51 protein-coding genes and 1 pseudogene (1 of these 52 running past the window's edge) are annotated in these 57,671 nt (G+C 69.6%); 35 read left to right on the plus strand and 17 right to left on the minus strand.

What is annotated here, in order from left to right:
• The 5 genes and pseudogenes from J7E97_RS18495 to J7E97_RS18515 all read left to right on the plus strand — a co-directional run.
• Nucleotides 1–271, plus strand: a pseudogene (locus J7E97_RS18495) (ATP-binding protein); the annotation flags it as partial.
• Between the two features lie 921 nt (nucleotides 272–1,192).
• Complete coding sequence (locus J7E97_RS18500) at nucleotides 1,193–2,458, plus strand: MFS transporter (RefSeq protein ID WP_215028426.1); 1,266 nt, start codon at nucleotides 1,193–1,195, stop codon at nucleotides 2,456–2,458.
• A 347-nt stretch (nucleotides 2,459–2,805) separates the two neighbouring features.
• Nucleotides 2,806–4,674, plus strand: a complete 1,869-nt coding sequence (locus tag J7E97_RS18505; protein WP_215028427.1) for a SpoIIE family protein phosphatase — start codon at nucleotides 2,806–2,808, stop codon at nucleotides 4,672–4,674.
• Between the two features lie 47 nt (nucleotides 4,675–4,721).
• Entirely contained in the window at nucleotides 4,722–5,153 is a 432-nt protein-coding gene (locus J7E97_RS36650) for an ATP-binding protein (protein WP_215028528.1), read from the plus strand.
• Between the two features lie 122 nt (nucleotides 5,154–5,275).
• A complete protein-coding gene (locus J7E97_RS18515; RefSeq protein ID WP_215028428.1) occupies nucleotides 5,276–5,932 on the plus strand; it encodes a DUF5701 family protein in 657 nt (218 codons plus the stop codon).
• Between the two features lie 326 nt (nucleotides 5,933–6,258).
• On the opposite strand, the gene surE is transcribed toward J7E97_RS18515, so the two are convergent.
• Nucleotides 6,259–7,164 (minus strand): 5'/3'-nucleotidase SurE, encoded by a 906-nt coding sequence (surE, locus tag J7E97_RS18520; RefSeq protein ID WP_215028431.1) that lies wholly within the window; start codon nucleotides 7,162–7,164, stop codon nucleotides 6,259–6,261.
• Between the two features lie 119 nt (nucleotides 7,165–7,283).
• Nucleotides 7,284–8,528, minus strand: a complete 1,245-nt coding sequence (locus J7E97_RS18525) for an MFS transporter (RefSeq protein ID WP_215028433.1) — start codon at nucleotides 8,526–8,528, stop codon at nucleotides 7,284–7,286.
• 680 nt (nucleotides 8,529–9,208) lie between these two features.
• Here J7E97_RS18525 and J7E97_RS18530 point away from each other — a divergent pair.
• The 3 genes from J7E97_RS18530 to J7E97_RS18540 all read left to right on the plus strand — a co-directional run bounded on the left by J7E97_RS18530 (nucleotide 9,209) and on the right by J7E97_RS18540 (nucleotide 13,581).
• A complete protein-coding gene (locus J7E97_RS18530) occupies nucleotides 9,209–9,808 on the plus strand; it encodes a phosphatase PAP2 family protein (protein WP_215028435.1) in 600 nt (199 codons plus the stop codon).
• 111 nt (nucleotides 9,809–9,919) lie between these two features.
• The gene (locus J7E97_RS18535) at nucleotides 9,920–11,467 is read left to right on the plus strand and encodes a carboxylesterase/lipase family protein (protein ID WP_215028437.1); all 1,548 of its coding nucleotides are present in this window, start codon (nucleotides 9,920–9,922) and stop codon (nucleotides 11,465–11,467) included.
• 332 nt (nucleotides 11,468–11,799) lie between these two features.
• The gene (locus J7E97_RS18540; protein ID WP_215028439.1) at nucleotides 11,800–13,581 is read left to right on the plus strand and encodes a glycoside hydrolase family 3 protein; all 1,782 of its coding nucleotides are present in this window, start codon (nucleotides 11,800–11,802) and stop codon (nucleotides 13,579–13,581) included.
• A gap of 209 nt (nucleotides 13,582–13,790) precedes the next feature.
• On the opposite strand, the gene J7E97_RS18545 is transcribed toward J7E97_RS18540, so the two are convergent.
• Entirely contained in the window at nucleotides 13,791–14,120 is a 330-nt protein-coding gene (locus tag J7E97_RS18545) for a cytochrome P450 (RefSeq protein WP_215028441.1), read from the minus strand.
• A 181-nt stretch (nucleotides 14,121–14,301) separates the two neighbouring features.
• The gene (locus tag J7E97_RS18550) at nucleotides 14,302–14,598 is read right to left on the minus strand and encodes a cytochrome P450 (RefSeq protein ID WP_215028443.1); all 297 of its coding nucleotides are present in this window, start codon (nucleotides 14,596–14,598) and stop codon (nucleotides 14,302–14,304) included.
• A 231-nt stretch (nucleotides 14,599–14,829) separates the two neighbouring features.
• Between J7E97_RS18550 and J7E97_RS18555 the strand changes: the two genes are divergently transcribed.
• Nucleotides 14,830–15,837 carry a LacI family DNA-binding transcriptional regulator gene (locus J7E97_RS18555; protein ID WP_215028444.1) on the plus strand — a complete coding sequence of 336 codons (1,008 nt, stop codon included), beginning with the start codon at nucleotides 14,830–14,832 and terminating at the stop codon, nucleotides 15,835–15,837.
• 114 nt (nucleotides 15,838–15,951) lie between these two features.
• Here J7E97_RS18555 and J7E97_RS18560 read toward each other — a convergent pair whose 3' ends face one another.
• Entirely contained in the window at nucleotides 15,952–16,503 is a 552-nt protein-coding gene (locus J7E97_RS18560) for a phosphatase PAP2 family protein (protein ID WP_308346576.1), read from the minus strand.
• A gap of 240 nt (nucleotides 16,504–16,743) precedes the next feature.
• Nucleotides 16,744–17,679, minus strand: a complete 936-nt coding sequence (locus J7E97_RS18565; RefSeq protein WP_215028448.1) for an alpha/beta hydrolase — start codon at nucleotides 17,677–17,679, stop codon at nucleotides 16,744–16,746.
• A gap of 333 nt (nucleotides 17,680–18,012) precedes the next feature.
• Here J7E97_RS18565 and J7E97_RS18570 point away from each other — a divergent pair, with 333 nt between their 5' ends.
• The 9 genes from J7E97_RS18570 to J7E97_RS18610 all read left to right on the plus strand — a co-directional run bounded on the left by J7E97_RS18570 (nucleotide 18,013) and on the right by J7E97_RS18610 (nucleotide 28,195).
• Nucleotides 18,013–18,375 (plus strand): ATP-binding protein, encoded by a 363-nt coding sequence (locus J7E97_RS18570; protein WP_215028450.1) that lies wholly within the window; start codon nucleotides 18,013–18,015, stop codon nucleotides 18,373–18,375.
• A gap of 162 nt (nucleotides 18,376–18,537) precedes the next feature.
• Nucleotides 18,538–20,163, plus strand: a complete 1,626-nt coding sequence (locus J7E97_RS18575; protein ID WP_215028453.1) for a benzoate-CoA ligase family protein — start codon at nucleotides 18,538–18,540, stop codon at nucleotides 20,161–20,163.
• Between the two features lie 57 nt (nucleotides 20,164–20,220).
• A complete protein-coding gene (locus tag J7E97_RS18580) occupies nucleotides 20,221–20,715 on the plus strand; it encodes a thioesterase family protein (protein WP_215028455.1) in 495 nt (164 codons plus the stop codon).
• 88 nt (nucleotides 20,716–20,803) lie between these two features.
• Nucleotides 20,804–23,200 carry a bifunctional salicylyl-CoA 5-hydroxylase/oxidoreductase gene (locus tag J7E97_RS18585; protein WP_215028457.1) on the plus strand — a complete coding sequence of 799 codons (2,397 nt, stop codon included), beginning with the start codon at nucleotides 20,804–20,806 and terminating at the stop codon, nucleotides 23,198–23,200.
• 14 nt (nucleotides 23,201–23,214) lie between these two features.
• On the plus strand, nucleotides 23,215–24,255 hold the full coding sequence (locus tag J7E97_RS18590; protein WP_215028459.1) for a carbon-nitrogen hydrolase family protein: 1,041 nt from the start codon (nucleotides 23,215–23,217) through the stop codon (nucleotides 24,253–24,255).
• Nucleotides 24,252–25,364: a cupin domain-containing protein gene (locus tag J7E97_RS18595; RefSeq protein WP_215028461.1), complete on the plus strand. Its 1,113-nt coding sequence runs from the start codon at nucleotides 24,252–24,254 to the stop codon at nucleotides 25,362–25,364. The genes J7E97_RS18590 and J7E97_RS18595 overlap by 4 nt, the downstream gene beginning before the upstream one ends.
• Nucleotides 25,365–25,540: 176 nt before the next feature.
• Nucleotides 25,541–26,449 (plus strand): fumarylacetoacetate hydrolase family protein, encoded by a 909-nt coding sequence (locus J7E97_RS18600; protein ID WP_215028463.1) that lies wholly within the window; start codon nucleotides 25,541–25,543, stop codon nucleotides 26,447–26,449.
• Nucleotides 26,450–26,532: 83 nt separating this feature from the next.
• A complete protein-coding gene (locus J7E97_RS18605) occupies nucleotides 26,533–27,237 on the plus strand; it encodes an Asp/Glu racemase (RefSeq protein WP_215028529.1) in 705 nt (234 codons plus the stop codon).
• Nucleotides 27,238–27,355: 118 nt separating this feature from the next.
• On the plus strand, nucleotides 27,356–28,195 hold the full coding sequence (locus tag J7E97_RS18610; RefSeq protein ID WP_215028465.1) for a PaaX family transcriptional regulator C-terminal domain-containing protein: 840 nt from the start codon (nucleotides 27,356–27,358) through the stop codon (nucleotides 28,193–28,195).
• A 180-nt stretch (nucleotides 28,196–28,375) separates the two neighbouring features.
• Here the strand turns inward: J7E97_RS18610 and J7E97_RS18615 are convergent, their stop codons facing one another.
• Complete coding sequence (locus tag J7E97_RS18615) at nucleotides 28,376–29,068, minus strand: alpha/beta fold hydrolase (protein WP_215028467.1); 693 nt, start codon at nucleotides 29,066–29,068, stop codon at nucleotides 28,376–28,378.
• A gap of 297 nt (nucleotides 29,069–29,365) precedes the next feature.
• Between J7E97_RS18615 and J7E97_RS18620 the strand changes: the two genes are divergently transcribed.
• The 7 genes from J7E97_RS18620 to J7E97_RS18650 all read left to right on the plus strand — a co-directional run bounded on the left by J7E97_RS18620 (nucleotide 29,366) and on the right by J7E97_RS18650 (nucleotide 38,135).
• Entirely contained in the window at nucleotides 29,366–30,313 is a 948-nt protein-coding gene (locus J7E97_RS18620) for an ABC transporter permease (RefSeq protein WP_285428400.1), read from the plus strand.
• The gene (locus J7E97_RS18625; protein WP_251054774.1) at nucleotides 30,310–32,238 is read left to right on the plus strand and encodes a dipeptide/oligopeptide/nickel ABC transporter permease/ATP-binding protein; all 1,929 of its coding nucleotides are present in this window, start codon (nucleotides 30,310–30,312) and stop codon (nucleotides 32,236–32,238) included. The genes J7E97_RS18620 and J7E97_RS18625 overlap by 4 nt, the downstream gene beginning before the upstream one ends.
• Nucleotides 32,235–33,323, plus strand: coding sequence for an ABC transporter ATP-binding protein (locus J7E97_RS18630; RefSeq protein ID WP_215028468.1), 1,089 nt, complete (start codon nucleotides 32,235–32,237; stop codon nucleotides 33,321–33,323). Before J7E97_RS18625 ends, J7E97_RS18630 begins: the two co-directional genes overlap by 4 nt.
• Nucleotides 33,305–34,864 (plus strand): ABC transporter substrate-binding protein, encoded by a 1,560-nt coding sequence (locus J7E97_RS18635; protein ID WP_215028470.1) that lies wholly within the window; start codon nucleotides 33,305–33,307, stop codon nucleotides 34,862–34,864. The genes J7E97_RS18630 and J7E97_RS18635 overlap by 19 nt, the downstream gene beginning before the upstream one ends.
• An 86-nt stretch (nucleotides 34,865–34,950) precedes the next feature.
• Complete coding sequence (locus J7E97_RS18640) at nucleotides 34,951–36,426, plus strand: carboxylesterase/lipase family protein (RefSeq protein ID WP_215028472.1); 1,476 nt, start codon at nucleotides 34,951–34,953, stop codon at nucleotides 36,424–36,426.
• A 370-nt stretch (nucleotides 36,427–36,796) separates the two neighbouring features.
• A complete protein-coding gene (locus J7E97_RS18645; protein WP_215028474.1) occupies nucleotides 36,797–37,366 on the plus strand; it encodes a hypothetical protein in 570 nt (189 codons plus the stop codon).
• Nucleotides 37,353–38,135: a pPIWI_RE module domain-containing protein gene (locus tag J7E97_RS18650; protein ID WP_215028476.1), complete on the plus strand. Its 783-nt coding sequence runs from the start codon at nucleotides 37,353–37,355 to the stop codon at nucleotides 38,133–38,135. Before J7E97_RS18645 ends, J7E97_RS18650 begins: the two co-directional genes overlap by 14 nt.
• On the opposite strand, the gene J7E97_RS18655 is transcribed toward J7E97_RS18650, so the two are convergent.
• Nucleotides 38,063–39,028, minus strand: a complete 966-nt coding sequence (locus J7E97_RS18655; RefSeq protein ID WP_215028478.1) for a pirin family protein — start codon at nucleotides 39,026–39,028, stop codon at nucleotides 38,063–38,065. The two genes, J7E97_RS18650 and J7E97_RS18655, sit on opposite strands and share 73 nt — an antisense overlap.
• Nucleotides 39,029–39,134: 106 nt before the next feature.
• Between J7E97_RS18655 and J7E97_RS18660 the strand changes: the two genes are divergently transcribed.
• From J7E97_RS18660 to J7E97_RS18685, 6 genes are all read left to right on the plus strand, one after another.
• Entirely contained in the window at nucleotides 39,135–39,485 is a 351-nt protein-coding gene (locus tag J7E97_RS18660) for a tetratricopeptide repeat protein (protein ID WP_215028480.1), read from the plus strand.
• A 189-nt stretch (nucleotides 39,486–39,674) separates the two neighbouring features.
• Nucleotides 39,675–40,871 carry a methyltransferase gene (locus tag J7E97_RS18665; RefSeq protein WP_215028534.1) on the plus strand — a complete coding sequence of 399 codons (1,197 nt, stop codon included), beginning with the start codon at nucleotides 39,675–39,677 and terminating at the stop codon, nucleotides 40,869–40,871.
• 64 nt (nucleotides 40,872–40,935) lie between these two features.
• A complete protein-coding gene (locus J7E97_RS18670; RefSeq protein ID WP_308346577.1) occupies nucleotides 40,936–41,700 on the plus strand; it encodes a MerR family transcriptional regulator in 765 nt (254 codons plus the stop codon).
• Nucleotides 41,701–41,963: 263 nt separating this feature from the next.
• On the plus strand, nucleotides 41,964–42,506 hold the full coding sequence (locus J7E97_RS18675) for a DUF6230 family protein (RefSeq protein WP_308346578.1): 543 nt from the start codon (nucleotides 41,964–41,966) through the stop codon (nucleotides 42,504–42,506).
• Nucleotides 42,497–42,997: a DUF6114 domain-containing protein gene (locus J7E97_RS18680; protein WP_251054776.1), complete on the plus strand. Its 501-nt coding sequence runs from the start codon at nucleotides 42,497–42,499 to the stop codon at nucleotides 42,995–42,997. Before J7E97_RS18675 ends, J7E97_RS18680 begins: the two co-directional genes overlap by 10 nt.
• On the plus strand, nucleotides 42,994–43,647 hold the full coding sequence (locus tag J7E97_RS18685) for a hypothetical protein (protein ID WP_215028482.1): 654 nt from the start codon (nucleotides 42,994–42,996) through the stop codon (nucleotides 43,645–43,647). Before J7E97_RS18680 ends, J7E97_RS18685 begins: the two co-directional genes overlap by 4 nt.
• A 96-nt stretch (nucleotides 43,648–43,743) precedes the next feature.
• On the opposite strand, the gene J7E97_RS18690 is transcribed toward J7E97_RS18685, so the two are convergent.
• On the minus strand, nucleotides 43,744–46,494 hold the full coding sequence (locus J7E97_RS18690; protein ID WP_215028483.1) for a penicillin acylase family protein: 2,751 nt from the start codon (nucleotides 46,492–46,494) through the stop codon (nucleotides 43,744–43,746).
• Between the two features lie 153 nt (nucleotides 46,495–46,647).
• Here J7E97_RS18690 and J7E97_RS18695 point away from each other — a divergent pair, with 153 nt between their 5' ends.
• Entirely contained in the window at nucleotides 46,648–46,947 is a 300-nt protein-coding gene (locus J7E97_RS18695; protein ID WP_215028484.1) for a DUF2087 domain-containing protein, read from the plus strand.
• Here the strand turns inward: J7E97_RS18695 and J7E97_RS18700 are convergent.
• The 8 genes from J7E97_RS18700 to J7E97_RS18735 form a co-directional block, all read right to left on the minus strand.
• Nucleotides 46,920–47,684, minus strand: a complete 765-nt coding sequence (locus J7E97_RS18700) for a metallophosphoesterase (RefSeq protein WP_215028485.1) — start codon at nucleotides 47,682–47,684, stop codon at nucleotides 46,920–46,922. The genes J7E97_RS18695 and J7E97_RS18700 overlap by 28 nt on opposite strands.
• A gap of 247 nt (nucleotides 47,685–47,931) precedes the next feature.
• On the minus strand, nucleotides 47,932–48,330 hold the full coding sequence (locus tag J7E97_RS18705; RefSeq protein ID WP_215028486.1) for a DUF4440 domain-containing protein: 399 nt from the start codon (nucleotides 48,328–48,330) through the stop codon (nucleotides 47,932–47,934).
• 128 nt (nucleotides 48,331–48,458) lie between these two features.
• Nucleotides 48,459–48,893 (minus strand): MauE/DoxX family redox-associated membrane protein, encoded by a 435-nt coding sequence (locus tag J7E97_RS18710; RefSeq protein ID WP_215028487.1) that lies wholly within the window; start codon nucleotides 48,891–48,893, stop codon nucleotides 48,459–48,461.
• Nucleotides 48,894–49,024: 131 nt separating this feature from the next.
• Entirely contained in the window at nucleotides 49,025–50,257 is a 1,233-nt protein-coding gene (locus J7E97_RS18715) for a nitrate/nitrite transporter (protein WP_215028488.1), read from the minus strand.
• 203 nt (nucleotides 50,258–50,460) lie between these two features.
• Complete coding sequence (locus J7E97_RS18720; RefSeq protein ID WP_215028489.1) at nucleotides 50,461–51,903, minus strand: NAD(P)/FAD-dependent oxidoreductase; 1,443 nt, start codon at nucleotides 51,901–51,903, stop codon at nucleotides 50,461–50,463.
• A 40-nt stretch (nucleotides 51,904–51,943) separates the two neighbouring features.
• Nucleotides 51,944–52,366, minus strand: coding sequence for a co-chaperone YbbN (locus J7E97_RS18725; RefSeq protein ID WP_215028491.1), 423 nt, complete (start codon nucleotides 52,364–52,366; stop codon nucleotides 51,944–51,946).
• Between the two features lie 179 nt (nucleotides 52,367–52,545).
• On the minus strand, nucleotides 52,546–53,745 hold the full coding sequence (locus tag J7E97_RS18730) for a thiolase family protein (RefSeq protein WP_215028492.1): 1,200 nt from the start codon (nucleotides 53,743–53,745) through the stop codon (nucleotides 52,546–52,548).
• A 296-nt stretch (nucleotides 53,746–54,041) separates the two neighbouring features.
• Nucleotides 54,042–55,082: a LacI family DNA-binding transcriptional regulator gene (locus J7E97_RS18735; protein WP_215028493.1), complete on the minus strand. Its 1,041-nt coding sequence runs from the start codon at nucleotides 55,080–55,082 to the stop codon at nucleotides 54,042–54,044.
• A 298-nt stretch (nucleotides 55,083–55,380) separates the two neighbouring features.
• Between J7E97_RS18735 and J7E97_RS18740 the strand changes: the two genes are divergently transcribed.
• The 3 genes from J7E97_RS18740 to J7E97_RS18750 form a co-directional block, all read left to right on the plus strand.
• Entirely contained in the window at nucleotides 55,381–56,625 is a 1,245-nt protein-coding gene (locus tag J7E97_RS18740) for an MFS transporter (protein WP_215028494.1), read from the plus strand.
• 96 nt (nucleotides 56,626–56,721) lie between these two features.
• A complete protein-coding gene (locus J7E97_RS18745) occupies nucleotides 56,722–57,417 on the plus strand; it encodes an alpha/beta fold hydrolase (protein ID WP_215028495.1) in 696 nt (231 codons plus the stop codon).
• Nucleotides 57,418–57,550: 133 nt separating this feature from the next.
• Nucleotides 57,551–57,671: the 5' end (the start) of a type II toxin-antitoxin system PemK/MazF family toxin gene (locus J7E97_RS18750; protein ID WP_215028496.1), read on the plus strand. It continues 350 nt past the right edge of the window; 121 of the gene's 471 nt are visible here — the first part of the coding sequence; it begins with the start codon at nucleotides 57,551–57,553; the stop codon falls past the right edge of the window.

A 57,671-nucleotide genomic window follows, 5' to 3' on the forward strand; every position in this document is an offset into this window, starting at 1 on the left:
CGCGAAGGAACACTGGCCACAGCTGAACGGCGTCACCGTCCGCTTCCGCACAGGATTCGCCTACGTAGACGGCCAGTTGCCGGCACAGGAATCACTGCCCCTGTGCCGGCTGCGTTTCGGTGGAGTCCTCCACACCTGGGGGTTCGCGCTCTACCTCGCCACCAGCGGTCGCTACGAGGACAACATCCTGCCCAGCGGCCTGCCCTCCGGCTCACCCGAAGAGGCCCTCGACTGCGCATGCACCCTCTACCTCGGCGAACCCCTCACCTGACCAACACCCCTCCACGAACTTCCGCGGAGCAGCACTAGACTCGGGCACTTTTCCGCCCCGCCCCGGCCCGGCGCACCGCCGGGCCGGGACCCTAGCGGCGATGCCCGATGGGCCTTGGTACGCGCACCAATCCTGGGCCCGCGCCCGTCCTTGCCCGCGAGATCACCGACGATGTGGTCCTCGGACGTGCTGGCCGGCGGGGTCTGTACGGTCTTCGGCTTTGGGGCGGCGCTGATTGGGCACCTCGGCATCGTGCTGTCCGGCCGGGCCGGGGCGGCCCTGCTGCGGCGTCTTGCCGCACCGGTTTCCCGCCCCAAGCTTGATCACAGCTGCACGCGCGCCCCGATAGCCACGGCTCGCGCGGAGAACAGGGATGCCCGGCGACCGCCTTCGGCACCCTGATGAGCCCTGGAACCCCCCGCCATCGCCATGCTGATCGGCCTCCTGCCATCCGGCGCCTGGACCGGCCGCGAACCCTCACGACAGGGACGCTTCCGCGCCTTCCCCAAGTGCGTGCGCGGAGCGGCGTCATCACAAATCCGGCTTCGTCCTCAAAGAGGATCCAGGCCTCGAGCGCCGCCGCGAGACTTTTGCCCGCGACCACACCTCCCTCTTCCACATCTCCAGCGTGTGTTCGTCCCGCTCCAAAGCTCTACGCGGGTGGCACGTGTTACAGACCTCACGCATAACAATTGGCTGGTTTCCGACGAGTAGCTCTAGAGCGCGGTGAGCGCGGGATGTTACACAGTAAAGAGGGCGTAATTACACGTGTAATCTACTGCACCGCTCCCCGTTTCCCAGCGTGCCTCGGCCAGCACTGTGGTGCGCTTGCCGCCCGTACGGCGGCCTCCCCCTCCCGAACGCGGTCCTTGCACCGTCCCCACTTCGCAAGGCCCCGCCCTCCCTCCGCCGAGGATTCCCATGACGCAAGCCCCGACCCGCTCACCCGCCTCCTCCGCCGAGGGTGGCTCGAGCCGAGCTGCTTTCTGGCGGGTCAACGCCCTCGTGTTCGCTGTTCTGCTTCTCGACGGGTACGACACGACATCTCTGGGTTTCGTGGTCCCCGCTCTGGCAAGAGACTGGGGCCTGCCGCCGGCGGTGTTCGCGCCGGCCTTGGTTATGACCAACGTAGGAGTGGTCATCGGCTACCTGCTGTGCAGCTCTCTCGCGGCGCGATTCGGACGCCGGAATGTGATCATTGCCGGTACCGCGTTCTTCGCTGCGGGCTCCGCTGTCACCGTGATGGCCCACGGGGTCGGTCAGCTCGCCGTGATGCGGCTGGTGACCGCTATCGGATTGGGCATGGTCCTGCCGACGTCGATATCGCTTGCAGCCGCCCACTCCCCCAGATCGCGTCGTGGCGCCTATACCGTCGCGGTCGCCTTGGCACTCGGTGTCGGCTCCATGGCCGGGGGGCTCGTTGGCGGCCGTTTGATCGCAAGTTTCGGGTGGACCTCCGTGTTCTGGCTGGGTGCACTGCTGCCGGTCGCGCTCCTTCCGGCTTTGTTCTGGGGACTCCCCCGCGAACAGCGGATTCCTGCCGCCACCGAAGCAGACGGCCGGTCCCAGAAGATGACAGTCGCCGGCCTCTTCAGTCGCGGCTCGTCCGTGAACACGGTGCTGCTGTGGGCCTTTGCTCTGCTGGTGTTCACGACGATGTTCGCGCTCCAGGCGTGGCTGCCCACGATCCTCACCACCGGGTACGGCTTGACCCCTGAGCAAGCACCGATGGGCTCCGCCGTACTGGGCATGGGCGGCATCGTCGGGGGTCTCCTGCTCATCCCGGTCGCGGCGCGCTTCGGAATTCTGCGGGCTCTGGCCGCCGCGGCCCTGATAGGAGCAGCGTTCCTAGTCGCGGCGAGTCAGCTGGAGCTCGGCGGCACCGGGCTCTTCCTGACGCTTGGGGTGGCCGGGGCCGGGATCACTGCCGGAGTCGTCGGCCAGGCCGGCCTTGCGGTGACCATGTACGAGCCTGCCGCTCAGACGACCGGTGTCGCCTGGGCCGCAACATTCGGACGAGCGGGATCGGTGGTGGGGCCCGCGGTCGCCGGGGCGCTGATCGGCCTCGGCGCGGCAGGCCAGGACGTCCTCTTGCTGGCCGGCGGTCCTGTCGCGCTGGCCGCTGCCGTCGCACTGGTTGCGGCGGTGAGGAGCCGCCGCGGGAGAGGTACGGCGACGGTCGCATAGCGCCGACGCGGTGCGCCCTCCGTCCTCGGATATGCACGGAAGGCGCACCCCTCCCGCCGGCCCCGCCTGCCTCGTCGGCCCGTCTTCAGCTCGCCCGCGCTCAGCGGGCAGACGATACTGAGGGTGCCGGTGATGATGAGCGAGGCGATATGCGCGAATCCGAGGTTGGCGGCCAGAGCGGAGCCACATCTCCCCTCGGCACGGCAGCGGTCGTACTCGATCCCCGGGGGGTTGTCCTTTCCTGCCATCCCATGGCCACGGCACTGCTGCCATGCTCACCGGGACAGGTATGCGTCCCCTTGCTGGCCCTGCTCCCGACAGATCCGGCAACGGGACACCTAAGGCGTTTGCTCTACGTTCCCGCGGCGGGCGCTTCAGGTCGTGCTCTCCATCTCGCGTGCACGCTGGCCCTTATGGCGTCGCACGGTTCCGGTGACCTCGCCTCTGCCGACGGCCAGTGGCTGGTCCTGTTGGCACCGGTCGAAGGCACGTCGACGACACCTGAGCTGGACGGGGAGCAACGGCGGCAGGAGCTGTCGCACGCTGCCGCAGCGACGATCGGCGCCTCCTTGGATGTGACCGACACTGTGCAGACACTCGTGAACCTACTGGTCCCCGGCTTCGCAGACCTGGCGACGGTGGACCTTGCCGAGTCGGTACTGGTGGGTGACGAGCCTGCGCGGTTCGCCGCCAGCGGTGACGTCCGGCTGCGCAGGATCGCCGCCGCGCAGAGCCCCGCGGTTTCGGCCGAAAACCTCCTGCCGGTCGGGCAGGCCCTGCCCCCCGTGCCGGACAACGCTCTGATGCGGCCCCTCATGCAGGGGCACCCGGTGCTGATTTCGGACGTGGCCACCTTGCACACGGCGCTCAGCGTCGACCCCGAACACTTGCGGTCGTTCATCCCACGGGGCGCGCACTCATCGGTCGCGGTTCCGCTCTACGCGCGAGGGCTGATCCTCGGCTGCGTCACGGTGTGGCGCTCCCAGCTCTCCTCGGCCTTCGGAGACGAGGACGCGTCCCTCCTGGAGGACGTGGTCTCGCGCACCGCCCTGGGGGTGGACAACGCCCGCCGCTACACCAAGGAGCACCGCTCCGCGCTCGCACTGCAGCGAAGCCTGCTGCCACACTCAGCCGTGGACCTGGCAGCCGCCGAGACAGCCGGCCTCTACCAGCCGGCGGGCGGCGGTGTAGGTGTCGGCGGGGACTGGTTCGACGTGATCCCGCTGCCGTCTCTGCGTGTGGCGTTCGTCGTCGGGGACGTCGTCGGCCATGGTCTTGATGCCACCGCGGCGATGGCACGGCTGCGTACTGCCGTGCAGACCCTGGCGGACCTCGACCTGGACCCGGGTGAGCTTCTCACCCACCTCGACGACCTGGTGCTCGGCCTTTCCACGGAGCACAGGACCGGTGTCTCCAGCTCGGAGCTGGCCGTCCTGGGAGCCACCTGCCTCTATGCCGTCTACGACCCCACCACCGGCAGGCTCACCGCCTCTACGGCCGGCCATCCACCGCCAGCCGTGCTGCCCTCGCAGGGACAACCGTTCTTCCTCGAGATGGCTCCCGGTCCGCTGCTCGGGGTGGGCGGCATGCCCTTCGAGGTGGCCGAGCTCGAGATACCTCCCGGCAGCACACTGGCCTTCTTCACCGACGGCCTGGTCGAAAGCCGCGACAACGACATAGAGGAGGGGATGGCCAGACTGCGGGACTGCCTCGCCGCCACTGCCCCAGGCCTGACACTGGACGAGACCAGCCAGAGGATCTTCGTCGCCCTCCTGCCTGAAGCGCCGACCGACGACGTCGCCCTGCTCCTGGCCCGGACGCGCCGCCTTCCGCCTGACCGCATCGCCACATGGGAAATCGAAGCCGATCTGTCGAAAGTCGCCCACGCCCGCGAGGTCGTCCTCCGCCAACTCTCCGACTGGAACCTGGACGACCTCGCCTTCGTCACCGAACTCGTGGTCAGCGAACTGGTCACCAACGCCATCCGCTACGCGGGCGGCCCCGTTGGCCTGCGGCTGATCCGTAGCGAGGTGCTCGTATGCGAGGTGTCCGACCCCAGCAGCACCCAGCCGCGCCTGCGTCGCGCCAGGGAGACGGATGAAGGGGGGCGCGGTCTTTTCCTTGTTGCCCAGCTCGCAGACCGCTGGGGCAGCCGCTTCACGGGTACCGGAAAGACCATATGGACCGAGCAAGACATCGGCGGTGCCCTCTCCTAGCAGGGCTGGTCAGGTTCAGTCGTTGGTGGCGTGCCCGTTGATCGGCTATTTGCTGTGTAGGCGGGCCCTCGGGAACCAGGAACGGCCACTGGTGCGAGACTCTTGGCCAGGCCGCCGTCGAGGCCGGGATGGCCGTTACCTGGTTCTCCATCGAAGACCTCAGCGCCTTCGTCCGCCGGCATCGGGCCGACGATTCCATCGCCAAGGCCTTGGCCCGGGTAATCCGCTCCGACCTGATCGTCGACGACGACATCGGCCTGCTGCCCGTCAGCCCCGACGCAGCCGAGGGCTGGAATCGGTTGGGGCGCTGGCCGGGTGACCTTCAACGCGCACATCATGGAGACCGGCACCGAATCGTTCCGGCTCGCCCAGACCCAGGAGAAGCGCCGCCGAGCCTGACCCTGTTGGGGTTCCTTGAAAATCCCCAACTCTGCTCTTCGCTACACTTGTTGTGGGCCCAACCAGGGGGCGGCACGTGATGCGGCGCTAGTCCGTCCCGGGGGCTTCGTCTGTCGCGGCACGGCCGCGCCGGGAACACTCCGGTGGGCCGCCTCGTTTGACCTCAGGCCTACTGCTCCGAACCGTGAACCGAGGGAATACCTTGCCCGATACCTCGTCCACCGTTACCGTGCCCCCTCTCCCGCCGCTCGCCACCCAAGCTGAACACCTGATCGAGCTTGGGGTGCACGAGCTCGCGGGGATACCCGCCGACGACCTGCGCACCTTCGCCGAGGACGCTGGTCGCGGAGACAGCCACGCCCTGCTCGCCATCCACCCGGACCGCGCCCCCGCCTCCGCCCTCGCACCGCTGCTCCGCCGTGATGGCAAGCCCGGCTTCGTCGTCACCGACATGCCTGACGTCGACCGCTTCACTCCCTGCACCGTCGAGTTGCCCGACGCTCCCCTCTACCTCATCACCGGCCTCGACCGCGGTGACCACATGGCCAACTGGAGCCCGGATGAGGCACTGCCCGCCCTCACCGAGGAGGACCGCACCCCGTTGCTGCTCACCGAAGGCATCCACTGGGTGCTCCAGCAGCCGGCGGTCCTCGAGCGCAACCGCTGCTTCATGACCATCGGGTCCCGGCTGCGCAAGGCAAACGGCGCCCTGGACGCCCGCACCCCGGCGATCTGGATCAGCAACGGCGCAGGGCGGGACGGCCGCGAGCGACGCAACGCCTCGAAGGTCGGCTGGTGCTGGTGGGGCAACCGCCACACCTGGCTGGGCTTTGCCTCCGCTACGGGCCGCAGGGGCTAGCTCCCACAGAAGGGCGGCCGCAACGGTCCCCGCCACATCGATCGGTGACACGGATGCCGCCCCTCGGCCTCCAACGCCGTGATAGCCGGCGGCCTTCGGGAGCGGTGCGACCAGCCCGGGGTGGCCGCGGGCCATCGCGGAGCCACACTCGAGCAGCACCGGCCTCCGCCACCCTGCGGGGTGGGGGGGGAAGGGCAGTGTGGCCAACAAGGTGAGCGCCATTGGGGTATTACGGACAGCGCCAACAACCCGTTCAGACACCGAGGCCGGCGGCTACGGAACCGAACATTCCCCGATTCCGTAGCTCCCATGAGGCAGGTCCCGGTCTATGGGCGAAGTCCGGCGAGCAGAGCGCTGGTCTTGGCGAAGTCGCCCGGGCCGGTGTTCCAGTCGGCGGCCATGGGGCTGATGGCGATCTTGCCGGCGCTGACGGCTTCTACGTCGCCGCCCTTTGCCGCGGGCTGGGGGGCGAACTTCACACTGACCTTCCAGGTGCCGTCTCCGGAGTCGGTGAAGTCGGGTACGAGAGGCGCCTGGGGGTCCTGGAACGTGGTGGAGGTGCCGCTGGCGGTCCCCTTTCCGTCCGCGCCGATCACCGGGTGGTTGATGTTCAGGCCCACGCCCCGGGGCAGTAGTGGCCCCGACTTGGCCAGTGACCGCAGGCGGTCGATGAGCTTGGCCAGGAAGTCGACGGTGGGTCCCATGGCGTTGATGGTGGCTACCGGGTCCGGAGCGGCAAAGCCGCCCGTGCTGACCGCGATGGCGGGCACACCTGACTCGAGGGCGGCAACGGCGCCGCCCACCGTGCCCGAGTGGGTGGCCAGACCGGCCACGTTCGGGCCGAAGTTGGTGCCGGAGACCACCAGATCCGGCGCCCGGCCCTCGAACACCTCGGAGAGACCGAAGGCCACAGAGTCGCCGGGTGTGCCGTCCACCGCCCACACCTTCGCCTCCGGGTGCTTGACCGCGACGGTGGTTGCGCTGAGCGTTTTCGTCCCGGTGCCACTCTGGTTCGTCAGCGGCGCGACGATGGTGACATCGTGCCCGGCAGCGGTCAGGCGCTGGAACGCCGCACGAATGCCAGGGGCGTTGTAGCCGTCGTCGTTGGTGAGCAGGATGCGCAGCGGGCCGTTGGCCGCGGGCTGGGGCGAGGCGGCCGCAGGGGCTGTCGCGGCAAGAGCTGGCGTACACAGCAGCAGGGCCGCCAGCGGCAGAACTCGCTTGCGTCTCACAATGTGCTCCTTGGAATGAGGGAGGTGATGGGACCGGTGGTCGCCCGACCCTCGGCAAGCGGCCGCCGGGGTTGTGTTCAGACGCGTCCGTAGAGGGCCGGCCTGGAGGGGAGTTCTGCTCAGCGGACGCTGCGGATCGGGAGGACCGCGAGCGCCCCGAGCAGGGACAAGGCGCCGCCGACCAGGAACAGCGCGCTGTAGCCGCCGAAAGCAGTGACGATCGCGGAGGCGACGAAGGGAGCGATGATCTGCGGACCGGCGTTGGCGATGTTGAGGACGCCCATGTCGCGGGCGGCGTCCTCAGCCCTGGGCAGAACCAGCGTGACCACAGCGGTGTCCACAGCCATGAAGCAGCCGAAGGCCAGCCCATTGAGGGCGCTGAAGACAAGCATTCCGGTCCAGGTGGGGCTGAGGACAGGAACCACCGTGACCAGCCCGGCGAGCGCCGCCGACGCGCCCACGAACACCTTGCGCCGGTTCCAGCGGTCGGAGAGCAGACCGCCGACCACCGTGGAGACCGCCATGGCGGCCATGGACACGGGGGTGAGGATCGCCATCGCGGCGGCCGGCTCCAGACCCGAGGGCAGCACGATGTGGTCGTCGAGGATGTACAGCTGATAGCCAATGACGGAGAAGTAGCCGAGCACCATCAGGGCCCGGCCGATGAAGGCCCACCGGAAGTCATGGTGGGACAGGGCCGACAGGAAGGCGGCGAGCCGCTGGCGCCGGGGCACAGCCGGAGCCGGCGCCGGGCGGGGGACGTCGCGGAACGAGCACGTCAGCAGGACGGCGGCTCCGGCGACCAGGGCTCCGAAGGTGAGGTAACCCGTCGTGATGCTGTCTGATGTCTGGGAGGCGATGAGTACGCCGACGGTCCCGCCGATCGGAAGCGCGAGCCCGACCAGGGCTGATGCCGTTCCGCGCCGGGACGGAGGTATCCGGTCGGGGACCACCGCGGTAACCGCTGCTTGGTAGACGTTCATGGTGGCCTGGACCAGGCACCAGCCGATGCCGAGCATCACGGCGGTCCGCACGGTGCTGAGGAAGGCCAGGCCGGCCAACGAAGCAAGGGCGCCGCCCAGGATCCAGGGGTTGCGGCGTCCGGTGCGGTCGGAGAGCGCGCCGGCTATCGGGTTGAACGCGGTTGCGAAAACCGCGCTGACGCCGCCCACCAGGCCCAGGATGGCGACCTTGTGGGCGGGATCGACGGCCGCGATCTGAAGGGGCAGCAGCACGGAGCCCACGCCCATGTAGACGGCCAGCATGGAAGCGTTCGCCACCAGGAGCAGCAGCATGAGCCCGCGCTGGCGAGGTGCCGACGGCGCAGCGTGGGCGCGGGGCTCGATCAATTCGTTCGTGGTCATGACGGCCGCCGATGCGTGTACGCCGTGTTACGGCTGTCGAGGACGGACATGTCGACTCCTCAGGGACGGAGCAGAGGGGGCCACGGCAGCGAGAGCGCTCGGGCGGAGGGTTTCAGCAGCGTAGTTACACGTGTTAGCTGCGCATGGACACTGTCTAGCACCCCGCATGGGCTCCGCGCTAGAGCCGAGGAAAGGGCATCCCGGGAGCGAATCAGGGGCGACGGACGCCTCGGGTGGTGTGCGCTGCGCGTTTGACCCAGGGGTGGGAGATCTGCGTGGCCGAAAAATATATTGCTCTTGTTTCGGTCGGCACGTAGGGGCAATACTCACCGGCACCGTGCCACTACCGCCCGTGCGGCCGTCTGGCGCGTGTCCTCGCGGCATGTCCTCGCGGCATCTACTCAACCCGTACGCGCGGCGCAGCCTTTAGCGGCCCCCGCCCCTTTCCTGGCGGTGCACGCCGGCCGATCCGCAGGACACCGGCGCCCCGGTCGCGGCCGATCCGACCCGCTCACCCGCCACCAAACCGTTCTCCGGCCACCGCACACGACCCGGAAGGTCCCATCATGTTCCCTGCATCCTCTGAAGCCGGCCCTCCTGCGATACCCGCCACGCCTCCGCGCCACTACGTCCCCGCCCCGCCGCCCAGGGGTGCTGCGATCACCGGAGCCGTCCTTTTGGTGGCGGCCCTGGTCATTGGCCTGATGCTCCGTAGCAGCGTCTCGGCCTTCGGGGCTCTGGACGCGCAATGGGCGCAGTGGATGGAGGGTCCGGAAAGTGGACCGTCGATGGATTTCGCGGGCATCCTCGACCGGATGGGCGGCCCGATGGGGTTGATCGTTCCGCTAGCGCTGATCGGGGTCCTGTGTGTCTACGGGCGCTGGCGGTCGGGACTGTTCGCCTTCGTTGCCGCCATCCTCGCGAACGTGCTCGTGGTCATACCCCTCAAGCAGGTCGTCGACCGCCCGAGGCCGCCTCACCCCCTGGTCCTGGTCACCAACGGGTCGTTCCCTTCGGGGCAGGTATTCACCTCCGTGACGCTCGTGATGGTGGCCGCAGTGGTGCTGTTCCCTCCGAGAGCGCGACGCTGGTGGTGGCTGTTCGGCGCCGCATACGTGGCCGCCATGATGTGGAGCCGTATCTGGCTACACGCCCAGTGGTTCAGCGACACCGTCGCCGGGGCCATGGCCGGGGCCGGAATCTGCCTCCTCCTGTGGAGGGCCTTCGCCACCCTGCTGGAACGCGAAGCCCTGCGCGCTGCAGCCGGCCGGCTGTTCTGACGCCCCGAAGACCGTCTATTTTCAATTATTGACGTACGTCGAAAACACGCCATATGGTCGAGGGTGCGGACGGCGTCTGTGCCGTGCAGCCTGGATGAGGAAGGAACGCTCATGGACAACACACCGGACCGCACTCCTGTGGTCGACCTGGCGGCAGGTCGGCTGCGAGGCGCGGTCGAAGAGGGCATCGCCGTCTTTCGGGCGGTGCCGTACGCGGCGCCCCCGGTCGGCCCCCTCCGATGGCGACCGGCGCAGGCACATCCGGGCTGGAGCGGAGTACGCGACGCCACGGCCGACGGCCCCAGCGCGCCGCAGATGTATATGGAGGGCGGCGACCCCGTTCTCGGCGGCCATGGTTCACCGCCGTTCGACGACGACTGCCTGACCCTGAACATCTGGACGCCCGCGGCGGACGGCGGCCGCCGGCCGGTTCTCCTCTGGATCCACGGCGGCGGCTTCGTGTCAGGCTCGGGCTCCCTGCCCAACTACTCGGGCGAGACCTTCGCCCGCGACGGCGACCTCGTCGTGGTGAGTATCAATTACCGCATCGGACCGCTCGGCTACCTCTACTTCGGGGCCGAAGGACAAGACGGGCAGGACGACCCGGAGGCCGGGAATTTCTGGCTCACCGACCAGCTTGCCGCACTGCGATGGGTACACGAGAACATCGCGCGCTTCGGCGGCGACCCCGGCAGCATCACGGTCGCCGGGCAGTCGGGCGGCGCGATGTCCACAGCCGCCCTGGCAGGTCACCCCGAAGCGCAACGCCTGTTCCAGCGCGTCATCCTGCAGAGCCCGCCCTTTGGCCTGCACATCCCGACACCGGCCGAATATCTGGAGCGGACAGCCGCGTACCTCCAGTTCGCCGGCGCCAACAACGCCGACGAACTCCGCGATCTGCCCTGGCCGCGGCTGATCGAAGCGGCGGGCGGACTGTTCGGGCACACGATGGAATGGGGCTACTGGCCCACGCCCTTCCTCCCAGTGCGGGACGGCGTGACATTGCGGGAGCATCCCGCCCAGACTCTGCTCCACGGAGCGGCTGCGGACATCGACGTCATGATCGGCTGGACCCGCGAGGAAGCGAACTTCGGCTTCGCGCTGGACGACCGGTACGCCGTGGCAACCCAGGAGCAGGTGCTCGGACGGATAGCGGAAACCTTCGCCGACGACGCCGACGAGGTCTACGACGCCTACGCCCGCACCCGCCCCGGGGCCCGCCCGGTAGACGTACTCATGGACTTGATCACGGACGAGCTGTTCCGGGTTCCCTGCGTGGAGCTCGCCGAAGCCCGGGCAGGCGCGGGACGCCCCGTGTGGGCCTATCAGTTCGACCTGCCGACCCCTGCTTGCGGCGGCCGGCTCGCCGCGGCGCACTGCCTGGAACTGCCCTTCGTGTTCGACAACTTCGACAAGTGGTCCCACGCGCCCCTCATCGAAGGGATCGACCCCGCCCTCCGAGACGGCCTGGCGCAGTCCATGCACCAGGCGTGGATCGCATTCGTGCGCACGGGCAACCCCAATCACCCCGGCATGCCGACCTGGGAGCGGTACGGGGCGGAGTCGCGCGCCACCATGCGGTTCGACTCCGTCGTGACCTCCGTGGGCGACCTGGCGGGACACTCGCGCACCCTGCATGAGGGGCGCACGCGGCCGTAGGTCGCTCGCACACACCACACAGAGTTCCACCGCAAACGGCCACCAAACAGCGTTACACGTGTAATCTTGGTGTGCGGTCGCCTCGGGGGGAGGCGGGGCCGCACCGCCCGGCCCCGGACGCCCGTGGGAGCGTCCGGGGCCGGGCCACTGAAAGAGCCCGCTCGCCGCGCAGGCTGGGCGCGTCAAATTCGCCCGCATCCTTCTTCCGCATGAGTCCCGGCTCGTGCCACGAAATGGAGCAAGCACCCATGTCGCACACTCCGGCGGCTCGGCCGCGACTGCTGACCTCTCCGGACGGCACGCCGTTTCGGGATTTGAACGGTAACGGTGTCATGGAGCCCTACGAGGACCAGCGTCGGCCGGTCGACGAGCGGGTGGCCGACCTCCTGCGGCGCATGACGCTCGAGGAGAAGGCGGGCATGCTCTTCCAGACCATGATCGCCATCAACGCCGACGGGACTCTGGTCGAACCAGAGGCGGGAGCCCCTGACAGTGACCCGATGCGTGCCTCTACCACCGCCATGGTGACGGGCAAGCTGATGAACCACTTCAACCTGTTCGGCGCCGCGGCCCCGCGTCGCATGGCGGAGTGGAACAACCGTCTGCAGGACCTGGCCGCCGCGAACCGTCTGGGCATCCCGGTGACCATCTCCACCGATCCCCGCAACAGCTTCGTCGACAATCCTGCCGCCAGTGTGCACACCGAGGGTTTCTCGCTGTGGCCCGAGCCGCTGGGGCTGGCGGCCGTCGGTGACGGGGAACTGGCGCGCCTGCAGGGCGACATCATCCGCCGCGAGTACCTCGCGGTCGGCATCCGCCTCGCCCTGCACCCCATGGCGGATCTCGCCACCGAACCCCGGTGGCCGCGGGTCATGGGCACCTTCGGCTCCGACGCCCAGACCGCCGCCCGCATGGTCGCCGCCCATGTCCGCGGCCTCCAGGGGGAAGCCCTCGGCCGTACCAGCGTCGCGGCCATGACCAAGCACTTCCCCGGCGCCGGTCCGCAGAAGGACGGCGAGGACGCCCACTTCCCCTACGGCCGTGAACAGGTCTATCCCGGCGACAACTTCGACTACCACCTGATCCCCTTCGAAGCGGCCTTCGAAGCGGGGACCTCGCAGATCATGCCGTACTACGCACTCCCGGTCGGCACCGAGTACGAGGAGATCGGGTTCGGCTTCAACAAGGACGTCATCACTGGCCTGCTCCGCGAGAAGTACGGCTTCGACGGCATCGTCTGCACCGACTGGGGCCTGGTCACGGACACCGAGATCTTCGGTGCCCCCTTCCCCGCACGGGCCTGGGGCGCCGAGCATCTGGACCGCCTGACCCGCGTGGAGCGCATCATCGAAGCCGGCGCGGACCAGCTCGGTGGCGAAGCAGCTCCGGAACTCATCGTTGAACTGGTGCGCACAGGCCGCGTCACGGCCGATCGGATCGACGAATCGGTGGCACGCCTGCTGCGGGAGAAGTTCGTTCTCGGCCTCTTCGACGACCCGTACGTCGACCCCGACAAGGCCGCACAGATCTGCGGCAACGCGGAATTCACGGCCGTCGGCCTTAACGCCCAGAGCCGTTCCATCACTGTCCTGAAGGACCGCCCCGACGACGCCACCGCACCGCTGCTGCCTCTGGAGCCCGGCGTCCGGCTGTACGCGCAGGGCATCGATCCCCCCGTAGCCGCGCGGTACGCCACGGTAGTGACCACTTTGGAAGAGGCCGACGTGGCCGTCCTGCGTATCGCCACTCCTCACGACAACACCCGGACATCGGGATTCGAGTCCTTCTTCCGGGCGGGCCGCCTCGACTTCACCGAAGAGGAACGGGGACCCATCCTCGCCGTCACGACAGCCGTACCCACGGTCGTCGACATCTTCCTCGACCGTGCAGCGGTCATACCGGAGATCGCCGATGCCGCGGCGGCACTGGTTGCGAACTACGGGGCGTCGGACACAGCGCTGCTCGACGTGCTCTTCGGCCGCACGAAGCCAGAGGGCAGTCTGCCGTTCGAGTTGCCGCGCTCGATGGAAAGCGTCATCGCGGGGAACGAGGACGTGCCCAACGACTCGGTGGACCCGCTGTTCGCGTATGGCCACGGTCTGCGCCTGAGCTGATCCCAGCTCGATCGGGAGGGTGGCAGCTGCCTCAAGGGGCGGCTGCCACCCTCGATGCGTGTGCGGCCGGCGCCGACACGCAGGAGAGGAGCCCCGCTACCAGCCGGACATGGAGTCCCACCAGCCCCAGCGCTGCGGTTCTTGGTCGACGTCGGGGGAGCCGTCCTCCGGGTGCCTTTCCGGTACCCCCCTCACCGCCCCGGAGAACGTCACGCTGGAAGGATCGGGCGGGGGAAAGACGGCCGGAACACCGTCGGCAGGCCGGCGGGGACGGCGCCCCACAGGGAGGGCTGCCAGCGCAAGGCTGTGTCGGGGGCCCCGGAACGGATCTCGATGAGCCGGTGCGGCAGCACGTCCACGGCCGTCTCGACGATCAGCCTCGCCGTCTCCTTGGCGGGGCACCCGTGAGCCCCGGTACCGAAGGCCAGGTGTGCGCGGTGGCTGGCGAGACTGCCTGCCCCGTGGATGCCGGGGTCCGTGTGCGCGGCGGCCAGGCAGGGTATGAGGAGATCGCCCGCGGCGATCCGGCTTCCGGCCAAGGTGACATCGCTTCTCGCCCAGCGCCCGGCGATATGGGAGAGCGGGGCGCCGGCCAACAGTGCCCGGTCGGCGGCGTCGAAGACCGTCAGCTGACCAGCGCGCTCAGCGTGGAGGCCTCGGAGTTCGCGAGGCCGAGCAGCTGCCCGAACACCGACCACACCAGGGGCTGCCCGTACTGGGTCACAAGATCGGCAGGCCTTGCATTGCCCAGCCGTCCACGATGGCCTCGGCCCGCTGCCTGACCGACGTGCGCAGCAACCGCACGTCGACACGGCCGGGTGCCTCCGTCACAACCTGCCGCTGTCGGCGATGCGGCTGATCGTCGAGCCGGTTCAGGGCCGGACGCCAGCCCAGGATCGGCAGCAGGGAGGAGGTCTCGGGAATCAGCCCCTCGGCAAGCGCCTTCCAACGCCGTGGGTCGCTGGAGAAGTGCCGTTCGTTCCATACGAGTTCCAGCACTTCCTGAAACCCCAGCACAAGCCATGCCTCTACTCCGGGGGGCCAGTTCGACGGGGGCGACGCCCCCAGCGCTGCCGCAGCGGACCGTACACATCGCGCGGATGGAACGCGGCGAGCGCGAGAAGCGTCAAACTATCGAGGATAAATGGCGAGAGTCAATATCGCTTCACCTTGCGATCTCCTTTTAGTAACGCGTGTAACCTGGTAGGGAGAAGCGGCTCGTCGGCTGCAGGGAGAGAGAAGGACGTCATGGCCGAAGAGATGCCCGCCAAATCCGCCATCACCAGCGCAGATGTGGCCCGGCTGGCCGGGGTCTCCCGCGCCACCGTGTCCTTCGTGCTCAACAACACTCAGGGGCACCGGGTCAGCGACGGCACCAAGGCCCGCGTTCTGGCCGCAGCCAAGGACCTGGGCTACGTCCCGCACGCGGCCGCACGATCCCTGCGTGCCGGACGCAGCAATCTGGTCCTGATGCCTGCATCGATCTCTGCCATCGGCCGCCTGGTCAGCGACTGGGTGGACGACCTGCACAGTGAACTCGACCGGCACGGATACACCACGGTGCTCCACGCCGGCCGTTTTCCCGATGCGGTGACGGCCGCTCGCTCATGGGCCGAGTTGCGGCCCACGGCAGTCCTGGCCATGGACGGCGACCGGCTCACCCCTCAGGCCGCGGACCTGCTGCGCCGCGCCGGCATCCGAGGGTTGCTCGCCTTCGGCTCCCATCCAGTGGAGGGCGTCCATACCGTGCCGTTCGACCACGCCGCCATCGGCGCCGCGGCCACGGAGCACCTCATCGCACGGGGACGTAACAGGATCGCGGTGGTCATGCCGCAGGAGCGCGGCCTCCAGGCCTTCGCCCGTCCTCGGCTGTCCGGCGCCCAAGCGGTCGCCGCCCGGCACATGGCCACCGTTACGCCCGTTGAACTCTCCTACACCAGCGAGTCCGCCACGGCCTTGGCCAAGCGGTGGGCCGATATGGACCTGGACGCGGTCTTCGCCTTCAATGACGAGTACGCCGCTCTCTTGACGCATGCGCTCCAGGCCCAAGGCATCTCGATTCCGGGCGATGTGGCGCTCGTCGGGTCCGACGATCTCGTACTTTCGGCTCTGCAGCAGCCTCCGCTCACCACGATCCGCCTCGACCTGCCCTCGCCGGCCCTCATTGCAGATACGCTCCACGAACTGATCGAGAAGGGGACGGCGCCACCGGTGCCTGGCATGGAAGCCGTTGTGGTCCATCGCCAGACCTCATGAGTCCTCTCACCTGGTCGCGCGCGTTCCCGACCCGTGAGAGAGGACTGCGCCTCGGCCTCCCTCGGCGCATCTGACGAATGCGGCGACCCGCCGTGCGCAGACGCAGGTGGGCGCTTAGCCTTCCCGCGCCAGCCTGTGCCGGAATATCCACCACGTCAGCATCGCGGTGCCGGCGCCGGCCGCAGCGCCGGCGACTGTGTCGCTGAGCCAGTGCGCATGAAGCCACGTGCGGCTCCACACCATTGCCAACGTGAACAGCGTCCCCCCGAGCCACCACGCGCGCCGCCGGGCGGCCGGCACCAGCAGAGCGCCGACCATCACCACGAGCATCGCTGCCCCGGCGGCGTGTCCCGAGGGGAAGGAGCCGTGGTCCACCCGGACCATCGGGTTCTCCGGACGCGGCCGGTCAACCAGGAACTTGAGGACCTGAACGACCAGCATGCTTCCGCCGACGTACGTGGTGAGCAGGTAGAACACCGATCCCCAGCGTTTGCGGGCCATCAGGAAGACCAGCAGAGCGAGGGGCACGACCACGCCGAGCGGACCGCCGAACCAGTTCAAGGCGGCGGCCACGACGCCGTAGAGGCCCCCATGAGGACCTCCCATCCACGACAGCCAGCGCTCGTCCAGACCCTGGAAGGGCGGCCGCTGCGGATCGGCGTGCACGCTGACCCCCAGCAGGGCCGTGACGAGGAGGAAGAAGACTCCCAGTCGTAGAACTCCGATTCGCGGCGGAACAGTTGTGGGCCGGCGGCGGCCGGCCGCGGGAGTGATTGAAGAGTCGAGCGTGCGGGACATGAGAGCCTCTCGAGGCCGTATGTTTCGGCGGCCGGATGAGTATCGGGAGACGGTGTGGGACGCAGCGCAGCCGCGACCCACACCGGAGACAGCGCCAGCAGTGGTGGATCAGGTGCTCAAGTGGCGGGTCAGGAATGCGACGCCCGCGCTGACGATGGGGGTGACGTCAGGGACGCCGAGGAAAATGTGGTCCGCTCCCTCGACGGGCTGAAGGGTGACGTCGCCGCCTGCGTCCTCTAGGGCTTGGGCGAGCAGCACGCTCTGGCTGTACGGGACAAGGCCGTCGCTTGTTCCGTGAACCAGGAGGAACGGGGGGAGGGCTGTCCCGTCCGCGTAGGTGACGGGGCTCGCGGCCCGCGCCAGCTCCGGGCGCTCCTCAGCGTTTCCGCCCAGCAGCGCGGCGTACGGGTCGGGGAACTCGACGCCGGGCGGCACCGGCATCGGGTGCGATAGGAGGGCTACGATCTCGGAAACTCCGTACCAGTCCACAACCGCCTTCACCGCGGTGTCGCCTGCCCCCACTCCCTCCGTGCCCTCCAGGGCAGCACCGTCGGGACTTCCGGAACGTACGAGTCCGGCGAGAGCGGCGAGGTGGCCTCCTGCCGACTCGCCCCAGACCCCGATCCGCTCCGGATCGATACCGAATACGTCGGCGAAGTGCCGGACGTACCGGATGGCAGCCTTCACGTCATGCAGCTGCGCCGGGAAAGGCGCCTCAAGGCTGTGCCGGTAGTCGATGCTGACCAGCGCGAGTCCGGCTCCGAGGACCGCACCGTGCAGCAGAGCGGCGGGAACAGTCGGCGGGGGGTAGCGCCGGTCACCGTCCAGCCAGCCTCCGCCGTGGATCCAGACGACGGCAGGCACCGGGCCATCAACCGGCGGTACGTGGACATCGAGCAGGCGGGGGCGGTACCCGGGGGTCGTGGCGTAGGTGGCCCCGTCGAAACGGCGCACCCCGCCCTCGGCCACGGTGGGCGGCACAGGCTGGCCGTAGGGCGGCGGCGGCCATGCCAGGTCGAGCTCGGCCGGAGGTGATTGCGTCATGGATGCCCTTTCGCATCGAGGAGAGCGACGTTTCGGCTCGCGAAGGGATTCGGATGCCCTGACGACGCCCGACCTCATACGTTCGTAACGTTTGTCCGAAATCCTTGCGTCCCGCGTCAGGAGATGCCTAGCATGTTACACGTGTAACAGCAGCGGGAAGAGTGGCTGCCCGGATTTTGACGCCAGCTGCTCACCCCTGCTCCAAGCGTTGTTACACGAGCTATCAGGCTTCTCCCCCTCCATTCGGGAGCCCCCATGCTCACCCCAGCCCTAACCCCCCGGCTCCGCGCGCCATCCGGCCACTCCTCCGCACACTGGTCACTCACGCCGACCGTGGAACACGTCCCACTGGTCCGTGCGCGGGTTCGCGTCGCCCTTGAAGGGTGGCGGATCCCGGCCGAGGTCGCCGACACCATGCTGCTGGTCGTCAGCGAGCTGACCGCCAACGTGGTGCGGCACGCCGCAGGCGTCACCGACAGGCTGCGCGTCACGGTGACTTTCACCGGCGGCTGGCTCAGTCTCGACGTCGCCGATGGTGACCCCTTCCTGCCGCGTGCCCGCTGTGCGGATTCCTTCGCCGAGAGCGGCCGGGGGTTGGCCATCGTCGAGTTGGCGGTCGCCCATTGCCGCGGCGAGGTGTCCGCCCACACCCGGGCGCACGGCAAGACCGTCCGGGTGCGCCTTCCCCTCTCCTGAGAAGTCCCGGGGGGCCGTCGCGTCGACTCGTGGGGAGGGGGCGTTCCGGAGGCGTCGGCAACATGCTGTTAACAAATTGGATGTCGCGTAATATTGACGCTCGCTAGCAAAGCGACATACTTGCTTCATTCTCCCGCTGCCCCCAGATTGAGGTGCCGCCCCATGGAGCTCTCCCCATCCGCGCACGCGGACTCCTTCTGCCGCGATCGGCTCCCGCCCTTTCCCCTCTGGCCCGAACTGCACTTCGACCTACCGGAGTTGCACTACCCGGACCGACTCAACTCCGCCCAGCGCCTGCTCGACGACGCGGTCGAACGGTGGGGTCCGGACCGCCCCTGTCTGCTGACTCCCACCGAGCGGTGGACCTACGGCGAACTGCAGCATCGCGCCAACCAGGTCGCCCAGGTCCTGACCGAGGACTTCGCGATCCGGCCCGGAACCCGCGTCCTGCTGCGCGGTCCGAACAACCCCTGGCTCGTGGCCACGTGGTTCGGGGTGCTGAAGGCGGGCGCGGTTGCCGTCACGACGATGCCGCTGCTGCGCGCAACGGAACTGTCGGAACTGAGCGGCATCAGCCGGCCGGCCGTCGCCGTGTGCGACCACCGCTTCCTCGGTGAACTCGTCGCCGCCGATACCCCCGGGCTCGCCGTGATCGCCTACGGAGGCGCCGGCGAGGACGACCTGGCGCAGCGCTGCGCGGGCAAGAGCGGCCGGTTCGTCAATGTCGATACCGCCGCGGACGACGTGGCCCTCATCGCGTTCACCTCGGGAACGACGGGCCGCCCGAAAGCCACCCTGCACTTCCACCGGGACATCCTGGCGAACGCGGACACCTTCTCCCGTCACGTGCTGAAGCCACACCAGGACGATGTGTTCACCGGAACACCACCCCTTGCGTTCACCTTCGGACTCGGCGGCCTGGTGGTCTTCCCCCTGCACGTGGGAGCCGCGACGCTGCTGATCGAGCAGGCCGGACCGGAGCAGCTGGCCGATCTCGTCGCGGAACACCGCGTCACCGTGCTGTTCACCGCTCCCACCGCCTACCGGGCGATCATGGCGGCCGGAGCGGTGGACAAGCTGTCCGGACTGCGCCGGTGCGTTTCCGCCGGGGAAGCGCTCCCCGCGCAGGTGTGGGAGGAGTTCCATGCCGCCACCGGTCACCGCATCATCGACGGCATCGGTGCCACCGAAATGCTCCACGTGTTCATCTCCGCCGCCGACCAGGACATACGTCCCGGCTCAACCGGCAGACCCGTGCCCGGCTACCGGGCCAGAATCGTGGACGAGCAGGGTGAGCCGGTAGCGGACGGGCAGCCCGGTCTACTGGCCGTCACCGGCCCCACGGGCTGCCGGTACATGGACGACCCGCGCCAGAGTACGTACGTGAGGGACGGCTGGAACGTCACCGGTGACACGTACATACGCGACCAGGAGGGCTACTTCTGGTACGTCGCCCGCAGCGACGACATGATCGTCTCATCCGGCTACAACATCGCCGGGCCCGAGGTCGAGAAGGCTCTGGCGGCCCACCCCCATGTCGAAGAGTGCGGCGTCGTCGGCGCCCCGGACAGCAAGCGCGGCATGCTCGTGAAGGCGTACGTGATCTTGCGGCCCGGCGTCCAGGCGAACGAGGCGACCGCCAAGGAACTCCAGAACCACGTCAAGCGGACCATCGCGCCCTACAAGTATCCGCGCGCGATCGAGTTCGTCACGGAACTGCCGCGCACCAGCAACGGCAAGCTCCAACGCGGCGAACTGCGCAGGCGAGCCCACTCCGCTGCCTCCTAGCGCCCACCACCGGTCCTCCCCCGCACGCCGCCTTCCGCCCGAACGAAAGACACCACCATGACCGCTACCGCCCCCCACGAGGAACCCGCCTCCGCGGACAGCTGCTCCGCCGGATGCCCGGAGGCGCGCATAGAGAATCTGCCCAGCGTCGTGGTCGAGCGCCGGGTGGAGTGGCAGGACACCGACGCGGCCGGCCACTACCACCATTCCACGGTGGTGCGCTGGGTCGAGGCCGCCGAGGCGGTCCTGCTGCGGCGCCTGGGGCTCGCCCATCTCTTCGGCAGTACTCCCAGAGTCCACTTCGAGGCGGACTACCGGGCACGGCTGTGGTTCGGCGAGACCGTGCGTACCGAACTGCGGGTCACCAAGGTCGGTACCAGCTCCTTGCATTACGCCTTCACCGTCCGGGGTGAGGGGGATGAACCGGCAGCCACCGGACGCATGATCATCGCCCACTCGGCCTCCCGTGCCACCGGATCCACCGCCTGGTCTGACGACGTGCGTGAAGTCCTCACCGCTGCGGGCCCGCAGGCTCCGGAGCTGTACGCGTGACCGGGGACACCCACCTCAATATGTTGCTTACTTGACGATCGCCAAATCTGCGACATATCTTGTTTTCAGAACCACTAGGAGGAACGCCGTGCGCGTAGCAGTTATCGGAGGAGGGCCTGGCGGGCTGTACTTCGCGGCCCTGGCCAAGCAGCTCTCCCCGAATTGGGAGATCACCGTCTGGGAGCGCAACGCGCCCGACGACACGTTCGGCTTCGGCGTGGTCTTTTCCGACGAGACGCTCGACGGCATCGCGCAGGCGGATCCCGACGTATTCGATGCCATGTCCGAGGACTTCGCCCGCTGGAGCGACATCGACGTCCGCTACAAGGGCCAGGTGCTCACCTCCGGCGGCCACGGCTTCGCCGCGCTGGGACGCAAGCGCCTGCTGCAGATCCTCCAACAGCGCTGCGCCGCCCTCGACGTGGACGTCCGCTACCGCACGCAGGCCCCGCCGGTCGAAGAGCTCTCCGCCCAGTACGACCTGGTCGTCGCGTGTGACGGGGTCCGCTCGGCGTCCCGCGCCGCCTACGCCGACACCTTCGGACCGGACCTCGACGAGCGCAACTGCCGCTACATGTGGCTCGGCACCGACAAGGTCTTCGAAGCCTTCACCTTCATCGTTGCCGAGGGGGACTTCGGGACGCTGCAGGTTCACGCCTACCCCTTCGACGACAGACGCTCCACCTTCATCGTCGAGATCGACGAGGAGTCCTGGCGACGTGCCGGCTTCGAAGAGTTCGCAGCCCGCGACTACCCGCCCGGGACGAGCGACGGGGACAGCATCCGGCTCTGCGAGGAGATACTCGCCGACCATCTCGACGGCCACCGCCTGCTGCCCAACAACTCCAAGTGGATCAGCTTCACCACCGTCCGCAACGAGACGTGGCGCCACGGCAACGTCGTCCTCCTCGGGGACGCGGCCCACACCGCCCACTTCTCCATAGGCTCCGGCACCAAGCTCGCCATGGAGGACTCACTCGCGCTCGCCGCCTGCCTCCACGAGCACCAGGACGTCGACGCCGCCCTCGCCGCGTACGAGGCCGAACGCAAGCCGGTCGTCGAATCCACCCAGCGAGCCGCCCAGGCCAGCCTCGAATGGTTCGAAAACGTCGGACGCTACACCGGCCAGGACCCGCACCAGTTCGCCTTCAACCTCCTCACCCGCAGCCGACGCGTCACCTACGACAACCTGCGGATACGCGACGAGGACTTCACCGACGCCGTCGACGCCCGCCACGCCCTGGAGACTGCCTCCTCAGTCGCCCTGCCCGGCAGGGCGACCGCCCCCCCGATGTTCCGGCCGTTCCGTCTGGGCGGCCTGCGCCTTCGCAACCGCGTCGTCGCGCCTCCCATCGCCCTCTACACCGCACGTGACGGTGTGCCGGGCGACTTCGACATCGTGCACCTCAGTACCCAGGCCATCGGTGGCTCGGGCCTGGTGTTCGCCGGCATGACGGCCGTCAGCCCCGAGGGACGCTCCACGACCGGCTGCCCCGGCCTGTACACCGCCGAACAAGAGGCCGCTTGGAGCCGTATCGCGGAGTTCGTCCACCAGCAGTCGGACACCTGCCTGGGCATCCAGCTCACCCACGCCGGCCGCCGCGCGGCCACCCATACGCCCCGTCCCGACGGCAGCAGTACGCCGCTGGGCGCCGAGGGCTGGCCCCTGGTCGCTGCCTCCCCGCTGGCCTGGGACGCGAACAGCACCGTGCCGCGCGAAGCCACGCGCGCCGACATGGATGCCATCGCCGGCGACTTCGTCACCGCCGCCGCTCGTGCTGACCGGGCCGGCTTCGATGTCCTGGAACTCCAGTACGGCCACGGCCACCTGCTGTCCGGCTTCCTCTCTCCGCTCACCAACACGCGCAGCGACGAGTACGGGGGCACCCTCGCCGGCCGGATGCGATTCCCCCTGGAGGTACTGCGCGCGGTCCGCGAGGTCTGGCCCGCGGGAAAGGCGCTCGTCGTCCGCGTCTCTGCCACCGACTGGGCCGAGGGAGGCACCAGCGAAGCCGACACCATCGAGATCGCCCGCTCTCTCTCGGAGGCCGGAGCAGACGCGATCGACGTCTCCACCGGCGAGGTCGTCGCCCACCAGCGTCCGAGCTACGGTCGCAGCTATCAGACCCCGTACGCCGACCTGATCCGCAACGCAACAGGCGTCCCGGTCATCGCGGTCGGCGCGATCTCCACGTACGACGACGTGAACTCGATCATCCTGGCCGGGCGGGCAGACCTCTGCGCCGTGGGGCGCGCCCAGCTGCACGACCCGCTGTGGACCCTGCACGCTGCGGCCGCCCAGGGCTACAGCGGTGCGGCAGCCCCCTGGCCGGCGTCATGGAAGGCCGGTAGCGGCCGCCCTCCGGGCGCGCGCTCCGACCGCATCCCGCCGCGCCTTCAGCTGCTGCGGGAGCCTTCCGCTCCCGTGCACCAGCGCTGGCTTCCCCTCGTCCAAGCCCGCGCCGTCGCTGCCGCGGCCCACTGAACCGGAGGGACTCGATGGAGAACCTGCCCCGCTTCACCGCGGCCGCCGTCCAGGCCGCCCCCGTCTACCTCGACCCCGCCGCCACCGTCGACAAGGCGATAGCCCTCATCGCCGAGGCGGCCGCCCATGGCGCCGAACTCGTCGTGTTCCCCGAGGTGTTCATCCCCGGATACCCGTACTGGAACTGGACGATGAACCCCGTCCAGGGCTCCCCGTGGTTCGAGCGTCTCTACCGCTCCTCCATCGACATCCCCGGGCCGCACGTGGATGCCCTACGCGCAGCAGCCCGCCAGCACGGTGTCGTCCTCGTCATCGGTGTGAACGAACGCGGCCCCCACAGCCTGGGCGTCCTCTACAACACGCTGCTGACCATCGGCCCGGACGGCGAACTGCTCGGCGTGCACCGCAAACTGGTTCCGACCTGGGCCGAGAAGCTCACCTGGACCGGCGGCGACGGAAGCTCCCTGAAGGTCCACTCCACACCCGTCGGGCCGCTCGGTGCGCTCGCCTGCGGGGAGAACACCAATACGCTGGCCCGCTTCACCCTTCTCGCACAGGGCGAACTCGTCCACGCGTCCTGCTACATCTCCCTCCCGGTCGCCCCCGCGGACTACGACATGGCCGACGCCATCGCCGTACGTACAGCTGCCCACAGCTTCGAGGGCAAGGTCTTCTCCGTCGTGGCCTGCTCGACGATCTCCCCGGAGATCGTCGACACCATCGCCGGCGACGACGAGGACCTGCGCCGCATGCTCGCACGGCCCCGCAGCGCCCTGTCAGGGATCTTCGGCCCCGACGGCCGCCCCGTCACCGAACCCCTCATCGACGAAGAGGGCATCGTGTACGCGGAAATCGACCTGGCCAAGTGCATCCAGCCCAAGCAGATGCACGACATCGTCGGCCACTACAACCGCTTCGACATCTTCCAGCTCCACGTCGACAACCGCCCTCGCACCCCCGTGACCTTCGCGACCGATCCCACGCATGCGCCGACGGCACCCGCCACAGCGCCCCTCGCCACCGGACACACCAGCACCACGAAGGAGGAAGCATGACCACCGAGCATGACGACACCATGCTGGGCAGGGCCCGGGTGTCCGACACCCCCGAGCTCACCGCCTACTACGGGGAACTGGCCGAACTCGAAGCCGGCGCGCTGTGGACCGTCGCCAACGACATCGAACCGTGGTACCCCCAGCCCAAATCCGTCCCCGTGCTGTGGCGTTACGACGAACTGCGACCCCTGGTACGCAAGGCACTCGACCTGGTCAAGGCGGACGACGCCGGCCGCCGCGTGGTCATGCTCGTCAACCCCGGCCGCAAGGACGTCAGCGCAGCCGCCGGACTCCTCTACACGGGCCTGCAGATCATGGGCCCCGGCGAGGCCATGACCGCCCACCGCCACCAAGCGGCCGCGCTGCGGTTCGTGCACGAAGGCACCGGAGCGTGGACCATCGTCGACGGGCAGAAGCTCAAGGTGGCCCCCGGCGACTTCGCCATCACCCCCAACGGAACCTGGCACGAACACGGCAACGAGTCCGAGGATGCCCCGGTCATCTGGCAGGACGGCCTCGACATACCGCTGGTCAACGCTCTGGACGCCGGCTTCTACGAGGTCCACCCCGACCTTCACCAAGTCCCCGGAAAGGTCATCAACTCCTCGGTGCTCAGCTACGGCGGGAACCTGCTGCCCTACGGAGCGGAGAAGTGGACCCGCCCCTACTCCCCCCTGCTGGCCTTCCCCTGGGAGCCGACCTATGAGGCCCTGCGCAACCTCGCGAAGGCCGGCGAAGGATCGCCGTACGACGGTGTGATCGCGGAGTACACCAACCCCCTCACCGGCGGCTCGGTCATGCCCACGATGGGTGCCCACATGCAGCTTCTGCGGCCGGGCCAGGCCACCCGGGCCCACCGCCACACCGGCTCGGTCATCTACACCGCGGCCAAGGGCCACGGCTACTCCGTGATCGCGGGACAGCGCTTCAACTGGAAGAAGGGCGACATCTTCTGCGTGCCGTCCTGGGCCTGGCACGAGCACCACAACCTCGACCAGGACGAGGACGCCTGCCTCTTCTCCTTCAACGACTTCCCCGTGATGCGCTCGCTCGGCTTCCACCGCGAAGAGGCATACACCGAGAACGGCGGGCACCAGCCCACCGCCTGAGCCGCGGCGCCGTACCGCAAGCCGCCGGCCCTGACACCGGCAACCGGTACGGCGCCGCATCACACCAGCGGCGGTTCCACCCCGCGCCGCCTCTGGAACGGGGTGGTCGCCGAGCCCCTGAGCCCTGTGGCCACCCCAACCTCCGAAGATTTCCATCACACCCGCAAGGAGCACCGATGCGACTGGTGACCTACACCCTCAACGACGGACCGCACCTGCTCGGCGCCCAGGTCGACGACGAGCACATCGTCGACCTCGCCGTCCTGGCCGAACGAGCCGACGTCGAACTCCCCCTCGACCTCCTGTCGTTCATTCAGGCCGGCGACCCCGCCCGGGAAGCAGCGCAGCACCTCCTGGCGGACGACCCCACCGGATGGCCGACCGAGGCAGTCCGCAGGATCAGCGAGGTGTCGCTGCGCGCCCCGCTGCGCCCCGGCAAGATCATCGGGGTGGGGCTGAACTACGTGGAGCACGTCGCCGAATCCAGCCGCAGCCTCGACACCGACAAGGAACTTCCCCCCAGGCCGGTTCTCTTCAGCAAGCCCGCCACCGCCGTCACCGGCCCCGGGCAGCCGATCCTGCACAACGCCGACCTGACCACCCAGCTCGACTGGGAATGCGAGCTCGCCGTCGTCATCGGCCGCACCGCCTTCCGCGTCAGCGAGGAAGAGGCGTACGACCACATCTTCGGCTACAGCATCGTCAACGACATCAGCGCCCGCGATCAGCGCCGCTCCGGCCAGTGGTTCTTCTCCAAGGGCCAGGACTCCTACGCCCCCTTCGGTCCCGCCGTCGTCACGGCCGACGAGATCACCGACCCCATGGCACTCGACCTCTCGCTGCGCGTCAACGGCGTCACCAAGCAGAAGTCCAACACCCGTCACATGCTCTTCCCCATCGCCCGCCTCATCGCCGACATCTCCTCGGGCGTGACGCTGGAGCCGGGCGACGTCATCGCCACGGGTTCCCCGTCCGGTGTTGGTGCCGGCATGGTTCCGCCGGAGTTCCTCAACCCCGGCGATACGGTCGAAGCCACCGTCGAGGGCATCGGCACGCTGGCCAACCCCGTCATCGACGCCCGCTGACCACCACACCCCTGACGAAGGACCCCTCCGTGTCGCACCGTACCTACCGCATCGGCCAGATCGTGCCGAGCTCCAACGTCACCATGGAAACCGAAGTCCCGGCCATCCTGCGCGCCCGCGAGGCCATCGCGCCGGAACGCTTCACCTTCCACTCCAGCCGCATGCGCATGACCCACGTCACCCCCGAACAGCTCAAGGCCATGGACGCCGACTCCGACCGCTGCGCCGTGGAACTCTCCGACGCCCACGTCGACGTCCTCGGCTACGCCTGCCTCGTAGCGATCATGAGCATGGGCCTGGGGTACCACCGCACCTCCGAGGCCCGCCTGCACGAGCGAACCGTGGAGAACGGTGCACCCGCCCCCGTCGTCACCAGCGCAGGAGCCCTGGTACACGGCCTCGGCACTCTCGGCGCGAAGAAGATCGTACTGATCGCCCCCTACATGCGTCCGCTCACCCGAACCGTCGTGGACTACCTCACCGCCGAAGGCATCGAAGTCCTCGACTACACCGCCCTGGAGATCCCCAACAACCTCGACGTCGCCGCACACGACCCGGCCCGGCTGCCGGGCCTCGCCCGCGCTCTGGACCACAGCGACGCCGACGCCGTCGTACTCTCCGCCTGCGTCCAGATGCCCTCTCTCGGCGCCATCGACGAAGCAGAACAGCTCCTGGGCAAGCCCGTCGTCTCCGCGGCGGTCTGCACCGCCCACCAGATGCTCCGCGCCCTCGATCTTCCGGCGGTCGCACCCGGAGCCGGCCACCTGCTGTCCGGCGCCTACGCGTAAGCACCGCTCGTGCAGGGAGGAGCCGCGCGGACCGTAATCCCGTAGCCCTGGGCCACCCGGGCGGTGCACCGCCCACCAGGCTCGATAGGATCGCGATCGCATCCCACGGAAGGCGATCATGTCGGACAGCACCCCTAGGCCCAGCTCGTTGATCAACACGATTTATGGGGCATTCCTGCGACGCCTCGGCGGCTGGATCTCCATTGCCGACTTGATCACTTTGATGTCCGAACTGGACGTCGAGGGGCCGGCAGTCCGCTCGGCGATGTCCCGGCTGAAGAAGCGCGGCGTCCTGGTGCCGGAGCGGCGCGGCGCAACCGGTTACGTGCTCAGTCCGGCGGTCCATGCCGTCTTCGACGAGGGCGACAGGCGCATCTTCAACAGCCTCGAACCGGCCTCGCTCAGCGACGGATGGGCGATGGCCGTATTCTCCGTGCCCGAGTCCGAGCGCTCCTACCGCTACCAACTGCGCACCCGACTGACGTGGCTCGGCTTCGGGAACATCGCCCCAGGCGTGTGGCTGGCGCCCGGCCGGCTCCTCGACGACGCACGCGGCATGCTCGAACGCCTGGAACTCAGCGACTACGTCCACCTCTTCGCCGCCGACTACGCCGCCTTCACCGACCTGCGGACCAATGTCAGCTCCTGGTGGGACTTTCCGGCAATTCAGACACAGTACGCGGCCTTCGTCGATACCTACGCCCCTATTGCCGAGCGGCTCTCCCAGCCCGGGGAAGTCGACACTTCTGAAGCGTTCCGCAGTTACGTGCCGATGCTGACCCAGTGGCGCCGTCTGCCCTACCTCGACCCCGGACTGCCCACCGAACTGCTTCCCGCCGACTGGAACGCGGTCACGGCACGCCTCGTCTTCCAGAAGCTGCACGACGTGCTCGCCGAACCGAGCAGGCTCCACGTCCAGAAGGTCACAGGGCTGCAGGATCAGCTCGCTGGGCCCTGACCTTTTCTAGACGGATATGGGCGGCCTATTTTTCGGTTGCCACGAGTAACCGCAATGAACGCGCTCCACTTCGACGGGGGCGCCAGACACCGGCTGCGCGGGGGCAGAGCCGGGAACGGCGTTACAACGGCAGCCGAGTTTGCGGCCGTTCGTGCGGCGGTCGGCTCCCCGCGCCCGCCTCTACAGCCAGGCCTTCATCGAACCCATGAAGCCTTCCAGGTCGTCCCGGTGGATGCAGTGCCCGGCGCCGGGAACCACCGCGAGATCGAAGCCGCGCTCGCGCAGCAGGGCCGCGGCCGGGTCGTCGATGGTCAGGCTGGGATCGGCGAGCTGCACCAGCGACGGGACAGTCGGGCTTTCGGGCAGGTAATCCCCGTCAAACCGCGCAACGCTGTCCAGGAAGCGCCGGTCGAACAAGGCGAACCCGGCGACCTCCGCTGCCGCATCCGCCGCCGACCAGCGAGGGTTCGACACCTGGACCGTTTCGCGTGTGGCCTGGTCAACCATGGCGCGCATGAACTCGAGCGCCCGCGGAGGCAGAGCGCCGAGACGGAAGCCCGGGTCGCTGTACACGACACGCTGCGGCCTCAGCCGCTCTACCGCCAGGGCCAGCGCCAGGCCACCGAGGGAGTGACCGATCGCGAGGTCTGCCCCCGCCGGAAGGCTCTCGGCAAGGTCGTCCGCAAGAAGTTCCGGCCGGTACTCCCCCCGATCGCTGGCGCCATGGCCCCGCAGATCAGGTGCCACCACGTGATAGCCGCGTTCCACGAGCCGGCCCTCCACCGCGTGCCAAGTGCGATGATCCGCCATCCCCCCGTGTATCAGCAGGGCGACCTTGTCGCCCGCTCCTCGCTCGTGAACGTGGAGTTTCATGCTTCCCCCTGGACGGATCCCGCTAACACGTGTAATCAAGTGTCCTGAAACCATCGCGGCAGGGCAAGAGGTGGGAGCGAAAAGCCGCGAAGCGACGCCGCCCCGCTCACCGGTCGATTGAAGGCTGGTGGCGGGCCGGGTACACAGGGGCCGCTCTCGGGCGACGTACCCCGTTGGCGGATAGACCTCGTTGTCCACAGCACCCGGCCCCACCCGCACGCCCCTGCCGCCTGTCAGGCGCAGGCTCTGAAGCCCTGGACGACCGACCAGTTGCACCACACTCCCTATGAGGTGAGCATGGCAATTTTCCGGTTGGTGGCAAGACGGCTGCTGTCGTCTGCTCCACTGTTGTTCCTCGTTTCCGCCCTCACCTTCGTGCTGGTGTCCCTGGTCCCCGGCGACCCGGCCCGCACGATCGTCGGCCAGCACGCCACGGTCGGCCAATACGACGCTGTGAGAGCGCAGTTGGGCCTCGATGAGCCGCTGACGGTGCAGTACTGGGACTGGATGGTCCGCGCTCTGCACGGCGACCTCGGATCCTCCCTGTTCAGCGGGGAAGCGGTGACGGCAGTGCTGAACGCGCGGCTGCCCGTCTCGCTCTCCCTCATCGTCGCCGGCACCGCGGTGTCCGGGATCCTGGGGGTGTCACTGGGGGTACTCACCGCTCGGCGAGGCGGCTTCCTCGTCAAGATCGTGGACGCTCTCTCCCTCGTCGGCCTCGCGGTTCCGGCCTTCTGGTTCGCACTCGTACTGATCGCGATCTTGTCCGTGAAGCTGCGCTGGTTCCCGGTCACCGGGTACGTGCCTCTCTCCGAGGATCCCGCTCAGTGGGCGCGCTCGCTGGTGCTGCCCGTGGCCTCTCTGTCACTGGGCACGGTGGCCGTGATCGCCAAGCAGACCAGGGACTCGGTACTGGACACCCTCGGCCGGGACTTCATCAAGGTGATGCAGGCCAACGGCTTCTCGCAACGCTCGATCCTGTACCGCCACGTGCTGCGCAACGCCGCCCTCCCGGTGGTGACGGTTGTGGGCGTGGTCCTGATCAGCCTTCTGGCCACCGCGGTGTTCGTGGAGACCGTGTTCGCGATGCCCGGGCTCGGACTCCTGACCCAGCAGGCGACCCTCCAGCACGACATCCCCGTCATCCAGGGAGCCGTGCTCTACATCACCGTGCTGGTCGTGCTCGTCAACCTGCTGGTCGACCTTGCCTACCGCCAACTCGATCCCAGGGTGCGTACTTCATGAACATGCCGAAGAGAGCAGCGGCAGTCAACGCCTCCACAGGGCCGGGCCTTGCGCGACGTGTACTGCGGCGACCGGCGGGCGCGGTCTCTGCGGGCTGGCTCGCGCTGCTGACCCTCGCCACCATCGGGGCGTCTGTGCTCGCCCCGCACGGCCCGCTCGATCAGGATCTGAGCCGTGTCCTTGCGGGACCGTCGGCGAACCATTGGCTGGGCACCGACAACCTGGGCCGCGATCTATTGAGCCGGCTTCTGTTCGGCGGCCGCTCCACGCTGTTGGCCGTGGCCGAGGCGCTTGCCGTCTACCTGCTCATCGGAGTGACCTTGGGACTCGCGTCGGGATTTCTCGGTGGCTGGGTGGACTGGCTCACCACCCGAACTGCGGACCTGTTGTTCGCGCTGCCAGGCATCATCATCGTCCTCGTCGTACTGTCCCTCTTCCCCGGCAATCTGCACGCCGCGATGGTCACTTTCGCCATCCTCGGCAGTCCGGGCATGATCCGCGTTCTGAGGTCGCAAACTCTCAGCGTCCGCGAGGAGCTGTACGTCGCCGCGGCCAAAGTCGCCGGCCTGACACGCGCTCAGACTCTGCGGCGGCACATCCTTCCTCGCCTAACCAGCATGGTGATCGTCCAGGCGGCGCTCTTCGCCGCGATCGTCGTCATCATCCAGGCGGGACTCGGCTTCCTGGGACTGGGCGCACAGCCGCCCCATCCCTCATGGGGCGGTCTGGTGGCCGACGCCTCGCAGGCCATCGACCGGGCTCCGTGGATGCTCGTCCCCGCTGGTGTCCCGTTGGTTATCACTGTCCTGGCTCTCGGAATACTCGGCGACACGATCCGCGACGCGGCCATCGAGCGTTGGTCGGTCTCCAAGATGGCCGGCCCCCGCCATTCGCGCCCGGTGCGGACGGTCGGCGAGCCCGTCACCACCGAGGACGCCGACGACCCTGACCCCAGGGCGCTGCTGTCCGTTCGAAACTTGTCGATCGAGATCGCCGGAACGCCCGTCGTCCAGAACGTGAGTTTCGACGTCCGCGCGGGCGAAACGCTGGGCGTGGTGGGCGAGTCGGGTTGTGGCAAGTCGGTCACCTCACTGGGCATCCTCGGCCTCATACCCGGAGGCGGCAGGATCACCGGCGGCCACGTGGTATTCGACGGCACCGATCTCGCGGGTACGCCCGCGGCCCTCACGGAGGTCCGCGGGTCCGGGATCGCGTACGTATCTCAGGAACCCATGGTCGCCCTCGATCCCACTTACACCGTGGGGCACCAGCTCGCCGAGGCCGTCAGGCGCCACCACCGTTGCAATGGCCGTGCCGCGCGCGACCGAGTGGTAGAGCTGCTGACATTGGTCAACATCCCGGACCCGCCGGCCGTCGCCAAGCGCTACCCGCACCAGCTTTCCGGGGGCATGGCGCAGCGCGTCGCGATCGCCCTGGCCCTCGCCGGTGATCCGAAGCTGCTGATCGCGGACGAGCCGACCACCGCGCTGGATGTGACCGTGCAGGCCGAGATCCTCACGCTCCTGCGCAAGCTCCAGGCGGAGACCTCCATGGCGGTCCTGATCGTCACCCACGACTGGGGAGTGGTTGCCGACCTGTGCCACCGCGCGGTGGTGATGTACGCCGGCCAGATCGTGGAACAGGCGGACGTCGAGGCCATGTTCACCCAGCCCTTCCACCCCTACACCGCTGGACTCCTCGCCGCCAACCCCCACCTGGCAGGCGACGGAGAAGCCCTCCCGACCATCCCGGGCACCGTCCCCGCGCCGCGCGACTGGCCCTGCGGATGCCGCTTCGCTGCCCGCTGCACTCTGGCCACCGACGCGTGCACCAGCGAGCCGATCGCCCTCACCCAGCCGACGCCGGACCGGCTCACCCGGTGCATCCACTCCCATCGGCTCCTCCCGGAAGGCGTCCACTCATGAGCAGTCCGCCCATCCTGGATATCCGGGACCTGACAGTCGAATTCCATCAGGGCCGCCGCCTCCCACCTCTGCGCGCCGTCGACGGTGTCTCCCTGAGCATCGCCCAAGGAGAGACGGTCGGCCTCGTCGGCGAATCCGGATCAGGTAAATCCACCATCGGCCGCGCCGTCCTAGGACTCACCCCCGTCCACGCGGGTCAGATCCAATTCGAGGGCACCGACATCACGCGCGCCCGGCCACGCAGCCGACGGGAGCTCAGCGCACGCCTACAAGTCGTCTTCCAGGACCCGTACTCCTCCCTTAACCCCGCTCGGACGATCGGCCAGACCCTGGCCGAGCCCCTGCTGGTCCATCAAAGGCTCGATCACCGGGAAACCGCGATCCACATCGCCGACATGCTGGAACGGGTCGGCATGCCCGCCGACACCGCCGACCGATACCCCGGCCAGTTCTCCGGCGGGCAACGACAGCGCATCGCCATCGCCCGCGCCCTCATGCTCCACCCCAGCCTGGTCATCTGCGACGAACCGGTCAGCGCCCTGGACCTGTCCATCCAGGCCCAGGTCATGAACCTGCTGGCCGAGCTGCAACGCGAACTCGCCCTCAGCTACCTCTTCATCGCCCACGACCTTCCGGTCGTTCGTCACCTCTCGCACCGCATCGTCGTCCTCTACCGCGGACAGGTCATGGAATCCGGGCCCGCGCCCGCGCTGTACGCCGATCCCGTACACCCCTACACCCACGCCCTCCTCGAAGCCGTACCCGAACCCGACCCGCGCGCCCAGCGCGCCCGCCGGACGGCCCGCACCGCAGCTCCCTCCACGGGCGCGCCCGCATGGGATGGATGCGCCTTCGCCCACCGTTGCCCGCTCGCCATCGACACGTGTCGCCGAGAGCGGCCACTCCTCCTGCCCCTGACCACGAGCCCAAGCGCGGACACGAGCCCCGCGCAGCGCCTCGTGGCCTGCCACCGATCCGCAGAGCTCCACCCGCCGACCGACACCCGGAAGAACCAGCCGCTCGACGATCAGCCCACGGCCGTGGGCCCCACAGGTAAGGAAGCGCCATGTTCAGCAAGCGAATAACCAGTGGCCTCGCGACACTGGCGGTACTCGCCGCCTCTGCCACGGCGTGCACCGGATCCGGGTCGGGCACCTCGGCCGGCGCGTCCGGCGGCCAGGGCGACACGCTCACCGTCGTGTCCCTCAGCCCGCCCGCGAGCCTCGACCCCGCCAAGGCGAACGTGGGCTCCGACAACTGGTTCGTCAACCTCACCTACGACACCGTCCTTCGCCAGGGCAAGGACGGCAAGGCCGGCCCGGGACTGGCCACACAGTTCGGCTACGTCGGCACCGGCAACAAGGACTTCGAGTTCACGCTGCGCGGCGGCCTGAAATTCGCCGACGGCACCCCTCTGGATGCCCAGGCGGTAGCGGCCTCACTGGACTACAGCCGGAAGAACGGCCTCAACGTCTCCTGGACCTCGGCAATCGAATCGGTCACGGCAACCGGCCCCCTCACCGTACGGATCCACTGCTCCAGCCCGAACCCCATGCTGCCCCAGCTCCTGACCCAGCTGCTCATGATCGGTTCGGTGATCAGCCCCAAGGGCCTGGCCGAACCGAAGCAGATGGGTACCGAGTCCTTCGGCGCCGGCCCGTACGTCTTGGACACCGCGAACACCGCTTCCGGTGATCACTACACGTACAAGCCCAACCCCCACTACTGGGACAAGGCGAAGATCCACTGGAAGAAGGTGGTCATCAAGGTCGTATCCAACCCGAACTCAGGTCTTCAGGCCGTCAAGACCGGCCAAGCCGACGCGATGGCCGTCACCGCCAACCAGGTCGACACAGCGAAGTCCGGCGGGCTCGACGTGGTCGGTTCGCCCAACGTGTTCCTCGGTGTCAACCTCGCCGACCGGGACGGAACCCTGGCCAAACCGCTCGCGGACGTACGAGTCCGGCAGGCACTCAACTACGCCGTCGACCGCGACGCCATCACCAAGGCAGTGGTCCAGAAGTACGGTCACTCCACCAGCCAGATCTCCCTCCCCGGCCTGGACGGATTCGCCGCCGACTACGACAGCCACTACACCTACGACCCCGCCAAGGCCAAGCGACTCCTGGCCGAAGCCGGATACCCCAACGGATTCTCCTTGAAGGTCGAGACGCAGGGATTCTTCGGCATCGACCTCGTCACCCAGGCCGTCGTTCAGCAGTGGAAGAACATCGGTGTCACCGCCGACGTCACCACCGACACCAGCATCGGCCAGTGGCTGACCAACGCCACCTCCAAGAAGTACCCCGCCCTCGGCTTCGGCTACGGCGGCGCAACCAGCTACGCGCTGTCCCTGGACTGGATGCTGCCGCATCCCACCGCCTTCAACCCCTTCGCCAGCTCCGACCCCAAGCTCACCGACATGCTCGCCGCCGCCGCGGCCGCCGAACCGGACAAGCAGCCGGCCCTCTACCAGGACGCCATGCGCTACACAGTCGACCAGGCATGGTACGTCTCCGTCATGCGCATGGACGGGCTGTACGCCTTCAACAGCAAGAAGCTGACCGGATTCGAAACCGCGCCCAGCTACCTTCCCGACCTCGCCTGGGCCGTGGCACCCAAGTAGGCCCAACCCACATCTGTATCCGTCTCCCAACGGCGTGCCGGAGCCAACTCCGGCACGCCGTCCGCGTCCACGGCGAGGAAGCCCAAGTGATCATTCGAACGGCGCACGGCCCCGTGGAGGGCACCACCAGTGAGGGCGTCAGCTCCTTCAAAGGCATCCCGTTCGCCGCGCCCCCGGTCGGGCCGCTGCGCTTTCGGCCACCCTCTCCGCCAGAGCCTTGGGCGGCGGTACGTCCCGCAACACACTACGGCCCCGCCGCTGTCCAACCGCGCGACGTCCTGCTGGAGGGGATGTTCGGCCAGCCGGCGTTTCCGACCGACGAGGCGTCCTGCCTCACCCTCAACATCTGGACCCAGGGCCCCCACGGTCCGGTCCGGCCCGTCATGGTGTGGCTGCACGGCGGGGCGTTCCTCACCGGCTCCGGGCGGGACTCCGTCTTCGATGGAAGCCGTCTCGCACGACACCACGACGTGGTTGTCGTCACCCTCAACTACCGTCTCGGCGCTCTGGGGTTCCTCTATCTCAAAGACCTGCTGGGCAGCCAGTATGCGGAGTCTGGGAACGTCGGTCTTCTCGACCAGGTCGCCGCTCTGGACTGGGTCCGCGACAACATCGCGGCCTTCGGCGGAGACCCGGCCAACGTCACTCTCTTCGGTCAGTCGGCTGGGGCGATGAGTGTTGCGTCACTCATGACCATGCCGTCCGCGGCCGGGCTATTCCAGAAGGCCATCGCCCAGAGCGGAAGCGCCGAGTATGCGCATACGACGGAGCGTGCCACAGACGTGACGCGACAGATGCTCGCAGCGTTGTCCATACCGGAAGAGGCAGCTGGCGCACTCCTCGACGTCCCGGCGGTAGACCTCCTGAACGCGCAGCAGGGCGTGAGCGAGGCAATGCGTACCCGTGGCGACGGCCTGGGGCTGCCCTTCGCCCCCGTCGTCGACGGCTCGGTGTTGCCAAGGGTCCCGCTCGAAGCAATCCGCAATGGCGCCGGCGCGCGCATCCCGCTTCTCCTGGGTACCAACCTTGAGGAAGGGCGTCTGTTCCTCATCGGACCGGGGGCGCCGACGATGGACGAGGATTCACTGTCCGCCCTCTTCGACGCCGCCTATCCCGACCCCATCGCAGCCCGTGAAGCGTTCCAGGTGACGGGACAAGACGCGAGCCCCTCGGGACTGTTTGCCGCCTTGATCGGGGAGCAGATGTTCAGAGCGCCAGCCGCCCGACTCGCCGAGGCACACGCGTCCATCACCCCCGATGTGTGGCTCTACCTGTTCACCTGGCGCTCCAGCGCAAGGAACGGCGACCTGGGCGCCTGCCACTCATTGGAGCTCCCCTTCATTTTCGACAACCTCGACCAGCCTGGTGTTCACAAGTTCACGGGCCTCGAACCGCCAGCGGAACTGGCTCACACTATGAGCTGTGCCTGGGCAGCCTTCGCGCGAGGAGGTAGCCCCCACCCTGACTGGAATCGGTTCGACGCAGACGCTCACTGGGCCATGACCTTCGACGAGGACTCCCGTCCGGTCGCCGATCCGCTGCGCCCCGTACGCCGGCTGTAGACACTGCGTCCCCGTCTCGATCGGCGGCATCGAAGAACACCTCAGGCCTGGCGAGGTCCGCCGCCTGGCCGAGCGCCTGTGGCACGAACATCTCGCGGAGCATCTGGAGAAACTCGCCAGGAATGACCCCCAGCGAGAGCTCGCCCTCCTGGCCGGCAATTCGTACAGCCACGCCTGGGGGTTCGCCTTCGGTATCGCTGCGGCATGCAGGCACCCCGAGTGGGTCGCCGTCGGCGTACGCAAGAAGGGACAGACACCGCCGAACAGCCCTGCCCTACCGCCCGAAGTCGTGCAGGTGACCATCGATGAACTCGAGGATCTGCCTCGCACTCATCCTCGGGTAAAGGTCGTGTGCGCACCCCTGAGCCTGGTGTCCCGTGGACTGAACATCCTCGTGCCCGGGACGGACCTCTCTGCGCTCGCCTCGGTCTGGGTGGGAGTACGCCCAGTGACCCACGTCCACTCGCCATCCGTCTTCTACGCCAGCATCAACGCGCAAGGCACCTCGGTCGGAGTTCCCGGCCCCGACCCCGCCGCCATGCTCCAAGCCAAACGCCGCGAAGCACACAAGCGCAAGGATCTCCTGCTTCGCACCGATCCCCGCTTCTCGCGCATGCCTCGCTTCCTCAAGGCCGAGGTCCTGGCGGGAATCCTCGTCGAACTCATCCAGCTCGCCGGCCGCGCCCGCCGAGGCGGCACGCCGGTCGAGCTGTACCTCGTTGACCACGCCTTCTTCAATCTAAGCCTGGGATGCGACTTCCCTGGCCTCCTGAGGACGTACTACACCTCCCTCGAACCCGGGCAGCAGCAGATACTCCGTCGCATCTACGGATCCACCTCACCGCCTGGCTGGACCTCGCCCACGGCCGTGATCCGCTGCCCGGTCCTGTCACCCTCCTGCCCGCCCCCACCACCGGGAGTCCCTCATGAGCACCCCTGAATCACGACTGGCCCTCCTCACGTGCCCCCTCGACCAGAACTCTGTGGGCACCGCATGGCTCTACCGCTTGCCGGAAAAGGTCGACGGCGCCTGGTTCGCTCTGCGCGATCGGTACTACGGCACCACCGGTTCCAAGGTGAACCTGCCGTATGCCGGACTCCTGACCGTCCTACGGGCAAGCGGCCACACAAGCGCGTCCCTGCATCCGCCGAGCAAGGAGAACCCGCCGCGCTACCTCGCCCTCTCCCGGGAACTCGACGCCAACCATCTGCGCAACGTGATCGCACTGTGGGAACAGGCACTCCTGCTCACACCGCGCGAGGACATCACACTCAACTACCCCAGTGAGCTAGCCGACCTGATCTCTTCGGTCCAGCCCGAGCAGGTCGCCCTGTGGGACCACATCCGCCGGGGCGACACTTGCGTGGACGCGAAAGGCTGGGTGTTTGATGCGGCCAACTGGAATCTCACCCAGAAGCTCGCCGGCACCCCCCTGGAGGTCGACGGATGCAAGATCTCCCTGCGGGCCGACACCGAGAACAACCTGCTGGCATGGGAGGCAGAACACCTCTGGCAGAGCACCTGGCAGGCTGCCCGACCGACAAGGACGAGAACGCTCTTCCCAACCACTTCGCGGCTCAGCCACACACTCCGCGGTGCTCGGTCCGCCTGGCTGGCCCCCAAAGCCAGTACAGGTCAGCGCGTCCTTCCCCTGGGCTTCAAGCGAGTTGGCGGAAGTTCCGGGGCCGGAATCGGAGCGCCGTCGTAGCCCTTGACCTCGCCGTAGCGGGTGCCGTTCATCCAGTCTTCGCGGAAGCCCGCGATGTCCTCTTGGGACCGTCCGATCCAGTTCCAGAACATCACGATCTCCTCCTCGAACGGCTCCCCGCCCAGCAGCATCAGGCCCGCGTCGGAGAGAGCGCGCAGGGGGAGGTCCGTGCGGCCGCAGCCGAGGTAGAGCATCGAGCCCGGGAGGACCGGGACGCCGTCCACGTGGGCTTCGCCCGACATCGACAGGACGGCGTACTCGAAGTCCGGGTCCAGCGGGAGGCGGGTCTCGGTGCCCGCCGCCAGGGCCAGGTCCGCGCCGACGATGGGGCTGTACGCCGTACCGGGCGAGGTCGCCGTGTCCAAGGTGCCCAGGATGACGGTCGCCGTCAGGCCGGGGGCGGTGACCTGCGGGAGCTCCGCGTGGTGCTGGAAGTGCGGGGCCACGTCGCGGTGCGCGTCCGGGAGGGCCACCCACAGCTGCGCCCCGTGCAGGAAGCGGGCGTGGGGGCGCGGGCTCTCCTCGGAGTGGCTGATGCCGAGGCCGGAGGTCATGAGGCCGAGCTCGCGCGGGCGGATCGTCGCCAGGCTGCCGACGCTGTCGCGGTGCAGCACCTCGCCCTCGTGGAGCCAGCTCACGGTCTGAAGGCCGGAGTGGGGGTGGGGGGCCACCGCCATGCCAGGCTCGTCGGCGATGTCGTCCGGGCCGTAGTGGTCGACGAAGCACCAGGCACCGACCATGCGGCGGCCCAGGTTCGGCAGGAGTCGGCGTACCTCGGTGGATTCGCCGAGCTTGACGGCGCGCGGGCTCAGGAGCTCGCGCACGGGCTCGGCTACGACGAAACCACGGCCGCCGCAGGTGGCGAGAGCGGGCTGGCGATCGAGATTGCTCATACCGCACAACTTAGTCCCGTCGGCGGCGCCACGGTCAGTGGAATGTACGTCCGGTTCATCGTGTTGGAGCAGGCGGACACAGCACCTGAACGGCGGAAGGGATCCGATGAACGAGCAGCAGGGCTACCTGGAGCACGGGACCGCGGCCGAACGCTGGGACCGGGGCGTGCTCTTCTTCGACGCGAAGGAGTACACGAAGGCCGCCCGGGTCCTGCTCACCGTGACCGCCGAGGCCCCCGAGCAACTGGCCCCCCGGCTGCTGCTGGCCCGCGCCTACTACCACTCCGCCCAGCTCTCCCGGGCCGAGCACGAGCTGCGCGCCATCCTGGAGCAGTGGCCCGTGGAGGACTACGCCCAGCTGATGCTCGGTCGGACCCTGGAGCGTCAGGGCCGCGCCGCCGAGGCGGCGCGGCACCTGCGGATGGCTGCCGCGCTGTCCGGGGAGTTCCCGGAGTAGGCCGGAACGGGGTACCGGCAGCGGCCGGAGCAGGGCTGTGAGCCGCGCCGCGAGCCCGCCATGGGGCCCGCCGCCGGCCCAGCCGCAGCCCCCCGCCGCACCGCCCGCCGCACCCCCGGCCACTCCCCCGGCCCCGCCCATGCGGGACCGGGGCGGCCGCTCGGTTAGCCTGGGGTCAATATGAACCGTCTGACCACGCCCTTCGGCTCCTACGAGCTCGCCCGCTTCCCCGAGGACCCGCGCGACCGGCTCCGCGCATGGGACGCCGCCGACGAGTACCTGCTCCGCCATCTCGAATCCGGTACGGGCGAACGCGGCCCGGTGGATCTGGCCGGCGCCGGGCAGATCACCGTGATCGGGGACCGCTGGGGGGCGCTGACGACGGCGCTGGCCGCCCACCACCCCACGCAGATCACCGACTCCTCCCTGACCCGTTCCGCCACCGCCGCGAACCTGGACCGCAACGGCATCGGCACCGCCAAGAGCACGGTGACGCTGCTGACGACCCAGGATCCGCCGCCCGAGCGGATCGACGTGCTGCTGGTACGCGTCCCCAAGAGCCTGGCGCTGCTAGAGGACCAGCTGTACCAGCTGGCCCCGCACGTGCACGCCGGCACGGTCGTCGTCGGTACGGGCATGGTGAAGGAGATCCACACCTCCACCCTGCGGGTCTTCGAGAAGATCCTCGGCCCGACCAAGACCTCGCTCGCGGAGAAGAAGGCCCGGCTCATCTTCTGCACGCCCGGGAACCCCGGCGCGACCCACCCCAAGACCTCCGGGCCGTGGCCGGTGACGTACACGGTGGACCAGGACGCGGGATCGGGATCCGGCCTGACCGTGGTCAACCACGCCGGGATCTTCTGCGCGGACCGCCTCGACGTCGGCACCCGCTTCTTCCTCCAGAACATCCCGACGAACACCGACGGGGCCCGGGTCGTCGATCTGGGCTGCGGCAACGGCATCGTCGGCACGGCCGTCGCGGTGGCCGACCCGGATGCCGAGGTCGTCTTCACCGACGAGTCGTACCAGGCGGTCGCCTCGGCCGAGGCCACGTACCGCGCCAACATCCAAGGACGGCTGGACCGCGCCGAGTTCCTCGTCGGGGACGGCGTCGCGATGCTGCCGCCGGGCTCCGTGGACCTGGTGCTGTGCAACCCGCCGTTCCACTCGCACCAGGCGACGACCGACGCCACGGCGCTGCGCATGTTCGCGCAGTCGCGCAAGGTGCTGCGGCCGGGCGGCGAGCTGTGGGTGGTCGCCAACCGCCACATGGGCTACCACACCCACCTGCGCCGCCTCTTCGGCAACAGCGAAGTGGCCGCGAGCGAGCCGAAGTTCGTGGTCCTGCGGGCGGTCAAGCGGCGCGAGCAGCCCCGCCCCGCGTGACCTGCCGGAACGCCCCTTCGGTAACCCGCCGGTAGGTCCCCCGGTACGTCCTACACTCGGCCGCGTGAGCAGTCAGGTGGATCAGGACGGGACCTCCGGCGGGCGCTACCGCCGGGAGGACGTGGCCCTCGCGGCCGGCGTCAAGGTGCGCAACTTGCGCTACTACCAGGAGCGCGGGCTGCTTCCGCCGCCGCGCCGCGAGGGCCGGATCGCCTGGTACTCCGAAGACCACCTCACCCGACTGCGACTGATCAGCGACCTGTTGGGGCGCGGGTACACCGTCAACGGCATCGCGGAGCTGCTGGCCGCCTGGGAACAGGGCGGTGGGATCTCCCAACTGCTGGGCCTGGAGCGGGAGATGACCCGCGACTGGGAGCAGGAGGATCCGGTCACCATGTCACGGGCCGAACTGCGCGAGCTGTTCGGCCCGACGGCGTCCGCGGAGGACACCCGGCGGGCGGCCGAGCTCGGCTACGTCACGGTCGACGGGGACCTGGTCACGCACCGCAGCCGGCGGCTGCTGGACGCCACGATGACGCTGGTGCGGGCGGGTGTGCCGCTCGGGGAGGTCCTGGACGCGGGGGACTTCGTACAGGCGCAGGCGGCCGCGGTCGCGGACCGGTTCGTCGCGCTGTTCCGGACGCACGTGATCGGCGCGGCGGGGCTGGAACAGCTTTCGGCCACGCGCCTGCGGCACATCACGAAGGCGGTGTCCGCGCTGCGTCCGCTGGCGGGCGAGGTCGTGGCCGCCGAGTTCGCGCGCGCGATGGCCCGCCGGGTGGACGCCGAGGTCGCCGAGCTGTTGCGCACGCAGACTCCTGGGGCGTAACCGGTCAGTAGGACTCGGCCGAAAAGGTACGCCCGAGCAACCTTGCCAAGCTTCATTGGCACTCTTACATTCAACTCGTCGGTAACAACGGTGCACAGCCGAACATAAGGGTCGATCTCATGGCAGATTCCCCGAAGTTATCCGAGTTATCCGAGTTATCCGAGTCATCCGAACCGCCCGGTCCCGGCGACGGGACCGACGGGAGAGCCGGCGGCCCGGGCCGCGTCCGCTGGCGCCGGTTCGCCGTACTGACCGTCCCCGCCGTGGCCGTGACCGCGGGCCTCGGCATCGCCCTCGCGCAGGGCGCGCTCGCCGCCTCCTTCGCCGTATCGGGCCAGCAGTTCAAGGTGTCGGCGACGAGTCTGGAGGGCGAGGGGTTCGCTCAGTACGGCAGCGTGGACGTCAATGCCCGCGAGGAGCTCATCCCCGTGGCGGTCACGGCCATCAGGGAGGCCAAGCTCCACAGCCTGTGCCAGTCGGTGGTCACCACCCTCCCGATCATCGGCGACATCTCGCTCAACCTCACAGCGGGTCAGAAAGCCCCGGTCGAGGCCAGCAACCTGTTCGTGGACGCCACCCAGCTCTCGGGCGACGCCGTCTTCACCAACATCGAGATCGGCCGGGACGCCTCGACCCTCGACAAGGGGCCGACGGACGCGGTGGGCATGCAGGACCTGTTCGCCCAGCAGGCCGACACGGTCAGCATCACCGACCTGCGCCAGACGGCCTGGGCCACCAACGCGGGCACCTTCAAGCTCTCCGGGCTGAACATGAACATCAGCAAGGGCAAGAAGGAATGCTTCTGACCCGCTGGCGCCGGTGGCGGCGCGGGCGGCCGTTCTGGGGCGGCCTGTTCGCCATCCTCGCCGGGGCCGAGATCTGCGCCTTGCCGCTCGCGCCCCTGAAGGTCATGCTCCAGCAGGGAGTGGCGGGGATTCCGTCCGTCCTGATGGGCATCTTCATGATCGTGCTCGGTCTCACCTCGTGGTTCTCTCCCGCACAGCGCGGTCTGGCCGGCGTGCTGACCACCCTCATCGCCACCGCCGCACTGGTCCTGTCGAACCTCGGCGGGTTCCTGATCGGCACCCTGCTCGGCATCCTCGGCGGCGGCCTGATGTTCGCCTGGCAGCCGTACGCCGCTTCACGCACTTCCGCTCCCACCTCCACCCCCGTCGCCATATCAGGGTCGTTCCCCTCGTCGGCCCCCTCGTCGGCCCACACGTCGGCCCACACGTCGACCCCCGCTCCCACCCCGGCTCCTCCGCTGCACCACGATCCCCAAGGAGCACCACCATGAGCCGTACGCGCACCGCCCTCGCCCTCGCCGCGGCCGCCGCCGCCGGAACCCTGTCCCTCGCCTCCGTCTCCGCCACCGCCGCGCCCTTACCCCTGGCCGGGTCGACCACCGTCACCCCGGCCGGGCACGCCTTCAAGGCCACCCTCAGCGGGAAGGCCACCCTCAAGGCCGGTTCGGTCACGGTGACTTGTACGGTCTCCGTCTCCACCGGCGGGGTACCGGCGGCACCCGGGAACACCAACCCGGCAGGACCGGTCTCCTCTCCCATCTCGCCGCCCACATACGGCTCCTGCACCTCGAGCACGTGGGGCGTGACCCCCACGGTCACCACCAGCGGCGCGTGGTCGGTGTCCATGCAGAACGGCTCGCCGGTCACCGCCACCATGGGCCTGCCGACGGGCGGGCTCGTCGTGCAGACCAGCGGCCTGGCCACCTGCACCGTCACCGCCGCCCCCGCCGGCCCCGCCACCGTCAACGGGACCTGGACGAACGGCTCCCCGTCGACCCTGACCTTCACCAACGCCTCGGTCCCGGTCACGGTCACCGGCGGCTTCGGCTGTCCGACGAGCGCGACCTCGTCCACCTTCAACGCCGTGTACAAGGTCACCGACACCACCGACCCGGCGCAGCAGATCACCGTCGGTCCCTGACGGCACGAGGCGGTCCCCCACCGCCCGCGAAGAGGCCCGCCGGCCCCGGAGACCGCTCCGGGGCCAGCGGGCCCGCTCATTGACGGTGCGCGGGTCTCAGCGGTGGGCCGGGAACTCCACCACCTGCTGATAGGTGGGCCGGTTCTGCCAGTTGATCTGCGGATGGGCGAGGCCGCCCACCGGACGCTGCACGATCGCGTCCGCGCACCACTGGTTGCCGGCGGCGCAGGTGCCGTCCGCCGGATACACGGCCGCCGGGGTGGCCGCGGCCGCCTGCTTGAGCGTGGCGGTCACGGCGTCGCGGCACGCCGGGAGCGATCCGCCCCCGCAGTACGCCCGGGCCAGCGGGCCCGACACCGGGCGGCCCAGCACCATACGCAGGTCCTTGTCCGCGTAGCTCCACCAGCCGTACTGGAAGGCCGAGCCGGCGTGTGAACCGGTGGGCCCGTGGCCCGCGTTGGGCGCCTCGTCGACGCTCAGCGAGGCACGCAGGGCGTCGTAGAGCGGCACCCCGAGCCCGGGCTTGAACTCCGCCTCGACGAGCAGCGGCCACCAGGCGTCCATGATCCGGATGGCGTCGGCGTGTGCGTACGCCTTCGACCCCTGCGCGGTCTCCTTGCGTTCGGTGCCCGCCGCCTGCCAGGCCGCGAGCTTGTCGATCGCGGCGCTGACGGCCGGATCGGTGACCGGCTGGCTGCGCAGTACGGCGAGCAGTTCGGGCAGCAGGTTCTCGGCACGCAGGTCGGTGACGGCCGCGTCCGCCATGGCCTGGGTGAGCTTGGCCCGGGTCACGCCGCCCGCCGCGACGAGCGGTTTGACACGCTGGTCGAGGAGGTCGCCGCGGTGGACGGAGCCCATCCCGAAGCCGGCCGAGCTGTAGTCCTTGGCCTGCTTGTTGTTCCAACTGATGTAATAGTCCTGCCCGATGGACTGCGGATGCTCGGCGGGCGGGGTGTAGGCGGCGGTGTTGGCGGCCGGGTCGAAGCCCTGCCACTCGTACTGCTGCTTGCCCTGGACGGGCAGCCCCGCGTCGACGCCGGCCGCGCGGACCGGGTTGGATCCGCTGTTGTAGTACGCCGCTTCGCGCGAGTCGGCGTAGAACCAGTTGAAGGCGTAGCCGATGTGCTGGGCAGCCTCCTGGAAGGTGCGGGCGTCCTTCACGTAGGAGGGGTCGTTCAGCATCTGGAAGCCGATGATCGAGTCGGCCTCGTGGCGGTAGGTGGAGCGCAGCGCGGTGTAGGCGACGGGCTTGCCGGCGACGGCTGCCCGGTGGGTGACGATGCCGTAGTGGGTGCGCCACACCTGCATGCGGTACGAGCCGTCGGGAGTGGAGTCGGCGACGGAGGACTTCCAGGCGTTGGTGTGCTCCAGCTTCTCCATGGGCGTGCAGGTGCCGCGGTAGAGGTAGGAGGTGCTCGCCTTGGTGGGGGCGCCGCCGCCCGGCTCGCACAGTTCGACGGCGAAGGTGTCGGTGATGTCCTGGCCCGCGGAGGTGGCGCTCCAGGCGTAGTCCTGGCCGCGGCCGAGCTGGACGTACATGCTGACGCCGGCGAAGGAGGCGCCGCGCGCGCTGATGCCGGGGCCCTGGAGCTCCTGGAGCACGAGGAATTGAGGGGCGAGGTAGCCGGTCTGCGGGCCGAACACGGCGACCGGGTGGCCGCTCGCGGTCTTCGCTCCGGAGACGAGCAGCGCGTTGGACATGCTCTGCTTCATCGGCCTCGGCGGATCGGCCGCCGCGGCGGTCGCGGCCGAGCCCGTACGGTCGTACACGAGAGGTTCGGCGCTGACCGAGCCGGCGTCGGGCAGGGCCCTGCCCTGCGCTACGGCCGGCTTCTGGGCGTACGGGAAGCTCGAGCCGTCGTGCACGGTCAGCACGGCTTCCGGGTCCTCGCGCTCACGGAAGGACTCCCAGACGCGGGTGCCCTCCTCGATGCCGTACTTCTGCTGCGCGGACAGCAGGGAGAGCGCGGCCTGCACCTCGCCGCCTCCGCCGCCGCCGAACAGGCCGCCGACGACGGAGGCGAGGGCGATCAGGTCGGTGAGCTTGAAGGGCTGGATCTCACCGGCGTTGGTGACGGAGTCGATGTGGCCGGTCAGCACGTACTCGCCGGGGAAGTAGCGGCCGTTCTTGGACTGGACGCGGTAGGCGTTGATGCCGTCGACGTAGGCCTGCGAGTCCTCCATAGCGATCCGCCCGCGCTCGCCCTCGGTGGTCCGGATCCGGTCCACCTGGGCCTGTAAGTCCGCCTCGGTGTACGGGGCCTGGGGCCAGAACTGCTGCTCCAGGCCCTGGTTGGCGAGGGCCCCGCCCGCGAAGGGGGTGAGGTCGCCGCGGCCGACGTGACGGAAGAGGTCCATCTGCCAGAGCCGGTCCTGCGCCGCGGCGTATCCCGCGCCGAATGAAGTCCCGTAGCGGGTGGTCCCCTTGATGTGGGGGACGCCGCTCTTCTTGTCGCGTGTGATGGTGACGTCGGAGCGGGGGCTGGTGGTGGACTCCACCTGGTCGCCGGGGACGCCGAAGGAGGCGTCGTTGAAGAAGTCGTTGACCTTCGCGTCGGTGAGCGCCGGATATCCGGCCACCAGCGAGTCGTAGCGGGCCAGTTGGTCGGAGGCGTGGGCGGGCATGGTGCCGAACGCCTTGTGCGCCAGGATCTGCGCGAGGGTGGCGTTGCCGCTCTGTCCGGGCGGCAGGATGTCGGCGCACTGCCGGCCGCAGTGGTCGGCGATGGGCAGCGGCACGGGCACATCCGCTCCGGCGGCGGCCGCGGCCGGGGTCAGCAGGGCCGCGCCGAGGGCGATGAGTGCGGTGGCGACGGCAGTTCGCGTACGAGTGGTGGGGCGTCGCATACGTGCTCCTCCGTGGGGGGCAGGAACCGGTCACGGGGAGGGTACTGGCAGGTGCTACCACTCAGTAAGATGAACGACCGTCACTTCTTGAGCCGGTTTCGGGCGGCGGAAATTCCGTTGCCCCGGGCGCCGGGACGGGTAAAGCTCGGTGGTATGTCACAGAGCAGCACAGAACCCCGTACGCGCTCACAACGAGGCGTCGCCGATCTCTTCACCGCCGCCGGCCGGCTCGCGGCCATCCCGCGCAAGACGGACCGGCGCGAGCAGTTGCTCGTCCACCTCACCGAGACGCTGTTCTCGGTGGACCGCGACTACACGGAGCCCGAGGTCAACGAGTTGCTGCTCACCGTCCACGAGGACTGCGCGGCGCTGCGCCGGTACCTGGTCATCGCCGGGCACCTCACCCGCACCCGCGACGGGTCCGGCTACCGGCGGGTCACGACCACCCGGTAGTGGGTCGTCAGTCGGCCGTCGTCACCGATGACGTGGAAGGCGACGGCCGGCGGCTCGTCGAAGTGGACGTACTCGTTCTCCCCGGACACTGCCTCCCACGGGAGACGGGTCGTGGACACGACCCCCGGCGCCACCAGCAGCGGCCGCCCCGCGAAGATGGTCGCCGCACCGGTGTGCGCGTGCCCGCACAGGAACGCCGTCAGGTGCGGGTGCCGCTCGGCGAGCGCCGCCAGCCGCTCCTCGCCGAACTGCCGGATCTCGTCCACGTACGGGATGTGCAGCGGCACGGGCGGGTGGTGGAAGGCGACCAGTACGGGTACCTCGCGCGGGGTGTCCGTGAGCACCCCGTCCAGCCACGCCAGCGTCGAGTCCTCCAGGTAACCGTGGTGTTCACCGGGCACGGAGGAATCACACACCGCGAGCACGAAGCCCTCACCGCGCAGCACCTGGTCGACCGGGGCCGCGGACGGCCGTCCCTCTCCCAGCAGACCGCGCCGGAAGCCGGCGCGGTCGTCGTGGTTTCCGGGACAGACGACCAGGGGGTGGCGGGAGATCAGGGCCTTGCGCGCCTCCTCGTACTGCGCGCCGGTCGCGTGATCGGTGATGTCACCGCTGACCACAACCGCGTCGAGCGCGTACGGAAGCCCCTCCAGGTACTCCATGACGGCGCGGGTGCGTTCGGCGGCCCGGTCGCCGCCGTCGAAGTGGACATCGCTCAGGTGGGCGATCACGATCACGCCGGTGGCTCCTTCTGTCCGTCGGGGAGGGCCGGATCGTCGGTACGATCCGCGCGGCGCGCCACCTGCCCCGGCCCCCGAGCCCGTCCCCGTGCTCGTCCTGTGGCCGTCCCGTCCCGCCTCAGGGCCGTCGCCGACAGCCGCCGCGAGGACCAACGTATCCGATGGCGTCCCGGGGGCCTTCGGGCGGTCGCTTCGACGGACGCCCGGCAGCCCGGCGCGGCCCGCCCCGTCTCGTCTCCTGCGGTCAGGGTCGGTCGTACCAGGAGAGCGCCGCGATCCGCCAGCCGTCCGGGGTGCGCACGAACTGGATGGATTTGGTCCCGCCCCCCTCGAACGGCTCCCCGTCGAGGATCCCGGACTTGCCGTACTCGCCGAACCGGGACGCGATGTCGCCCACGATCTCGGTCCGTTCCGAGGTCTCCCACTCCGAGAACTCCACCAGGCGCCCCTCGGCCAGCAGCCGCTCACGGGGCGCGATGAACTCCTCGACGGTGTAAACGGCGAACTCCGTACCGGACTTGACGATCACCCCGCCCGGAAGCATCAACCGCCGGATCCTGCCCACGTCGGCCGTCTTTCCGCCCCGGTTGTCGAAGGCGCCGAAGAACTCGGCGGTCAGCACGTCTATTTCGGTCCTGGACATGGCGCGACCGTAACAGCACCGCCTCGTTGCCGGCCGCGCGGGCGCGGCGCTCCCACTCAAGCGCCGACCCGGCCTCGTAGCGCAGCCGCAGGCCGGGAGGGCCAACGCCGCCGTGTGCGTGGCGCGCGTCACCGGTGGTCGTGCGCGCCCTCGGCGATGAGGGAGACGCCCATGCCCAGCAGCCACACGTCCTTGGCCAGCGCGATCCCCTGCTCGGTCGGGCGCAGGCCGCCTTCCTGCCGCATCCCCGGCGTGCGCAGGTAGAGCCCGAGGGTGCCGACGGAGAACGCGGTCAGCGCGGCCCCGGCGACGGCGGCGGGCACGACCGGCACGAGCAGTGCGGCGGCGATGGCGAGCTCTCCGGCAGCGAGCAGCCGGACGAACCTGCGGGCGTCCTGCTTGCCCAGGAACGGGTAGGTCATGGTGGCGAACTGGTGCAACCCCTGCGCCGTGGCCTCGTCCGCGCCGAGTTTCGAGATGCCGGAGCTCAGGAAGAACGTGCCGGCCGTGAGCCTGAGCGGAAGTTGCCGGGCCGTGGAACACCATGCCGAAGCGGATGCCATGCGGATCCTCCCAACAGTGACCCCACGTACCACCCTGCCACCCCTTCGATGCATGTCAAACGGGAGCCGATCCGAAGCTGAAGGCGAGGGGGTGCTCCGCTCCTGAAGTAGTCCTGCGTGTACTTCCTCGCTCACCGGACCAAGGCCGCCGTCCCGCTCAGGTCCTGATCGGTGGAGGCGGGCCGCACGGCGCGCATCCGCCCGTACGCGTACACGCATCCGGCGAGTGCGAGGTCCGACAGCAGCATGAAGCCGATCGAGTACGAGTCCTTCGCGCTGTAGATCGCACCCATCACCAGCGGGGGCACGAAGCCGCCGAGGCCGCCCATCGCTCCGACGATGCCCGTCACGCTGCCCACCTGAGGCTGCGGCGTCACCTGCGACACCAGCGCGAAGACGCTGCCGCTGGCCGTCCCGAGTCCGGCCGCCATCACCAGCAGGGCGAGCGTGCCGACGGGGTTCATCGCCGGGTCGAAGGCCTGCACGATCGCGAGGAGAGCCACCAGGCCCAGAGCCCCGGCCGTTACCTGTGCGGGGTGGATCCAGTCCGACAGCCAGCCGCCGACCGGCCGGAAGACCACCGTGACCAGGGCGAAGCCCGCCGCCTTGGTCCCGGCGTCGGTGGCCGAGAGCCCGTACCAGGTCTTCAGGTACGTCGGCAGGTACACCCCGAACGCGACGATCCCTCCGAACCCGATCGCGTACAGCGCGGCCAGCTCCCCCGTCACCCGCAGTCGCCCCGCGCCGCGAAGTCGCGAGGCGATCGATGCCGTCGGCACGGGCCGGTCGGGTCGGTCCCTGAGCAGCACGGCCGCCAGGACGGCGTACCCGGCGAGCGCCAGTGCCACCACGAGGAAGGGCAGGTCGGGATCGTGTGCGGCGATGCGCGGTGTGACGTACCCGGACAGCGCGACACCGCCCATGCCCATCCCGAAGACGCCCAGGGCGAAGCCGCGCCGGTCGGGCGGGAACCAGGAGTTGACCAGGGGGATCCCGATCGCGAACGTCGTGCCGCCCAGGCCCAGCAAGAAGCCGACCACGAGCGTCAGGCCGTAGCTGTCGCGTGCGGGGATCAGCAGCAGCACGGGCACGATGGTGAGCGCGGACACCACGGGGAACATCAGCCTCGCCCCGTAGCGGTCGGTGAGCGCACCCACCGGGATCCGTCCCAGCGACCCGACCAGCACCGGCACCGCGACGAGCAGCGACTGCTGGAACGAGGAGAGGCGGAGCCGGTCCCCGTAGTCACCGGCCAGCGGCGCGACCAGGTCCCACGCCCAGAAGGTGAGCGTGAACCCGAGCGTCGCGAGGACCAGATTGCGGTACGCGGCGCCCGAGGGCCGCGATGTCGACGTGGCGTCCATCCCGTCAGTCAAGACGCCACGGACCGGCCGGTCGCGCAGGACTGAGCCGAACGGGCGGGACTGGGCCGAACGGGCCACGAGCCACGGATCACGGCCCACGGATCACGGCACGCGGATCACGGCACGGCCCGCGGAGACTGGCACCGGCACCGGCCCCCACGAGCCCCGGATGCCCCGAGTCGTGCTCGGGGGCGGCACGGTGGTTACCCCCTGTACGTCTCCAGCAGCCTGAGCCAGATCTCGCTGATCGTCGGGAACGCCGGGACCGCGTGCCACAGGCGGTCGACCGGGACCTGCGCCGCGACCGCGATCGTCGCCGCGTGCAGGAGCTCGGCCGCGCCCGGGCCGACGAAGGTGACGCCGAGGAGGATCTCGCGGTCCAGGTCGACCACCATGCGGGCCCGGCCCCGGTAGCCGTCGGCGTACAGGCCGGCGCCGGAGACCTTGCCCAGGTCGTAGTCGACGGCGCGGACGCGGTGCCCGGCCCGCTCCGCCTCCGCGAGGGTCAGGCCCACCGACGCGGCCTCGGGGTCGGTGAAGACGGCCTGCGGGAGCGCCTCCGTATCGGCGGTCGCCGCGTGCCGGCCCCAACGGCCGGTGTCGAGCGGCGTGTTGCCGTCCGCGTTGCCGCCTGCGCGGGCGGCGATGACGGCCCCCGCGATCCGGGCCTGGTACTTGCCCTGGTGGGTGAGGAGCGCACGGTGGTTGACGTCGCCGACGGCGTACAGCCAGTCGATCCCGGGGACCCGGCAGCTGTCGTCCACCGCGATCCACCCGCCCGACGCGAGGCCGACGGTGTCCAGTCCGATGTCCTCGGTGCGCGGCGCCCGGCCGGTCGCCATCAGCAGCTCGTCGGCCTCCAGGGCCTCGCCGCCTTCGAGCACCACGGTCACGGGACCGGTCGAACCATCCCGCACGACGGACTCCACGGCCACCCCGGTACGGACCACCGCGCCGGCCTCGCGCAGCGCCTGCGCCACCAGTTCGCCGGCGAACGGCTCCATGCGGGGCAGCAGCCCGGACCCCCGTACGAGCACGGTCACTTGGGAGCCGAGCGCCTGCCAGGCGGTGGCCATCTCGGCGGCCACGACCGAACCGCCGACGATCAGCAGCCGGCCCGGAGCCGCCTGCGCGGACGTCGCCTCGCGGCTGGTCCAGGGGCGGGCCTCCGCGAGGCCGGGCACGTCGGGGATCACGGCCCGGGTGCCGGTCGCGACGACCACGGCGTGCCGGGCGGAGAGGACGTTGTGCTCCCCTTCGGGACTGGTCACGGCGACCTTCCGGATGCCGTAGAGCCGCCCGTGGCCGCGGTACACATCGGCGCCGATCGACTCCAGCCAGTCGACCTGGCCGTCGTCCTTCCAGCTGCCGGTCCAGTAGTCCCGGTGCGCGAACACCGCCTCCGCGTCCAGCGGGCCGGCCGCGGCCGCCCCGAGACCGGGCACCCGGCGCGCGTCGGCGCGGGCCAGCGCCGGCCGCAGCAGGGCCTTGCTGGGCACGCAGGCCCAGTACGAGCACTCGCCGCCCACCAGCTCGCTCTCGACCAGGGCCGTACTGAGCCCCGCGGCGCGGGTCCGGTCGACGATGTTCTCGCCGGCCGGTCCCCCGCCGAGCACCACTACGTCGTACTCCACTGCTTCAGTCATACGGGCCAGTCTCACCGCGGGGAGAGGGCCCGTCACGCACTCAGGCGTCCGGCGTGCCGGACTCTCCGGCGCCGGAGCCGCCCGTGGCGCCGTCCGTCGCGCCGCTCTTCTCCGCGGCGATCTTGGCGCGCACGTCGTCCATGTCCAGGGCGCGGGCCTGCGCGATGAGGTCCGTCAGCGCGGCCTCCGGCAGGGCGCCGGGCTGGGAGAAGATCGCCACCTGGTCACGGACGATCATCAGGGTCGGGATCGAGCTGATCTGGAAGGCTCCGGCCAGCTCCTGCTGCGCCTCGGTGTCCACCTTGGCGAAGACCAGGTCGGGGTTGGCCTCGGCGGCCTTCTCGTAGACCGGGGCGAACTGCAGGCAGGGGCGGCACCAGCCCGCCCAGAAGTCGATCAGGACGAACGGGTTTTCGCTCACCGTCTGATCGAAGTTCTCCTTGGTGAGTTCGACAGTAGCCACGGTTCTCCAGACCTCCTGATTGCTGCATCGCTTTCATTCCCTGAACGAACGGCCCGCGCGAAGCATTCCTGGCGCGCTCGACGATCTCAACCGCTCCGCCGCGCGAAAGATGCGACACGACCGATTCCGGCACTGATCGCGACACCGCCGAGCGGGTGCGGGGCCGCTCCCTCCTCGGATCAGCGCTCCAGAACGAGAGCGATGCCCTGACCCACACCGATGCAGAGGGAGGCCACGCCGGTGCCGGAGCCGGCCGCCGCGAGCTGGTGGGCCACCGAGCCCGCCAGTCGGGCGCCCGAGGCGCCGAGCGGGTGGCCGATGGCGATGGCGCCACCGCGCGGGTTGACGAGTGCCGGGTCCAGGTCCGGCCATGTCGCGAGGCAGCCCAACGCCTGGGCCGCGAAAGCCTCGTTGAGCTCGAAGGCGGTCAGATCCGCGAATCCGCGGCCCGCCTTGGCGAGCGCGCGCTCCACGGCCTCCACCGGCCCCAGGCCGAAGAGTTGGGGCTCGATCCCGGTGACCGCGGACGCGCTGATCCGCGCCAGCGGCTCCCGTCCGGTGGCGGCGAGACCCTCCTCGTCGGTCAACAGCAGTGCTGCGGCGCCGTCGTTGAGCGGCGACGCGTTCCCGGCGGTCACCGTCCCCGTACCGTCGCCGCGGAAGGCCGGCTTGAGCCGCGCCAGCGCCTCGGGCGTGGAGCCCTCCCGGATGCACTCGTCCCGTGCGAGCTCCACACCGGGGTACGGCACGACCTCGGCGTCGTACTGCCCCGCGGCCCAGGCGGCCGCCGCCTTGCGGTGGCTCTCCAGCGCGAAGGCGTCCTGCGCCTCGCGGGTGATCCCGTGCTTGTCGGCGACGAGCTCGGCGCCCTCACCGAGGGAACCGGTCCACTCCGCCGGCATCCGCGGGTTGGTCATCCGCCAGCCGAGGGTGGTGGACCACATCTGCTGGTGCCCGGCCGGGAAGGCCCGCTCCGGCTTCTGCACCACCCACGGGGCGCGGGACATCGACTCGACCCCGCCCGCGATGGCGACGCAGGCGTCACCCAGCGCGATGGCGCGTGCCGCCTGGACGACGGCTTCGAGGCCGGACCCGCAGAGCCGGTTGACGGTCACCCCGGGCACGGTCACGGGCAGCCCGGCGAGCAGCACCGCCATGCGCGCCACGTCTCGGTTGTCCTCGCCCGCGCCGTTGGCGTCGCCGAAGACGACGTCGTCGATACGGGCCGGGTCGAGCGCGGGCGTACGGTCCACGAGGGCACGCACCACGTGAGCGGCGAGGTCGTCGGGGCGGACGCTGGCGAGCGCGCCGCCGAACTTGCCGATCGGGGTGCGGACGGCGTCGACGACGTAGACGTCGCGGACGGTACGGATGCTCATGGAGTCCCTCCTGGGCGGCCGGGTGGCGGCGCCCTGGCCCGCGCCGCGGTTCGGCACGGCGCGCGCTCCGCCTGCGCCCTGTGGGGCGCGCCCGCAGTCTCCGTCCGCCGCTCCCCACGTGTCAACGGCTCCCCGCCTGCGGCGATCCCCGGCGCACCGCTCGCGCCCGCCCGCCGGGTACGGCGCCGCGCGGGGCTTGCCCCTGCCGCCCTGCGCCTCCGCGCTCCCGTCGTGCGGGGTTCCGCGTTCTCCGGGCGCCGCCCGGGAGCGGGCAACGGAGGCAGGGGGCGGGCCGGCTACGTCGAGTCGCGGGCGACCGCCACCGCCGCCATCAGGTCGTGCCTGCGGACGACCGCCGACGGCTCCCGGACCGCCTGGTCCACCAGACCCGCCAGCCGCTCGCCCGTAGGCATCTCGATGTGGACCGTGCTCAGCCTCGGCCGCAGCAGCCGGCCGAGCAGCAGGTCGTCCGCGCCGATGACGGCCACGTCCTGCGGGACCCGCAGCCCCGCGTCCTGGAACGCCCGCATCAGCAGCATCGCGTACTCGTCGTTGTACGCGAACACCGCGTCCAGCCCGAGCCCGGTCCACCGGCCCGCCAGCGCCGCCGCCGACTCCTCCGCGTACGCCATGGGCAGGGGCAGGACCTCGACACCCTCCACGGACCGCGCGACGGACCGCGCGCCCTCCAGCCGGGGCGCGGAGAAGAGTTCCAGCCCCTCCTCCTGCGGGACGACGACCCCGATCCGGCGCCGGCCCCGGTCCACCAGGTGCGCCGCCGCCCGCACGCCGACCTCCGCCTGGTCCATGACCAGTGCGTGCGCCCCCGGGACGCCGTCCGGGCCCATCGTTATCACCGCGCGCGCACCCGCCCGCTTGAGCGTGGCGACGTTGTGCTCGGAGAGCGTGATCTCGCCGAGGGAAATCACGGCGACCGGCCTCAGCTCCGCCCAGGCGCGCGCCGCCTCGTCCCCGGTCAGGCCGAGACTGCCGTACTGGACCACCGTGTAGTCGAGGCGGCGCAGCGCCCACTGCAACTCGTTGAGGAAGGTGCTGTAGAGCGGGCCGATCGGCACGTGGGAGGTGGGCAGCAGCACGATGCGCGTGTGCCCGGCGCGCAGGCTGCGCGCCGCCGCGTGCGGTACGTAGCCCAGCTCCTCGGCGGCCTCGCGCACCTTGCGGCGGGTCGGCTCGCTGATGCGCACGGCTTCCGCGTTGTTCAGGACGTACGAGACGGTCGCGCGCGACACCCCGGCGAGGCGGGCCACGTCCGTGCTGGTCGGCACGGCCGGCGACGGCGACTCGGGGGGCTTCGGCGGCTTCGGTGACTGAGACATTGCCGTCGCATCTTTCCAGAACGGTTGTGCACGGGGGCTAGCGGATGGCCGGAATCGAATGCTACACAGTGCTTACACGATTCACTGACACGTGTAACCGAGACGTCATCCGGCTCAACAGGGATGCCTTCCACCGGTGTTTCACCCGCGTGCCGAGTTCGTGCCCCGCCGTGCCGTCGCCCTGTCACGTTCCGTCGCACCCCCGCCGCCGTGACAGGGCGGCGCGCACTCCCCCCGTCCCGCCTCCCGCGCTCCTCCCCCGCATCCCCGCCCCTCGGAAACCGCCCAGGAGGGCACCGTGGCCCTTTCCTCCCCCGGCACCACCGACAACGACGCCGCCCCCGCCAAGTCCGCGCCCGGACGCGGACTGCTCCCCTTGCTGCTGGTCGGCAACAGCGCGATGTACGCCCTGTACATCGGCGTCGCCGGCGTACTGCTCGCGCTCCAGGTCGAACACATCGACCCGGCGGACAAAGTCGCCAACTTCGGCCTGATCGCAGGGGTCTCGGCGATCTTCGCGACGGTCTTCAACCCGGTCGCGGGCGCCCTGTCCGACCGCAGCGGACGCCGCAACCCCTGGATCCTGGGCGGTGGACTCGCCGCGATACCGGCGATGTTCCTGCTCGGCGCCGCGGACACGATCCTGCTGATCACCATCGCCTGGTGCCTCGGCCAGGCCGTGATGAACGTCTACCAGGCCGCCCTCACCTCCGTGATCCCCGACCGGGTCCCGATGAGCGCCCGCGGCAAGGCGTCGGCGGCCGTCGGCCTCGGCCTGCCGTTCGGCTCCACCGTCGGCGCCCTGATCGGCGCGGCCTTCTCGGACGACTACCGCACCGGCTACCTCGTCTTCGGCGCGCTCGTCGCCGGCGCCGCGGTCCTGTTCACCAGCCGCACCCGCGAACAGCGGCTGCCCGCGCGGGCCCCGATGCCGGTCAAGGCGCAGCTCGCCGCCTTCACGAGCGCGCTCAAGGACCACGACTTCCGCTGGGCGTTCATCGGCCGGGCCCTGCTCGTCCTCGGCTACTTCGCGGTGAGCGGCTACCAGCTGTACATCCTCCAGGACCACACCGTCCTGCCCGCCGGCCTGAAGCCGGAGTCGGCAGTCGCCATCATGATGCCGCTGACCAGCGTGGCGATGGTCGTCTCCACCGTCCTCGGCGGCTGGCTCTCCGACAAGTACGACCGCCGCAAGCTCTTCGTCGGCGCCTCGGCGCTCCTTTCCGCCATCGCGCTCGTCATCCCGGCCCTGTCGGACGGCTGGACGGCCATGCTGGCCTTCTCGGTGATCAACGGCCTCGCCTTCGGCTGCTACATGGCCGTGGACACCGCCCTGGTGACGATGGTGCTCCCGAAGGCGGAGGACGCGGCGCGCGACATGGGCGTGCTCAACATCGCCAACGCCGGCCCCCAGATCGTCGCTCCGTTCATCGCCTCGGTGATCGTCTCCCTCAGCGGCGGCTACACGGCCCTCTTCATCGTCGCCGCCGTACTGGCGGTGGCCGGCGCCCTGGCCGTCAAGCCGATCCGCGGCGTCCGCTAACCAGGCCCGGCGATCGACGATCGGCGATCGCCGGCCGACACCGATGACCGACGACTGACGACTGACGACTGACGACTGACAACGAAAGGCACCATCGTGCAGCTCCACACCCACACATGGGGCGAAGGCGAGCGCATCGCCCTCCTGATCCACGGAATCATGGCCGACCACCGGACCTGGCGCCGGGTCGGTCCGGCCCTCGCCGACCGTGGGTACCGCGCCATCGCCGTAGACCTGCGCGGCCACGGTGCGAGCGACCGGGGCGAGTACAGCCCGGCGATCTTCGCCGACGACGTGGTGGAGTCCCTCCCGGCCGGTGCGGAGCTCGCCATCGGCCACTCCCTCGGCGGCCTCACCCTCTCGCTCTCCGTCGACCGCCTGAGGCCGAAGCGGGCCGTGTTCTCCGACCCCGCATGGCACCTGGCCGCACCCGAACCGGGCTTCGACCCCGAAAGGTTCGCGCGGTTCAAGGCCGCGCCCAAGGAGCAGATCCAGGCGATGAACCCGCGCTGGGAAGAGGCCGACGTGGACATCGAGCTGGAGACCCTGGCCGTCTGGGACGAGACGACCGCACTCAGCCTGGGCCCGCTGACGGGCGCCGACCTGCTGCCGGCCGCTCCTGCGGTCCCCTCGCTCGTGCAACTGGCCGACCCGAGCTTCCTGATCTCGCAAGAGCGCGCGGCGGTCCTCAAGGAGCGCGGCTTCGAGGTCCGCTCGGTGGCGGGCGCCGGACACACCATCCACCGGGACGACTTCGACGGATTCATGGCGTCCCTGGAGGGCTGGATCTAGGGGGCGGAGGGGGAGCGACCCGGAGCGAGCGGTCCGCCGCACCCGCCGGACCGGGGAACCCATCCACGCCCACACCCACCCCACCGCGCGTATCTCCGCCGCCGCCCCGCCCGGACGCAGTAGCCTCACCCGGATGACGGCAATTTCCCACCACAGCAGCAATGGCGACGGTCACCTCGAGCAGCCCGGGCGGGACGGGGTCACCGCGACCGTCGAGGCCGATCCGCGTGCGATCGGGCCGGTGCAGACCTCGT

The sequence above is a fragment of the Streptomyces sp. ISL-66 genome (assembly GCF_018614135.1).
GTDB lineage: Bacteria > Actinomycetota > Actinomycetes > Streptomycetales > Streptomycetaceae > Streptomyces.

Bases quoted from the DNA above. Each gene is read 5' to 3' on its own strand.
- J7E97_RS18500 (WP_215028426.1), top strand. From the start codon at position 1,193: ATGACGCAAGCCCCGACCCGCTCACCCGCCTCCTCCGCCGAGGGTGGC.
- J7E97_RS18525 (WP_215028433.1), bottom strand. From the start codon at position 8,528: ATGACCACGAACGAATTGATCGAGCCCCGCGCCCACGCTGCGCCGTCG.
- J7E97_RS18535 (WP_215028437.1), top strand. From the start codon at position 9,920: ATGGACAACACACCGGACCGCACTCCTGTGGTCGACCTGGCGGCAGGT.
- J7E97_RS18540 (WP_215028439.1), top strand. From the start codon at position 11,800: ATGGAGCCCTACGAGGACCAGCGTCGGCCGGTCGACGAGCGGGTGGCC.
- J7E97_RS18555 (WP_215028444.1), top strand. From the start codon at position 14,830: ATGGCCGAAGAGATGCCCGCCAAATCCGCCATCACCAGCGCAGATGTG.
- J7E97_RS18565 (WP_215028448.1), bottom strand. From the start codon at position 17,679: ATGACGCAATCACCTCCGGCCGAGCTCGACCTGGCATGGCCGCCGCCG.
- J7E97_RS18575 (WP_215028453.1), top strand. From the start codon at position 18,538: ATGGAGCTCTCCCCATCCGCGCACGCGGACTCCTTCTGCCGCGATCGG.
- J7E97_RS18580 (WP_215028455.1), top strand. From the start codon at position 20,221: ATGACCGCTACCGCCCCCCACGAGGAACCCGCCTCCGCGGACAGCTGC.
- J7E97_RS18590 (WP_215028459.1), top strand. From the start codon at position 23,215: ATGGAGAACCTGCCCCGCTTCACCGCGGCCGCCGTCCAGGCCGCCCCC.
- J7E97_RS18595 (WP_215028461.1), top strand. From the start codon at position 24,252: ATGACCACCGAGCATGACGACACCATGCTGGGCAGGGCCCGGGTGTCC.
- J7E97_RS18600 (WP_215028463.1), top strand. From the start codon at position 25,541: ATGCGACTGGTGACCTACACCCTCAACGACGGACCGCACCTGCTCGGC.
- J7E97_RS18605 (WP_215028529.1), top strand. From the start codon at position 26,533: ATGGAAACCGAAGTCCCGGCCATCCTGCGCGCCCGCGAGGCCATCGCG.
- J7E97_RS18610 (WP_215028465.1), top strand. From the start codon at position 27,356: ATGTCGGACAGCACCCCTAGGCCCAGCTCGTTGATCAACACGATTTAT.
- J7E97_RS18615 (WP_215028467.1), bottom strand. From the start codon at position 29,068: ATGAAACTCCACGTTCACGAGCGAGGAGCGGGCGACAAGGTCGCCCTG.
- J7E97_RS18620 (WP_285428400.1), top strand. From the start codon at position 29,366: ATGGCAATTTTCCGGTTGGTGGCAAGACGGCTGCTGTCGTCTGCTCCA.
- J7E97_RS18625 (WP_251054774.1), top strand. From the start codon at position 30,310: ATGAACATGCCGAAGAGAGCAGCGGCAGTCAACGCCTCCACAGGGCCG.
- J7E97_RS18630 (WP_215028468.1), top strand. From the start codon at position 32,235: ATGAGCAGTCCGCCCATCCTGGATATCCGGGACCTGACAGTCGAATTC.
- J7E97_RS18635 (WP_215028470.1), top strand. From the start codon at position 33,305: ATGTTCAGCAAGCGAATAACCAGTGGCCTCGCGACACTGGCGGTACTC.
- J7E97_RS18650 (WP_215028476.1), top strand. From the start codon at position 37,353: ATGAGCACCCCTGAATCACGACTGGCCCTCCTCACGTGCCCCCTCGAC.
- J7E97_RS18655 (WP_215028478.1), bottom strand. From the start codon at position 39,028: ATGAGCAATCTCGATCGCCAGCCCGCTCTCGCCACCTGCGGCGGCCGT.
- J7E97_RS18660 (WP_215028480.1), top strand. From the start codon at position 39,135: ATGAACGAGCAGCAGGGCTACCTGGAGCACGGGACCGCGGCCGAACGC.
- J7E97_RS18680 (WP_251054776.1), top strand. From the start codon at position 42,497: ATGCTTCTGACCCGCTGGCGCCGGTGGCGGCGCGGGCGGCCGTTCTGG.
- J7E97_RS18685 (WP_215028482.1), top strand. From the start codon at position 42,994: ATGAGCCGTACGCGCACCGCCCTCGCCCTCGCCGCGGCCGCCGCCGCC.
- J7E97_RS18690 (WP_215028483.1), bottom strand. From the start codon at position 46,494: ATGCGACGCCCCACCACTCGTACGCGAACTGCCGTCGCCACCGCACTC.
- J7E97_RS18695 (WP_215028484.1), top strand. From the start codon at position 46,648: ATGTCACAGAGCAGCACAGAACCCCGTACGCGCTCACAACGAGGCGTC.
- J7E97_RS18705 (WP_215028486.1), bottom strand. From the start codon at position 48,330: ATGTCCAGGACCGAAATAGACGTGCTGACCGCCGAGTTCTTCGGCGCC.
- J7E97_RS18710 (WP_215028487.1), bottom strand. From the start codon at position 48,893: ATGGCATCCGCTTCGGCATGGTGTTCCACGGCCCGGCAACTTCCGCTC.
- J7E97_RS18715 (WP_215028488.1), bottom strand. From the start codon at position 50,257: ATGGACGCCACGTCGACATCGCGGCCCTCGGGCGCCGCGTACCGCAAT.
- J7E97_RS18720 (WP_215028489.1), bottom strand. From the start codon at position 51,903: ATGACTGAAGCAGTGGAGTACGACGTAGTGGTGCTCGGCGGGGGACCG.
- J7E97_RS18730 (WP_215028492.1), bottom strand. From the start codon at position 53,745: ATGAGCATCCGTACCGTCCGCGACGTCTACGTCGTCGACGCCGTCCGC.
- J7E97_RS18735 (WP_215028493.1), bottom strand. From the start codon at position 55,082: ATGTCTCAGTCACCGAAGCCGCCGAAGCCCCCCGAGTCGCCGTCGCCG.